A 57,671-nucleotide genomic window follows, 5' to 3' on the forward strand; every position below is an offset into this window, starting at 1 on the left:
GAAGGCGGCCGCACTGCGGTGGTTGCGAGGAGAGTTTACCACTAAGACAGAGGCTCGGAAGGAGCTGGATGTCCGCACCATCATTGATGACTCGAACATCTACGATGCACTCAAGCTGATGACTCGGTTCGTCACCATGGCTGGCTACGGGGGGGTGTTTGTCATGCTCGACGAAGCAGTCAACCTCTTCAAAATAGCCAATTCTCAATCCCGAACGACCAATTACGAGATGATCTTGCGGATTCTGAATGACACTCTACAATCCGGTGCCGGCGCCCAGAACTTAGGCGTATTAATTGGCATCACCCCAGAAGCGTTATTCGATCCTCGCCGCGGATTATGCTCATATGACGCCCTAGCTTCGCGCTTGGCACCGAATCGCTTTGCTGAGCAGTCCGGACTTGTTGACTTCAATCAACCCAGTATCCATTTGCAGAACCTCACTCCAGAAGAGCTGTTCCTCCTCCTTGGTAATATTCGGAATGTTTTCGCTGGTGGAGACTCGGATCAATATCTCATTGATGATGAAGGCCTGAAAGCGTTTATGAATCACTGCCAGAAAACTATCGGGGCGGCTTATTTCAAAACCCCCCGGGAAACCGTGCGAGGATTTGTGAACTTGCTTTCGATGCTTGAGCAATATCCTGCTAAACATTGGCGCGATTTTATTGAGCAGGTCCGCATTAAGGAGGATCGCCCCTCAGAGCATGACATTCACGATGCCAGTGAGAGCAACATGGGTGGTCTCGAGAACTTTAAGCTGTGACATGAGTGAGTCAAATAGCTTTAACCGGCTCAGCCATGGGGTCCAGCGGTGGATATACCGTCAGGGCTGGCAGTCGCTACGTGCGGTCCAGGAGAAAGCAACCCCCGTAATCCTTGATGCTAGCAAAGACATCCTCATCACGGCACCTACAGCCGGAGGGAAAACTGAGGCCGCTTTTTTACCCGTTATCAGTTGGCTGGAAGATAGAGGGCCTGAATGTGGATACGGAGTATTATGCCTAAGTCCCCTGAAAGCCCTGATCAATGATCAATTCCAGCGCTTGGAGATGCTTTGTGAGAGTTCTGGGACGGCAATTACACCCTGGCACGGAGATATAAGTTCCAGCCTGAAAAAGCGCTCATGGAAGTCGCCCCAGGGAGTGTTGCTAATTACACCGGAGTCTCTGGAAGCCATGTTTGTGACCCGAGCTCACGAACTCAAAGCACGGGTGCAGAATCTGCATTATGTGGTGATTGATGAGTTTCATGCGTTCATTGGTCGCGAAAGAGGCCAACAGCTACTGTCGCTACTGGCTCGTCTGGAGCAGCTTATTGGTCGGCCTCTCTGTCGGATAGCCTTGTCCGCCACTATTGGGGATCCGGATATGGCATTAGGCTTTCTCCGCCCGGATGGAAGTCGCTCAGGAATCCATTTGGATGTTGCGCATGAGTCGCTGCAGCTTCAGTTGATGCTGAAATCATACATCCCGCCACAAGATGACCTGCCTGTATCCATTGAAATGGCACAGGATCTCTTCCTGTGGCTTCGAGGTAGTAGCCATTTGGTGTTTGCCAATAGTCGGCGAACAGTAGAGGAAATCACCGACCGGCTGGGGAAACTTTGTGAAACCCGAGGGTTACCTTTGGAGTTTTTCGCCCATCATGGTTCATTGAGCAGAGATGTTCGGCACTTTGTTGAGCAACGCTTGAAGGGCGGAGAGAAACCTACAACAGCGGTGGCAACCTCCACGCTAGAGCTTGGTATCGATATCGGAGAGGTGACATCTGTTGCGCAAATCGGCGCGCCAGCGAATGTCAGCAGCCTCCGACAACGGTTGGGACGCTCTGGTCGCCGTGAGGGAACCCCTGCCATACTACGATTGCTGGTCACAGGTCATGGTGATCGTAATAACCCATCACCAATAGACCTCCTTGAGGCTGAGTTATTTCAGGCTATCGCAGTAATTGAGCTGATGCTGGAACGGTGGGTAGAGCCACCGGATCAGTATTCGTTACACCTTTCCACATTGGTGCAGCAGATTCTTTCGATGATTGCATTCAAAGGGGGGATTAACGCGGCCAGTGCATATAGAACTCTTTGCCAGCAAGGGCCTTGGCAGAATATTACCCCGGATTTTTTTGCCCGAGTACTAAGGGGCCTTGGTGCCAATCAAGTGGTTCGACAACTGCCCACTGGCGAACTCATAGTCGATGATGTCGGTGAGAGAATTGTTAGTAGCCATACCTTTTACACTGCGTTTGAAGTGCCGGAGGAGTATCGACTAGTAGCCAAAGGCAAAACCCTTGGTACATTGCCCTTGACAACCCCTTATATGGAAGGTCAGCTATTAATATTCAGTGGTCGCCGATGGGCGGTTCAGTCAATCGACCCTCAGGCCAAGGTGATGACGCTCGTCAGAGCTAAGAGTGGTCTAGCTCCCACGTTTGGCGGGGAGTCCGCGCCCGTTCACCAGCGTATTCGTCAGCGCATGCGCGAGTTATATTTGCGCGATGATCTTCCTCGCTTTTGTGATTCACAATCTGCTGAATTGGTAGCTCGAGCACGCCAGTACTTTCGTGATCGACATGTTGATACAAGACACTTTGTCCAGGACGATAGAAATTTATTTTGGTTTATCTGGGATGACGACCGCATGCTCGATACGCTGAAGATCTTGGCCACACTGATCGATCACCCTGCTGATCGGATGGGTCCGTGCATCATGGTGCAATACACAGGTGATCCAAGGCATTTGATCAGTAAGATCCATGATTACCTGACCGACTACACACAAGATGATCTGGCCACCGAGATTAAGCCACAGCCTCTCGGTAAGTTCGATGAATCCCTCTCGGAAGACGTGATAAGAGAGGCATTTGTTCGGGAAAAGCTTGATGTTGAAAGGGCAGCCGCCTACATCAGTGGCCTAATGGCAAACTTGGCTAGAGACTAAATTAGGATACGATCTGACGTTGCTAGCAGTACTTTTTTGTGTCTATAGAACAGATCGAGCTTGGCCATCTCCCCACATTCCTCTATTCACATAATTGATATATTTAGTAACACTCATACTTGAGACTTAAGATTTGATTATTCATTAGTAGCTGAAAATGGGGTTAGCAGCTTATTGTCCGATGGTGACGCGATATGACTGTTGACCACCGTGCTGTCCACCCGCAGACAATCCATATCGATCACACCCCGTTCCAACGCGGCCACCCCCAGCCATTCAAACACGGCCTTCAGGGTTTGTGGGCGTAGCCGACGGATGTTGCCGCTCAGCGCCGATTTACCCGGCCGGCAATCCCACCTCAGGAGGGTAAACGAGCGATAACTGGCGGAGTCGGCCAAATGGAACGCCAGCATCTCGTAGCTGACGCCGGTAATCTGCTTGAGCAGCATGCATCGGAAGATGCTTTCCACAGACAAACCTTTACGCCCAGTGGACTGTACTCCATCCGTCAACAAATCCTGCTCAAGCAGGGTCAGTACCTCCGGGTGAGCGTCCAGCAAAGACGATAGATTGCTGAGAAAATCGCTGAACTTGAGTTAAGCATACTCGTCAAATAGACTCGTTTGTGCTGTGCGGGTTTCTCACATCCCTAAGTCCGTATATGATTGTGAAATTTCAGGTTGCGCGTTAGCCATTCTCCAAGCCTAAATGTTACCAAAATGCGTGTGGGCTGACCTACCTGAAGCTCTAAAATCCAGCCTCGCAAAAACTAAACGAATGGTGTAGGCCTCTTTCCTGATAGTCGAAAGTGAGAAAATCTTATATAGTCCCGGCTTTTCGCTTGAGGGAAGCCTGTCAATCCTCAGCTATTCCCCCTGGATTATTCGCCATCACAAGGAGCAAACTAGTGGCCATCTACCTGAACTACAACAATCTCACCGTTAAAGGCAATGTCACAGCCGAAGGCTATAAAGACTGGATTCGTCTGGACAGCTTCAGCTTCGGCAATAGCCGTCACATCACCATGGAAGCCGGCCACATGTCCAACCGGGAAGCCACCCGTCCTTCCCTGACGACGGTATCCATTAGCAAACTGATGGACTCCGCGACTTCCGGCCTGTTCAAGGAATCCCTGACCGGTGATGCCGGTGTTAAAGTAGTTATCGATGTGGTTCGCACCTCAGCGGATAAGATCGAAAAATACGTTTCCTATGAACTGGAAGACGTGATGATCAGTGATTACAAAGTGAGCGCCGGGGCTGATTCCGCTCCTTCCGAAACCCTCTCCCTGAGCTATTCCAAACTCACCATGAGCTACACCGCCGCCGATCGGGCTAACAAAGGCGGCTCCCCTGAGCGTGTGGGTTACGACCTGGAAGCTGGCAAGAAGCTTTAAATCCGGTTTAAACGGACGATAAAACAGGGGCGGATAACGCGCCTGTTTTCCGAAATATGGCTAGACATGGAGATCTACTGCAAGATGAATGCACCCGCCAATTTTGATACCAGAATCCCTCAACCCACCGTGGTCAACCATGGCTTTCAACGGGTGATGGGCAACGCTGCCTCCGGCTATATCCTGGTGTCCGATATCACGGACGACATGCCTTTTATCAATGGACGCAAACTCTTTATCGAAGGCAAGGTAGCCAAACTTTTCGCCAGTTTGATATTGGGCAATGAACGCGCCTACGCCACGAAGGTCATGCACGGCCTTTCTCAACTGCGTTCCAGCGCGGGAGGCTTTGAATCCTACTCCAATGCGCGTAACGCCTTCGAACATGTGAGCCTGATCGAAGATATGCGGATCAGCTATATCATCTTACAGGAAGGAAACAGTCAGGGGCTGTCAGCGGGGATATACATCACCGATATCGAGATCGTGCAACATGCGAAAGGGCATCAACCAGGGTTGTATCAAGTCCAAGGTAAAGACAAGGGCTGGGCGGTTGATGAAGAAGTAATCAACACGATCCCCACTCGTCATGCGGCTATTAATGGGCTTGCGAATAGGCTGGAAAATGCTGCAATGAACATTATGCCAGACATAATCACCGAAGCGGCCTACAAGGAAGAAGCTTCTAAAGTGGAAGCCGAAGGTTACACCCTGGCTTACAACCCGCCACCACTGTACCGTCGGGGCACGGAATGGATCACGCCCGAGCAAAAAGCCAGCTCCGCCGATTTCACCGCCAACCTGCTGGCGAAGGCCCTGTACGACGCTCAGGTAAAAGGCCAGGAGGTGAAGTGGACCGTACACGGCGATGGAGCCATTCTGCTGCTGAACGCCTTGAAGAAGTTACCGCCATATCTCCCACTGACCAAGCACACTCTGTTCTTCGCCGCTCCGGCCCCGGTGATGACCAAGCTGTTCGACGAAGTGGAGCGACACAAGATGGCCCTGGCCAAAGACGTGATGAAATTCCAGAGCGACGACTGGCGCAGCATCACGGTCCGCACCAGGCAGCAGTGGCAGGTCAGCCAGCGTCTCCAGGCCTGGGGCGAGGAATACAGCGAAACTTCGGCCCGCTTGGCCTATCGGGCGAAGAAAGACGTCCAGAGCGTCGGCATCCGGGTCATTGGGGCGGCGGGCACCACCTTCGGCCTGTGTCACCTTGGTGATGCCATATCTAGCGGAGTGACACCGAGCGAGGCGATAAGCGCCTGGATCGGCGGAATCGCGGGGGCCGCCACCGTGGGCTGGGCCACCTGGACCAAAGCCGACCTCTACCGTAATATGGCGGGGGTTTACAGCACAGACAAAAGTATCAATCCCCACATGAGCCCGCATAAAAGCAGTGAGGATTTCAATATTCAGGCCCAACAACAGATGAGCCAGAACGGCAAAGCCAAAACCCTGTTCGGCATGGTACGGGATATGGGCAAAAATCTGCGGAGTCGCTGGTAATGCGCTGGTTGCAACGTTTTAAAGCCTCCAAGATGAACCCGATGAGACCGGACATTGAGAAGGCTCCCTGGATGAGCTTTGACTTGTCGGGCACGCAACTTCGGTTCCGTTGCCCACCTCATGAAGTGATTGGACCTATGAAACTTGGTCCACAGAGCGTGCCTATTTACCAGGATGACGTGTTCAAACCCTGGATGAACTCGGAAGGTAGAGGGATGTTTATCCGTTTGCTCTTCACAGGCTGGAATTTCTGGGACAAACCCTTCGGGGAAGGGGCTATTGGAGATGTCTCGCTTGATATTGTTCTGACCAAACGTCATCCCCACTACCGGAAAATCGATAGCCTGTTGAAGCAGGCGGATATGAAGGCGTGGCTGTTAAGTCGTTGTGACAGTTTTTGGGGGGGGGCAAACAGGGATAAGTGGGAAAGTCGAGAAATTAAGGTTATGCCGGTTATACCAGAGCAGCATTTTTGGCGTTACCCACAATCTCCCGACGATATACAGCAAGTGGAAGTCAATGGTACGCAGTGGTACAGCTATATTGCCGACAGACCCAACGGCCCCAAACAACGGCTGTGGCATGTGGCGATTTCGGATGACCATGAACTGGAGTTAGATTTCCGACCTGGCGCTACAAACCGGCTCTACTATGAACCCGACCATGACCTGGACGGTGCCGTGGAAAAGAGCATCAAGGAATTCATGTCCCACGTTCATCTCAAGTTATCTCCAGACGCGCAAAAGCGTTATGACGAGGTGAAGGCAGAGGAAGCGGTAGCCACCCCCCGTACTTCCGCATAGACCGGGGTCGGGCCCCCAGGGCACGACCCTTAGTAGCGCCCCCACAACCTGCTGACAGAAAACAATCCCACCGTGAAGAATATAAAAACCCCAATCAGAGACTGTGTCTGCCCTCTTTACGAATTGAGAGTGCTCGCTGAGACGCTGCTCCGTAACGACCAATTAACAGTTTATGGTTATCAGTGGCTGATGGAGTATTGTGACGAAGTTGAAAACCAGGAGCCCGACAAGACTAGCGATAGAAATTAGACCTTTGCGTGTCTGGTCTGGCAGATAGCGACAAATTGACTGTCGGCTCTAACAAAAGGAGCGATTTTCAATCATCTCAAGAAATTAATTCATATTTATCATGTAGATACGTGTTTATGGATGGGAACTAACTAGAGTCGTTTAACTTGCTTAAACACTCTCAGGTTATCTCTTGCTAAACTGAACCAGAGGTTGGTCCAGCTTCGTTTGCGTTACACCATACATATCTGCATTTGCCTGCCATATTTTAAATCTCTCAAGCAATTTTTGATTTACAGCCTTGAGTCTTTGATTGTCTTCGGTCAGTTTTTCGATACGCTCATTCGCTTCGTTAATGTCATTGATCCAGCCTGCTTTCTCGGTTGGAGCCTTTAGCGCAGCCTTGCGATCCTTCATTGCTATTTTAAGCTCTGTCAATTTCGCATAAGACTGGCGAGTTTTGCTGATCCCAAGCTTCTTTTCGCACGCCTCGACTAGAAGTGGCCATGTCAGCTTAGGCGCAGACCATTCATCAATTAGCTTTTTGATGCGCGCCACATCCTTTTGCGTTAAGTGTTTTCCCATCGCTATACCTCTATCTCATCCAACATGGCTGACAGCTCATCCAAAGCTGGCAACGCCTCTTGATCCTTGATCTCAATTACCTGCGGTTCGATAAGACCCACCATTGCGGCGGCATTGTTCGTAATATTCCAACCATTATCAACATTCCACACGATGTCGCCATTTTCAAGCTCAGGATCTTCAAGGAGTTTGATCAGCGCGTCGCACTTAAAAAGATCTTTGCTCACTTTTTTAACCCATTCCGTTGCACCAATTTCCCCTCGAGACTCCGCAGCAATCGCATCGCTATAGCGTTTCTGCAGGTAATCCCGCTCCTCTTTGAGATTCTTAAGTTTTTCGTCATCGCCCTTCACGCAGGCGAGTTTTCCGCATCGCAGACACGATCCCATTTTAGGGCAAGGCTCGCTCGCAAAATTGTGCACACAAACGCCTACATGCGATTGATGAATGACTCGATCCTGATCGCTTTCTGCAAGGTCAGTCACATCGCTCAGGCTCAAGGGTGCATTCGTCCTGACCTTCTCTAGGCGCTTGGCGTTAATCTGTTTAGTTTTGGGGTGAACTGCTGCAACCGCTTGGGTGCGCTCCTCGACCGTTTCATGGTTGTACACAGATCCCATACTCGTGCGCCCTGAGAATGCATCTATCAGCAGTTGTGACAAACCTGCTCGCTGCATCTCCGTATTCAGCTCATGGCGAAAGGCGTGCGAGTTCACCCGAACCCCCTTGTATCCGTGCCGCTCAAAAATACTCGGTTGTTTCGAACTGCCACCCAATTGCGCCGACATGCGCCCCTGTTTAGCTGCGATTTCCACGCCGAAGTTGGCCAACTTAGCTACGGCACTCTCTGCTACAAGAGCACCTGTGCGCACCGTGAATAGCGCATCACGGTACTTAACACGCTGCTTACCATCTTCGGGACGCGTTGTGTACGGGAAGTCCTTCGGCAGATATTTTTCACGCATCAGGATATTGAGTTTGCGCAGCGTAATGACAAATTTATCGTCAAATTCAATTCTCTGAAGACCGGGCTTACCCTCAAGATAAATTGGCTTTCCCTTACTAGTATCCCAGCCATCCTGTATCTCATCCAGTATAGCCCTTGCGGCAGGACCTAATGACTTGAGTTCAGCCATCGGGATTAAGAAAGACACCTTGAATTTGGAGCGTGGCGAGTTTTTCCCTACCACATGGATTTTGAGAGCAGAGCACACTTCCGAGTAGGTCAGCGGATCATCTAGGCTTTTATCCGGCACCCCCTCATGCGGCGGAAACTCATCTGGATGGTCTTCTAGCCAGGCTGCATATGTACGAGCTTCTTCCGTTATGGGTAGCATCCTTTCGATAAGGCGTTCCACAACCGGCTCCATGCCCGTCATAACTGGTTTAAGTACAGCCCCGAAACCTTTCTCTGCATACCATCGCAAAAACATGCGCTGACCGACTCCCTTATGCTCTTTGAAAACGATGGGGGCGCACTCAACATCTGCCAATTCACCGATGCGGCCGGGCTGACTCAGCAAGAGGCCGCACGCTGAAGTGATAACAATATCCAATGGATCGGTCAATTTGTTGTTGAACAGTTCACCCAAAGCTAAGATTGACTCTCGACTCGGTAACTTCTTCTCACGATCCAGCTTCTGCTGCTTTAGAGTACCTCTCCCTTGATATATCAGCGGAGAACTCCATCGAAAGGAAGTGGCAAGTAGTCTTTTACTTCCCATCAACTTTATGATTCTTTCAAGCGTTTTGCTTCTTAAGTACGCAGTTTGGGATAACGGCCATTGTAACTGCATAAGCCCGCATGCACGGTTGCAGACCGCAGCCGACACCTGCGTAACATCCCGTGCGCCCGTCAGCTCGACCAGAGCCATCTCAAGAGCCTTGAGAGCGCCAAGCCAACCACCAATGGATTTTTTCCTATGAAACACACAACGATTCACTACGACCGCCTTGGCGAAATCCATGAAGGGTGATTGCATAACTAACCTGGTTTCAGCAGTGGCTCTTCTAGGTGATCCCAGCGCCGTAAAGGTAGCGCTTTCTATTCCCGATTCATGCCATGAATCCATATCCCATCGAATGCTTGCATGGACTCGATCAGGAACGCCCTTTGGCAGAGTAGCCTGCGCCCACACGATAAAGGCATCCAATTGCTCGGCAGCCTCAAGATCAGCCTTGGACTTAAAATCAATGATGTTGCTCATGCTTCACCCTCGCCAACATTAGAAGATTCAAGCATGGCCCTGCAGTCGAGAATCACCTTGCGGCAGGCCAGAATGGCACGATTCCAGATTGCCCCCGTAGTTTTATCTGTGGCGATGGTTTGCGCACGGCGGCGCTCCATACGCTCAAGGACTACGCTATGATCAGCATCGAGGAGTGGTTGGAATTTGCTGCACGTATAGCAGCTAAAGGGCGCATCCAGGTGGCACAATGCATCCGTACCGCAGACCGCCAAATCCTCAATCTGGCGATCCTCTCGATCACCATTCTTAGCAGAGTCGCGTTCCTTTACGATCGTGCCTGTAAACGCACTTACAACCAGCGCGAGATGGTCACTCATCTTTTCGTCAATCAGTGCCATCAACTCCGCTGAGATCTGCCTGTATTTACGGACTGACCTTGTATTTTTATGCATGAGCGCGCGAGCCATTGCCAACTCATCCAGCCCAGCGTTCGAGAGATCTGTTCCGAGCGTATGCTTAAAGCGATGACCTCTCGTGACTTTCAAAGGCTGATGAGTTCGCGGAGAAATCGGAAATCCAGGCATACGCTCCATGCGCTCCAACCAATCTTTTATTGAGCGAGTCGGTGCATGAAACCGCGCCTGTGGTGCAACCTCAAGCGCTTTGAAATCAGGATAATCAACCAATACTGGAACTTGCCATCTACTAAAAGAACCACATCCAGGATCAATTTTTTGACGAAAGAGCGGCACATTTTTGATTGCTTTATCCCAATCAGCTCGATCAGGGTATTCTTGCTTGAGATGCGCTAGGATAATCGCCTGATAGGCCTGAATGGTATTGTAGAGGTCTTCATCCAAGTTGAAGGTCTCTGACTTTGCTCGGAAGCCTGCACCATCTTCCTCTCTCTGCTTCGCCCAGTAGATCCGAATTTTGTAGCCCTGTTCGCACTTTATAAAATCGTCAAAGACCATCATTCGAAGCTGACATCCGCGCTGCCCGTAGATCATCAACAACCGCATATAGAGGTAGTGCTCAGGATCTAAATTTTCATGGCAGAACTGTTCATGCAACCAGTAATGCAATGCATTTTGCTCCTCTTGGGTAAACGGTCCTTTCTCTGGATCTAGACTAAGAATTGGATCGTTTTTCGAACGTTTTTTTCGGGGCAAATCTTTGTACGCATCAACTAGAGTGACTGAAGGCCGCCGTTCAAGTGCTTCGCACGCCTGCCAAAACACCATAAAACCCACTAGGTTGGAAAATTCGGTTATGCTAAAGCGCTCGCGAAAATCGATCAGATGATCTTCATTTAGGGGATCAAGACATGCATGAGCGGCCCGCGACAGCACCGAAACGACTAACGCTACAGTGCCTTGTGCTACCTCAGCCATGCGATATGCTAAGGCAGCTTGTAACCAACGCTGCCAACTAGATGGCACGCACGCAATTGCAGTCTGCCAGTTAACCTTGTCTGTACTTGCTTTGTTAGGATTCCACATAGGCATAGTGGGAGTGAAATACTCACCACACCTTGCCGGTCTGGGCGTATCTAGCCAATCATCCAGAGTATCCTCAGTGGGGGCTGTGAGAGCTTCAATTTCGATACTCATTCTGCACATCCTTCACTAATTTTGGCCTCTACCCCAGCGCGTATTGCTTTGAATTTATCCGAGCGCTTTTCCATGGCGTTATCTGCTTCTTCCTTCCAGAATTTAGCCCCGTAGAGGCCAGGCATATTAGATTCAGCACTCCACCCAAAGGCAAAAGTGAGAACCTTTTGAACCTGCGTCGTGCAATACTCTGGCGTAAGGGCATCCAACTCATCCCTCATACTTTCTAGCAGTGTATAGACTGCATCATGACGCAGTATATGAAGATGAATGTGTTTCAGTTCTGGCACTGCAGCTCCCAAACGAGGCAGAACGCCATCCAGCGCTTTAATGCTCAATGCCTTGCCTTCATTTCGACGATGGGATACCAACAAGAAAGGATGCTTTTTGGCCGCAGATGACTTCTTCAAGATTCGATAATTATCCACATAATCCTTTAGCGCCCAGCTAAGCTCATCACTCATCACCAGCTGACGCTCGTGGGTCTTAAATTGAGGGGCGTCTGGACGCACATCGATCGCCTCATTCTCAAGATTAACAATGGCTAGCTGACCGCTATGCCAATGAATATCGCAAATTTTAATTAGTAGCATTTCAGAACGACGCAACCCCATGTCGAGCCCCAACAGCAACACGATATAATTACGCAACTTCAGCGCTTTATTTGCGAATGGATTCTCAGCACTCTCTGGATGCATGACTTCCAACAAACGCTCACGTTCCTGATGGGCAAGACCTTTCATATCGTCAACCTTGCCCTTTTTCCACGCAGGTTTAGCAGCTTTTATCTTGCGATTAAAGCGCAGATATACGTCATCAATCGCTCCTTCGCTCGTGGAACTATCGCCTAGTTTGTCATAGAGAAATTTGAGGTAGTCCCGCACAGACTCAAGCCGCTGTTGAGCATGTACTCTACCCACGCATTTAAACGCTGCAGGAATCAGTCGAGCACCTCTATATTTTTTATCTAAAGTTGTTTTTTGGAAAGCCGCGTCCGCGACAAAGCGAGAGATCTCTTCATCGGTCAGATAACTGGACTCAGGCCGTTGTTCCAAGCGGGTAATCAGATCTATCGACTCATACTCAAGAAAATCCTCAAATAACCCAATGTGATCAAGATACTTTTTTTGTGTATTCAATGCTCGAGCTGAGAGCTCGATGGTTGCATAAAGATTTGGATAATAGACAGGGAAGCACTCTTTCATTAACAACTTTGCTCTAAAACCATTTAACATTATCTCTACTGTTTGGTGACTCATAATCCGCTCCCAAAACTTAACTTTTTTAACTAAAGTAACGACCAAATCTACAATCAAATACAACTTAACTTTTTGAAATTTACATTTCGTGCACGAAAAGTCTTATAAGGGCGCGTAAATAGTGACTAAAAGGAAAAATACAATATGTCAAAAGGTGACAAAACAGGTAAAACAGGTTCTTACGTCTACACCATGAATCGCGTTGGCAAGGTTGTTCCTCCCAAACGCGAAATCTTGAAAGACATTTCACTCTCTTTTTTCCCCGGCGCCAAAATCGGTGTTCTGGGCCTTAACGGATCAGGTAAGTCCTCTTTGTTGCGGATTATGGCCGGTCTGGATACCGATATTCAGGGAGAGGCACGCCCTCAGCCGGGTATCAATGTTGGATACCTCCCACAGGAACCGCATCTGGACGAGAGCAAAGATGTCCGCGGCAATATTGAGGAAGCAGTTGCAGAAGTCAAAACAGCACTGACTCGTCTGGACGAGGTATACGCCGCCTACGCTGATCCCGACGCCGACTTTGACGCTCTGGCTGCGGAACAGGCCAAACTGGAAGCTCTGATACAGGCAACAGACGGACATAACCTGGATCGCACCCTGGAAGTGGCCGCCGATGCATTGCGCCTACCGCCCTGGGAAGCGGATGTCAGCACTCTGTCAGGAGGTGAGCGCCGTCGTGTCGCGCTGTGCAAGCTCCTACTGTCAAAGCCGGATATGCTATTACTGGACGAACCGACCAACCATCTGGATGCCGAGAGCGTGGCCTGGCTGGAGCGCTTCCTGCTTGAATACCCGGGCACTGTGGTCGCCATTACGCACGACCGCTACTTCCTTGACAATGCAGCTGGCTGGATTCTGGAGCTGGACCGTGGTCGCGGCATTCCTTACGAAGGCAACTACAGCCAATGGCTGGAAGCGAAAGAAAAACGTCTTGAGCAGGAAGAACGCACTGAAGCGGCACGCCAGAAAACCATCAAGTCAGAACTGGAATGGGTTCGCAGCAACCCCAAAGGCCGCCATGCCAAGAGCAAAGCTCGTCTGTCGCGCTTCGAGGAGTTAAGCTCCCAGGAATTCCAGAACCGCAATGAGACCAACGAAATCTATATCCCACCCGGCACCCGCCTGGGCGATGTCGTGTTTGAAATTGATGGCGTCAGTAAACGCTACGGCGACAAAGTTCTGTTTGAAAACCTGAGCTTTAACATCCCCCCCGGCAGCATTGTCGGTGTAATCGGCGGTAACGGTGCAGGTAAATCCACCCTGTTTAAAATGCTGGCTGGCACAGAGCAGCCTGATGAAGGCTCGATCCGCAAAGGGGACACTGTCAACCTGGCATTTGTTGGCCAGATGCGTGAGCTTGACGATAAAAAAACCGTGTGGGAGGAAGTCAGCGACGGGCAGGACATGATCGAGGTTGGTCAATATAAAACCCAATCCCGCGCCTACCTTTCACGCTTTAACTTCAGAGGCAGTGACCAGCAAAAGATGGTCAAGGACCTGTCAGGCGGCGAGCGCAACCGGTTATTTCTCGCCAAATTACTGAAACAGGGAGGCAATGTCCTGCTCCTGGACGAACCAACCAATGATTTGGACGTGGAAACTCTGCGAGCCCTGGAAGAAGCCCTGCTGAACTTCCCTGGCTGCGCTGTGGTGATCTCGCACGATCGCTGGTTCCTGGACAGAATAGCCACACATATACTTGCCTATGAAGGCGACAGTGAGGTTGTTTGGTTTGAAGGCAACTTCTCTGAATATGATGAGGACTACAAGAAACGCGTAGGGGCCAGTGCCGCTGTCCCCAAAAGGGTCAAATACAAGCGACTTGCCTGATCCGATAAAGGGGGCTTGAATAGAGCCCCCTCTTGTATCTGCCCACATCCCTAGTACCTGCACACATAGCGCAAGCGTGAACTTCCGCCGACTTCGGACTATAGTTAGAGGAACCCTGGTGAGGAATTGAATACATGTCCGAAGATGACCACAACAAGGAACGCCGTCGCTTCCACCGAATCCCTTTCGATACGTCCGTTATCATTCAGCAGGAATGGCAGAAATGGACTTCGGACCTGATCGACATATCATTTAAAGGCGCACTGATCGGCAAGCCCAAGAACTGGGATAGCGCCCAGACTCAAGCACCTTTCAGAATTCAGATTGAAATAGACTCAGAAACACACATCCGACTTACTGCAACCCTTCGCCACGAGGAAGAAGATCGCCTGGGATTTCACTGCGAAAATATGGACCTGGACAGCGCCTCGGTATTGAGACGCCTGGTAGAACTGAACCTCGGAGATCCGAAGCTTCTTGAGAGAGAGCTGGCCAGCCTTATGGAAGGCTGAGGATCAGGCCTCCTGTCGTCTCATGGGTTACCCGTTTAGAGCAGCTCCAAAGCCTGCTGAAGTTTGGTGACAGCGACAACTTCCACACCTTCAGGAATCTTTCTGGGCACATTCGCCTGCGGTACAATGGCTTTGGTAAACCCGTGTTTGGCAGCCTCGGTCACCCGCTCCTGCCCACTGCTGACAGGGCGAATTTCTCCAGATAGACCAACCTCACCAAACACAACCCAGTCGCGGGGAATCACTCTGTCCCGAAAGCTTGACGCTATAGCCATAATCACCGCAAGGTCCGCACTGGTTTCTGCGACTTTCACACCACCAACCACATTGATAAAAACATCCTGATCCCCAACGTGTAGCCCGCCATGGCGGTGTAACGCAGCCAACAATAATCCCAGCCGCTGAGGTTCCATTCCGACTGCCAGCCTCTTGGGTGCGGTTCCGTATCCCTGATCCACCAGTGCCTGCATTTCCACCAGCAACGGCCTTGTCCCCTCCCATATGACTGTGACGGTGCTGCCTGCTGCCGACTCTCCTTCTCTGTTAAGAAAAATAGCACTGGGATTCTTCACATCACGCAAACCGTTCTCGACCATGGCGAAGACGCCCAACTCATTAACGGCACCAAACCGGTTTTTGATTGCACGCAATGTCCGGTAACGGCTGTCCTCACTACCTTCCAGCATGATGGAAGCATCGATCATATGCTCCAGAACTTTAGGTCCAGCCAGAGAGCCATCTTTGGTAACGTGGCCAACGATTAGCAAAATCGTGCCGGATTGTTTAGCGTACCGCGTCAAGGCCGCTGCGGCCTCTCTCACTTGCGCAACACTTCCCGGAGCAGACTGTAGTTCGGGATTGAACATCACCTGGATACTGTCTATCACCATGACATTCGGAGTGAAGTCATTGGCCGTGTTGATGATCGTATTAACATCGGTTTCTGCCATGACCTGAAGTCCATGAGACTCCAGTTGCAAACGACGCGAGCGCATCGCGATCTGTTGCACTGACTCCTCGCCGGTTACATAGAGAACCTTGACATCCCTGGCCAATCGACAGGAGGTCTGCAGTAGCAGCGTACTTTTACCCGCTCCCGGGTGGCCTCCCAGCAAAACTACCGAGCCTGGAACCAATCCCCCGCCAAGTACCCGGTCAAGCTCCTGACTCCCCGTCTCCACTCTGGGCAGTTCTTCAAGCTCGACCTGATCCAGACTTTGTAACTGGGCACGCTGACCAGCAAAACCACCAGCCACATGCCGGGTCTGGCTGCTCTTGACCGAAGCTTCCCTAAACTCACTGATTGTGTTCCAGGCATTGCACTGAAGGCATTGCCCCATCCATTTACGATAGTCTGCCCCACATTCAGTACAGACAAATTGAGTCTTGGCTTTTGCCATTGATCGTCGCAACTTCCTGAATTAATTAGGCTTGATGGTATTGAGCACTCAATTCATGCACAGATTCAATGAAAGCACCCGCATGAGCCGGATCGACTTCAGGGGTTATCCCATGCCCCAAATTGAACACATGCCCATTGCCAGAACCAAATCGCTGCAATATATCTGCAACCTGACTCCGAATCGCCTCAGGGCTTGCGTACAAGACCGCAGGATCCATATTGCCCTGCAACGCAACTTTGTGACCGACCCTTTTCCTGGCCTCACCGATATCCGTCATCCAATCCAGACCAAGCGCGTCCGCTCCCACGTCAGCCATCGCCTCAAGCCACTGACCACCATTTTTGGTAAACAGAATAACGGGAACTTTACGCCCTTCATTTTCCCGAATCAGACCATCGACAATCTTCCGCATATACGCCAGGGAAAAATTCAGATACCCCTCGGGCGTCAGCGACCCACCCCAGGTATCAAATATCTGTACCGCCTGAGCTCCGGCGCGAATCTGGGCATTCAGATAATCAGTAACAGACAGGGCCAGCTTATCCAGCATCTGATGCAGGACATCCGGCTGTCCGTAGACCAGTTTCTTGATTTCCCTAAAGTCTTTACTCGAGCCGCCTTCAACCATATAGGTGGCTAAGGTCCATGGGCTGCCGGAAAATCCAATCAAAGGAACACGGCCGTTCAATGCGCCACGAATGGTCGAAACCGCTTTTACCACATAATCCAGGTCTGTCTCGGCTTTCGGAATAGGTAAATCATCAACATCCTTCTGAGTCCGAACCGTCTTTTTGAACCGGGGGCCTTCACCAGTCTCAAAATAGAGACCCAACCCCATGGCATCGGGAATCGTCAGAATGTCGGAGAACAGAATGGCCGCATCCAAAGGATAACGCTCCAGGGGCTGCAACGTGACCTCACAGGCAAGGTCCGGGTTTTTACACAAGTCCATAAAGCTGCCTGCCCGAGTGCGACTAGCGCGATATTCCGGCAAATAGCGCCCAGCCTGACGCATCATCCATACTGGCGTAACATCAACAGGTTGACGCAATAACGCTCGCAGAAATCGATCATTCTTCAGTTCAGACATGTTTTCTCCAACCTACAACCCTTACCCGATCAAATACATCAGGTCAAAATACTACTTAAAGGGATATCAAAATAAAAAAGGCATGGTACTCGATACCATGCCTTCTGTCAGAGAAATTCGAGGAAAAATTTCAGACTTCGAGGTAGTCCAAAATCCCTTCGGCCGCCTGACGTCCTTCCCAGATTGCCGTCACAACGAGATCGGAGCCACGAACCATATCGCCACCGGCAAATATCTTAGGATTGGTCGTTTGAAACTTGTATTCCTGCTCTTCAGGTGCCACAACCCTGCCCGAAGAGTCGATCTCAACACCTACATCCTGAAACCAAGGCGCAGGGCTCGGCCTGAACCCAAAAGCAATCAGGACTTCATCTGCCGGCAAGGCCTCTTCGCTACCGGGCACCACCTCCGGGCGACGGCGACCATTCTCATCCGGATCACCCAGTCGGGTCTGAACCACTTTAACCCCTTCAACCTTATCCTCACCGATAATGGCAACGGGCTGCCGATTGAACAGGAATTTCACCCCTTCTTCTTTGGCGTTTGCCACTTCCTTTCTGGATCCCGGCATATTCGCTTCGTCGCGGCGATAAGCACAGTGAACTGACTTAGCCCCCTGGCGAATTGCTGTACGGTTGCAGTCCATCGCAGTATCACCACCACCCAACACCACCACGCGACGGCCACTCATATCGATGAAGTCGTCCGCAGCCTTTTCATAACCCAGGCAGCGATTTACGTTGGAAATAAGATAAGGCAGCGCATCATGAACGCCGAGCAAATCTTCACCAGGGAAACCACCTTTCATATAGTTATAGGTGCCCATTCCCATGAAGACTGCGTCATACTCGTCCAACAATTGCTGCAAAGTGATGTCTTTCCCGACATCCGTATTCAGACGAAACTCGATACCCATACCTTCGAACACTTCACGACGGCGGGTCATCACGCTTTTTTCCAGTTTGAACTCTGGAATTCCGAACGTCAGCAAACCTCCGATTTCCGGATAACGATCAAAAACAATGGGTTTCACACCATTTCGGATCAGCACATCCGCACACCCCAAGCCAGCAGGTCCGGCACCAATGATCGCGACTTTCTTGTCGGTCATTGTGACTTTGGACATATCCGGGCGCCAGCCCAGAGCGAATGCCGTTTCAGTGATATATTTCTCAGCAGACCCAATGGTTACGGCACCGAAACCATCATTCAGAGTACAGGCCCCCTCACATAACCGGTCCTGCGGACACACGCGACCACAGACTTCCGGCAGCGTGTTGGTCTGGTGCGACATTTCCACGGCCTGCATGATGTTGCCTTCAGACACCAGCTTAAGCCAGTTGGGAATAAAGTTATGTACCGGACACTTCCATTCACAATAAGGATTACCACATTCCAGGCAGCGATGCGCCTGGTTTTTAGCCTCGTCTTCCTTGAAAGGTTTGTATATTTCCACAAACTTTTTCTTACGACGGCTAACAGGCACCTTTTCCGGATCTTGCCTTCCTACATCGAGGAACTGAAAGTTGTTGCTCAGTCTCTCAGCCATGCGTTTCAACCTCTAAAACTCATCAATAATGGGGAATTCTTTTCACAGCAATGCACATATCGGACTGGACAAACCAGCCGCCCGGTTATTCCGGGCGGGCACGAGTGCTGTCCAGCAGACTGGCGAGACTGGCCGCCTTAGGCTTCACCAGCCAGAACCGTCCGACATAATCGTCGAAATTATCCTGGATGTTTTCTGCCCAGCTACTGCCGGTTTCTTCTATATGCCCGGCAATGACGTCTCTTAAATGATTCCGGTAGGCTTCCATCTGCTCACTGGTAATACGATGGATTTCCACCAGCTCGTGGTTATAGCGATCCACAAAGCGGTTTTCCAGATCAAGTACGTAGGCAAAACCACCCGTCATACCTGCACCAAAGTTATGGCCAGTTTTGCCAAGTACCGTCACCATACCGCCGGTCATGTATTCGCAACAGTGATCTCCTGCACCCTCGACGACCGCATGAGCTCCAGAGTTCCTCACAGCGAATCGCTCACCCGCAACCCCGGCGGCAAACAGCTTACCACCGGTAGCTCCATACAAGCAGGTGTTACCAACGATCGCGGTCTCCTGGGAAGCAAACGTACTGACAGCAGGCGGACGAATAGTCAACTTTCCGCCAGTCATGCCTTTACCGACATAGTCGTTGGCATCCCCTTCAAGATGCATATGCAAACCGCCGGCATTCCAGACACCGAAACTCTGACCAGCAGTCCCCGTCAATTTCAACACCACAGGAGCATCCGCCATCCCCTGATTGCCATGACGCTTGGCGATCTCACCGGATAAACGAGCCCCGATAGAACGGTCACAGTTGGTGACCTCAAACTCAAACTCACCACCGGATTTGGCTTCAATCGTGCTCAAGGTGGCTTCCACCATCCGTTCAGCCAAGGTTCCCTTATCGTATGGCAGATTACGTTCAACCTGACAGGTATGCGGCTTGTCCGCAGGAATATTGTCACTACTCAGGATTGGCGCCAGATTCAGGTTCCGCTGCTTTGGCGTATTCCCAGGCAGAATTTCAAGCAAATCCGTCCTGCCGACCAATTCTTCCAAAGTACACACACCCAACTTCGCCATCCATTCCCGGGTTTCGGCTGCCACAAACTTAAAGTAGTTCATCGCCATCTCAACAGTGCCCTGGAAGTGCTTATCACGCAAAGCCTTATTCTGAGTGGCAACACCGGTAGCACAGTTGTTTAGGTGACAAATCCGCAGATATTTACATCCGATCGCAACCATCGGCCCGGTTCCAAAACCAAAGCTCTCAGCACCAAGAATTGCAGCTTTCACCACATCCAGGCCAGTTTTGAGACCGCCATCCGTCTGTAAACGGACCTTACCACGCAGATCATTCCCGCGAAGCGTCTGGTGGGCTTCTGACAGCCCCAGCTCCCAGGGCGACCCAGCATACTTGATCGAGGTCAGCGGACTGGCACCGGTTCCACCATCGTATCCCGAAATTGTAATCAGGTCCGCATAGGCTTTCGCCACACCTGCGGCAATAGTACCGACCCCCGGCTCGGACACCAATTTGACAGATACCAGCGCTTCCGGATTAACCTGCTTAAGGTCAAAAATCAGCTGAGCCAGATCCTCGATTGAATAGATGTCATGATGAGGAGGAGGCGATATCAACGTCACCCCCGGAACCGAGAATCTCAATCGTGCAATCAGCTCATTGACCTTACCGCCCGGTAACTGACCACCTTCTCCCGGTTTAGCCCCCTGCGCCACCTTGATCTGCAGCACCTCAGCACCAACCAAATAGTGTGGCGTCACACCAAAGCGACCGGAGGCGACCTGGCGAATCTTGGAGCGGCGCTCTGTACCATAACGCGCAGGATCCTCGCCGCCCTCACCTGAATTCGAGCGACCACCCAAGCGGTTCATTGCAGCCGCCAAAGCCTCGTGTGCTTCAGGCGACAATGCGCCAATTGACATGGCAGCAGAGTCAAACCGCTTATAGATATTCTCAACAGGTTCAACATCGTTGATATCAATAGGCTTCGCTTTGCTGGACAACGCCAGCAGGTCACGAATAGTGGTGACAGGACGCCCATTCACATAGGAAGCATATTCCTGATAGATGCCATAATCTCCGGATTTAACGGCGTCCTGCAAAGTGCGGATCACATCCGGATTATATGCATGATACTCACCGCCATGGATAAACTTCAGCAGCCCACCCTGGAGAATCGATTTCCGTTTATTCCAGGCCATTTTGGCCAAAGCTTCCTGCTCTGTTTGCAGGTCATAGAAGGTAGCACCTTCGATTCGGCTCGCGACACCTTTAAAACAGAGATTAACTACATCTTCAGAAAGCCCTACAGCCTCAAACAGTTGGGCTCCACGATATGACGCAATAGTAGAAATCCCCATTTTGGACAGGATTTTCAATAAGCCCTTGTTAATCCCTCGACGATAGTTGTTCTTCGCGTCAATCGGATCGATCAACAACTGCCCTGCATTAATCAGGTCATTCAATACCTGATAAGCCAGATAGGGATAGACAGCCGTAGCACCAAAACCGAACAACACAGCAAAGTGATGAGAGTCACGCGCCCATGCAGTTTCGACAATGATGTTGGAATCCGTTCTCAATCCACGCTCAACCAAGTGATGGTGAACAGCACCGGTGGCCATGAAGGCGTTGATCGGTATTTCACCCTCTTGAATATACTTGTCACTAAGAACCAACAACACCTTGCCGTTCCGCACAGCCTGCTCTGCCTGCTCCGTTACGGACTCAATTGCTTTTTGCAACCCAAGCTCAGGGCGGAAAGACAGCTTGATGATTTCAGTTTCAAACCCCGGCCGTTCATTGGACATCACTCGGAGAAATTTCGCTGGAGACAGAACCGGTGTGCTCAGGATGATTCTGTTTGCGTGCTCAGGACTTTCCTCAAACACATTTCTCTCCGCCCCCAGACAAGTTTCCAGCGACATGACGATGGTTTCCCGTAGCGGGTCGATGGGTGGATTGGTGACCTGAGCAAATTTCTGCCGGAAGTAATCCGCAACAGAACGCACCTTATTTGACAACACCGCCATCGGCGTGTCATCCCCCATAGATCCAACAGCTTCCTGACCAGCCTCTGCCATAGGGCGCAACACCTGATCACGCTCCTCGAAGGACACCATAAACATTTTCATGTAGCTGTTGAGCTCTTCCTTTTCCATCAGGGTGAAATCAGGTGTTTGCTGGTTCAGTTTGGTTTCAACTCTGAGCGCATTTTCACGCAACCACTTCTTGTATGGCTGCGCCGCTTTCAGACGGTTATCAATATCCTTGGTATGCAGGACTTCACCAGTCTGCGTATCCACTGCCAGAATCTGGCCAGGACCAACCCTGCCCTTGGCGATGACATCTTCAGCCTTGTAGCCATAGGTTCCAATTTCAGAAGCCAGTGTAATGAAACCATTCTTGGTGATCACCCAACGAGACGGGCGCAGTCCGTTACGGTCCAACAGACAAACGGCATAGCGTCCATCAGTCATTACCACACCAGCAGGACCATCCCAAGGCTCCATATGCATGGAGTTATATTCGTAAAAGGAACGCAGATCAGCATCCATGGTATCTACATTCTGCCAGGCAGGCGGGATCATCATTCTGACAGCTCGGAACAGGTCCACACCACCGGCCAACAGAACCTCCAGCATGTTGTCCATAGAGGAAGAATCCGAGCCGGTTCTGTTAACGATGGGCTGCAATTCCTGCAAGTCCGGCAGGAATTCACTCTTGAACTTGTTTGCCCGGGCCAATGCCCAGTTACGGTTACCTTCAATCGTGTTTATTTCGCCATTATGAGCGAGATAACGGAATGGCTGAGCCAGAGGCCACCGAGGCATCGTATTGGTAGAGAAGCGCTGGTGAAATACACAGATAGCGGTTTCCAGGCGCTCGTCCCCCAGATCCTTGTAGAAGCTGGGTAAGTCTACCGGCATCATCAGGCCCTTGTAGGAAATCACCTGATCTGAAAGAGAACAAATATAAAACTCACTATCGCCGGCCAATGCTTTTTCGGCCTGACGACGCGCCACATATAACTTGACGCTGACTTCATGCTGGCTCAGTGCGTCATCTGCATTGACAAATATCTGCTCAATACCTGGAAGGCAATCCAGAGCCATAGGCCCCAGACATGCAGTATCAGTGGGCACTATGCGCCACCCGACCGGTTTCAGTCCCTGGTCAGTTAGCGCCGCTTCCAACTGTTCGCGGGCAAACTGAGCCTTGGCCGGATCAGTATTAAGAAACACCATACCAACAGCATAATTACTGCCTAATTCGGTGCTAAGGGATTCTTTGGCGACTTCACGCAAAAAGGAATCAGGCTTTTGTATCAGCAGACCACAACCATCACCAGTTTTACCGTCTGCGGCAATTCCGCCACGGTGTGTCATGCATGTAAGCGATTCAATTGCCGTGCGCAGCAGCTCATGACTGCGCTCGCCTTCCATATGGGCTATCAAGCCAAAACCACAGTTATCTTTGAATTCGCCGGGTTGATACAGACCTGTTTTCATAAGTAATCTCTCATTCAAATCCTTACGAATCAAAAGCTTATATGTACATCAATCAATAAAAACAGCTTTTGATAGGCAAAAATGGGCCGCCCATTCTACACACGGACTGCCCATTGCTCAAATTTAAAGGGAAAAGTTAATTAGTAAAAGTACTTAAAACGACAAATATTGGGGAAATCACTTAGTCACCACCTCTTCCAGCATCCGCTAGACACGAGGCTTTTAGCGTAAGTAAAGCTCAAGAGTTCAGATAACTAGTCTGAAGCAACATGCAGGCCACCGAGGCTTCGAATCCAGGCTCCTGCCTCTTGAATATTTGCAGGCAGATTGCCCAATCCTTCTCTGGCGGTTGTTTTATCCAAATAGACTCCATGCAGTACGACATACCAGTCCTTACCCTGGTAGTCAGATTTCACATAGAAGTAGCCCTCTGTATTATCGAGACCTTTCAGGAATTCAGTCGCAGACTCGCTAGAAAAGGACCCTAACACCTGAATAGTCCAACTTCCCTGCGGCTGCTTCTCTACCCACTCGGCAGTCCGCTTGAATTCTGACACTGAAACCTGTGCCTTCACCCGCTCATCCGCGACGACTACTTGCCTCGAAGGTTCAGATCCAGCCTTTTCAGAAGGCTTATTGACTGACAATTCTTCATGAGGCTCTTTATTCGACACCTCTTTTTGCGTCTTTTTTTGCACCTTGGGCTGAACCTCAGTCAACGCCTGACCGGCTTCATGCACCATCTTAGTGCTATCATCGTCAGAACTCGCCTTATCCGCTACAGCGCTTTCAGCGACAGTCTCCTCGACTTTATCTGCTTTTTCAGAGGGCTCGCCTTTCTCAGCAGAGTCAGCACTTTCTACAGGATCACCATCGGCCTGCGATCCCCCTTTCAACGACACTTCAGTCTTTTCCATTGCAGAAATCAGATCTTCTTCTGATGCGGAGCGGGGTTCTGTCGCCCCTTGATCAGAGAGAGGCAATAAGTCATCGCTGACGAGGGTGTTATCAGCCCCTTCCTTTAAATCGCCATCAGATGAAACAGGCAAGGCTATCGTATACCGGGATTGCTCAACCACTTCGTCAACCACAGCCTCTTCATCCTGATCATACTGCAACGATATCAGAATGACGGCCAGCACCAATGCTAGGCCCACCAGACCTGCAAAAAGCAGATTCATTTGGGAAATACGCCCGTGACCGGAAGCCACTGAATCAACACCTGAGAGAAGAACCGAAGAAGCTGTTCTTACTATCCTTCCTGGGAGTCCTTTACCCAGCTTATGTATTTTTATCAGCGCTTCCTGATCTATACCTGGGGACCCAGTCCACCCAGCCTGCTGGAGATGTTTCAGCACAAAATCGGCTGTATCACTCTGACTGAAATTTCTTAGCTGAAGTTGATGGAATGGTTGAGACTGTGATTCTGGAAACAGTCGCCGAATCTGTTCCACCATCTGCTGCTGAGCCAGAAGCACCAGACCAAATGCTCCCGAAAGGCGAGGATTAAACCGTTTTGCTAACAACTCAATGCTTTCATCTGACAGCTCATGGGCGTCATCAATAACAAAGAGAGTTCTCAGGCCGTGGGAGTACTGATTGGAACAAGTCTCGAGTATGCGATTTGACAGCGTTTCGGTGGAATCCCCTTTGGCGACGACCACTCCTAACAGCTTGGCCATTTGCACAATAAGGCTGGCACGCCCCTCTAAGAGTTTAGGGCGTAACCAAACAATCTTCAGCGCCTCTTTCTCATATTCAGTCAGTTGCTCAAGTAAGCAGGTCTTACCACTTCCCTTGTCTCCGGTAACAACCAGAATATGATCAGAGAAATGCACCAGATGCCGCAGGTTATCCAACAACTCCTGGCGCTGAGCCCCACCAAAAAAGCACCGACTTCCTACACTTTCGGCATGAAACGGATCAAAGGACAATCCAAATTGTTGCCGCCATTGTTCAGCAGTGTAAGCTTGCTCCCTGGTATGCTCATTTGCTGACATGACGCAGCCTTAGTGCTGGGTAAATTCAGCCAAAGTCTGCCCCAGATTTGCCTGAGCAAACTGATCAGTGACCCAGGCATCTCCCAGACCACGCAAAAGTACCAGACGCAATCGTCCGTCAAGCACCTTCTTATCTATTGCCATATAGCGGGTAAAATCTTCGTCGCGCATATTCGACGGCGGTCTGACCGGAAGATTGGATCGACTGAATATATTAACAACGCGCTTGTAGTCGTCCTGATCCAGATTCCCTTCTCTGAGAGATAGATCAGCAGCCATCACGGTACCTGCCGCAACAGCCTCACCATGCAACCACTCTTTGTAATGGGTAAACGCCTCTATTGCATGGCCGAATGTATGACCTAGATTTAAAATAGCCCTCACACCTTTTTCAGTTTCATCCTCTGCCACGACTTCCGCTTTAATCTGACAAGAACGCTGAATAGCATAACGTAGTTTTTTATCATCCAGAGCCATCAGCTCATCCAGATTCTCTTCAAGCCAGCCGAGAAACGAAGCGTCTTTGATCAGCCCATACTTAATGACTTCTGCCAACCCTGCAGAGAACTCACTCTCCGGAAGAGAATGTAAAGTTGAGGTATCAATAAGAACCGCTTTTGGTTGATAAAAAGCGCCAATCATATTTTTACCCTGCGGGTGATTAATCCCGGTTTTACCGCCAACAGAAGAATCCACCTGGGACAAGAGAGTGGTTGGCACCTGGATAAAGTTTACCCCTCTCTGATAGGAAGCTGCTGCGTATCCGGTCATATCACCAATCACACCGCCACCTAAGGCTATCAGTGTTGTCGTTCTATTATGGCGCTGACCAATGAGATGGTCATAGATCGACGCCAGAGAATCCATATTCTTATACTCTTCCCCATCAGGAAGGATAGTGACATCAACATCATAACCTTCAAGTAACTGCTGAACCTTGTCGAGATATAAAGGTGCCACCGTTTCATTGGTCACGATCATAATCTGCTTGCCAGAAATATGTCTGGTAAGCAGTTCCTTTTGAGACAACACGTCACTACCTATATAAATCGGGTAGCTACGCTCCTCTAATTCGACATTGAGAATTTCCACAATTATTCAACCTCTGGAGACTTTGGCATCCAATTGGGAGATGCCTGAAGGGCTTTGATAATTTCTCTAACGACTGCCCTTGGTCGCTTTTGATCAGTACTAATAACATAGTCTGCAATTGAGCGATAGATAGGATCACGAGTAGACATTAGATTCTGCAGAACTTTCAGGGGATCATTGTTTTGCAGCAAGGGTCTTTTCCGATCCTTGCGGGTTCTTTGATATTGCTGCTCTACAGAAGTAAACAGATACACAACAAACCCCCGGGTACTCAAATGGTACTGATTCTCCTCACTCACTACCGCGCCGCCGCCTGTCGCCACAACAATTCCAGGGACATTCGATAATTCTTCGATCACCATTCGTTCGCGGGCACGGAATCCCTCCTCCCCTTCAACGTCAAAGATCCACGGAATATCTGCACCTGACCGATCTTCAATTTCGCGATCAGAATCCTTGAATTCAAAGTGAAGCTCACGGGCCAGAAGCTTGCCTATTGTGGTCTTCCCAGTCCCCATGGGGCCCACCAGTACAACATTATGTTTGTAATCTTGCATGCCTTGTCAACCATCGCTTAAGCGCTGCGGAGCATAGCATGAGAAAGCCTTGGGCTCTAGTACGTCCAAAACGCAAAAAGCCACCCTAAGGTGGCTTTTGCTCAGTTTGAAGAAGCTTAGTTATCTATCAAACCATTTGTGATCAGTTTTGGTGTAATGAATACCAGAAGCTCGGAGCGCTCATCAGTGCTCTCAGTTTTGGTAAACAATCTACCTAAATAAGGCAGGTCCCCAAGGAATGGCGTCTTGGTGACTGTCTTGGAGGTTTCTGCAGTAAAAATACCACCAAGAACAATCGTCTCACCATTTCCTACCAACACCTGTGTTGTAATTTCATTGGTTGCGATACTTGGGATACCCGCTGTTACTTCACCACGACTATCCTGATTTACAACCAGATCCATAATAATCTTGTCGTCAGGCGTAATTTGTGGAGTTACTTCCAGTGCTAACACAGCCTTTTTAAACGAAACACTGGTCGCACCACTTGAAGACGCCTCTTCATAAGGTATTTCTTCACCTGACTCGATACGTGCAGTCTGTCTGTCAGCGGTCACGATCTTAGGCTGAGCAATGACTTCACCTTTCCCATCCGACTCAAATGCGGACAGTTCCAATTGAAGTACATTCAGTCCACGCTGGAACCCAATGGCGATGGAAGAAGTATTACTTCTAGTCACACCTAAATCTACAGCCAGAGCATCTGGGAAAGTTGCAATCGTTGGCTGATCCACATCGGGATCGTTTAACTGATTAAAAGCAGTGATGTTTGAATCAGAACCACCACCTATAATCCAGTTTCCTGCCCCATTGCTCTTGACACGAGTGCCTCCCCATTTAATACCGAGCTCATCAATAGCGTCGGTACGTGCCCTTACGATCCTCGCCTCAATCAGCACCTGACTGACAGCCACATCCCATGTCGAAATCAACCTACGAACTTCAGCAATTTTCTCTACTGTCTCACGGATACTGATTGTGTTAGTCCGTTCATCTGAAGAAATAAAGCCTCTACTGGATATCAACTCTTCGTCAGACTGCAAGAGAGTAACGATGTCTTTTGCTTTGGCATAATTGATCTGAATAACTTCCAATCTGACAGGAGCAAGCTCTTTAACTTGTTTGGAAGCCTCAAGCTCCAGTTTCTCCCTTGCAGCGATTTCTTCTGCTGGAGCGATCAACAAAACGTTTCCGACTTTACGTTGATCCAGCCCTTTAGTTTTCAGCACAAGCTCCAACGCTTGATCCCAGGGAACATTCTGGAGTCTCAAGGTGATACGACCACCTACAGTGTCACTGGCAACCAGATTAAGCCCCGTAAAATCCGCTATCAACTGGAGTACTGAACGAACTTCAATATCCTGAAAATTCAATGAGAGCTTCTCGCCAGTATAAGGAAATTTATCTTTCTGACGCTGCTCAGCTTCATCGGCGGTCAAAGGCTCAACGGTTAGCGTAAACTTGTTGTCAGCTTGGTAAGCCAGGTAATCGTAGTTACCCTGAGGTTTAACCAATACGACTGCTTCACCTTCTTCGGTATATGACTCAATAAACTGAACTGGTGTAGCAAAGTCGACAACATCCAAGCTTCTCTGCAGCTCTTTTGGCAGACGGGTATTACCAAACCTCAGTTTGATATTGCCTGCTTCCTCTGCCATATCCACGTTCACTTTGTCACTGGAGAAGTCAATCATGACTCGACCATCACCAGATTCCCCTCTACGAAAATCAATGTCGGTAATCATCAGCTCTTTGCTGGAGGACGAGCTTACAGACCGGGTAACAGATGACGAAGAACCTGATGAGCTTGAAACAGCCCCTACAGTTGAACTACCCAACTCAACAACCACCTGATTTCCACGAACAGCCGTCGCGTAAGGAACCAGCTCCAAAAGATTCATAATGACCCGAGTACGACCACCAGCCTCAACAATGGTGACGCTCTGAGTGTTACCTTTAGAGATCTTATGGTATTTCTCACTCAAACTACTTCCCACACCTGCAAAATCTAATGCGATTCGGGCCGGTTGCTCGATGGAATAGCCATTAGGTTCTGGCGGCGTCCCGTCAAATTGTAATTTGACCTCAGTTCGGTCTCCGGGGAGTGCAGCAAAATCTATAGCCGTGAGATTAACTGCATGCGATAGTCCACATATCATAGATAGTATGAGAGCGAACCAAATCTTACTCATAAGCGCTTTCATTGTATTCTCCAAATAAATCTCACTTGGCTCTCGATTCACCTTCATCAATTCACTTCCCTTAAGCCCATGGTCCGAGGGCGTTCAAACCACCCTCCCTGACCATCTGATACGATTTCTATGAGCTCAATCTGCGACTCAGTCACACTCACCACCTTGCCATGGTTTTTACCCATATAATTGCCTTCTCTCACACGATGAATTCCGCCATCGCCATCACTAACCAATGCAAATAGCCTTGAATCATCCTGTTTAATAATTGTTCCAACCATCGCCATATTACCTATAGCAAAGCTTTCCAAAAGCTCCTGAGGACGATTGAAGTCAGGTTTAACATTGCTTTTAGGCTTCTGGTCCAGGGATGCCAGCTGCACCACCTGGGGAGGAGTAAAGGGAGAACGCCTGTTAGCTGCACTATAGGAAAAGGCTTCATAAGCTTTGAACTCCGGCAAAGGCTCAATTCTCTTCTTAGGGCGAGCCTTCACTTCTTTAACATAAGCCTCAAGATCCTCAAACCCTGATCCAGTAGAACAGCCAGACAATGGAATGAACAGTGCAGCCAGCACAAGAAATATACTTAGTCTTAACATTAGTTATCCCCGCCACCACTGTATCGATAGGTTTTAGCCTGGATTTCCATGGTCAAGCTTTCTACCCCCTGCTGAGCTTTAGTGATACTGAAGTCATGCAAAGTAACAATCCTTGGCAAACCTGCCACACCACTAACAAATGCGGCAATATCGTGATATGTACCTGACAACCTGATTCGAATCGGTAGCTCGATATAGAACTCTCGGGATAATTCCGGCTGCAGATCAATCGAAGACAACTCCAGCCCGCTCAAAGAGCCAACACTGGAAATATCCTCAAGCAACCCAGGTACCTCCGTGTCACTTGGCAGTTGGCGAAGCAAAGCGCCGAAGGTTTTTTCCATTTCAACCATCTGAGCTTTGTATTCTTCCAGATTGGAAACCTGGCCGGCTTTAATCTCGAACTGACTCTTGAGCTCCATTTCCTCTTGCTCAGTAGCCGCCAGAGTCGCGTCCAGATCCTTGATATCAAACCAATAAACCGCCCCTAACACCAACGCAATCAGAAGCAGGATACAAATAGCTTTTATGGGCGCTGGCCAAGAACCTGCATTGTTGAAATCCAAGTCATTGATATCAAAATTTTTCAGGCCTTCCAGGGAGTCTGACATACTCATCCTAAGCACCTCCCTTATTCTTTTCCGCCTCAGGAGTTTCCTGCTTGACATTCATCACGAAGGAACTCTTGGCCTCCTGGCCCGGTACAGCTTTGACAGAACTCAAGCTCGGATCTTTATACCATTCTGAGTTGTCCAGATTGCGCATAAGATTGGAGATTCGGCTGTTTGACTCACCGACCCCCTGAACATCCAGAACTTCACCTTTTTTGGATAATGAGGTTAAGTGAACCCCTTCAGGCATCACTCTCACCAACTCATCAAACTGACGAACAATAATCGGCCTTTTCCCTTGCAGATCCTGGATGACCCTCATCCGCTCCAACAGGGCACTTCGCCGTTTTTTCAGCTCTTCAATTTCTCTGATCTGTTTATTCAACTGAGCAATTTCATTTTTAATGAAATTATTTCGTTGCTCCTGGTATTCAATATTACTCACAACCGTCTGATGCCAAAGAAAGCCCAGACCAGCACTGATAATCAAAAAACCAGCCAATATAGTGACAAATTGTTTCTGGCGTTCAGCTCGTAGCTCTTCACGCCATGGACGAAGGTTAATCTTTGCCATTAGTCAAAACTCCTCATCGCCAAACCGCATGCGATCATCAGCGATGGCGCATCATTGCTTAATGCGGAAGCATTAACTTTGGATGAAACAGTCATATCCGCAAACGGGTTAGCCACCAGAGTTGTCGTTCCGACCCGTTCCTGGACCAGCTCAGCCAATCCGGAAATGGAGGCAGTACCTCCCGCCAGCACGATGTAGTCAACCTCATTATATTGAGTGGAGGAGAAGAAAAACTGTAAGGACCGAGCAACCTGCTGAACCACAGCCTCTTTAAAGGGCTCAAGAACCTCCTGCTCGTAATCGTCTGGCAATCCGCCCTGCTTCTTCGCCAGTCCGGCTTCTTCCTGGGACAGACCATAACGCCGCTGAATTTCTTCTGTCAGCTGTTTGCCTCCAAACAACTGCTCACGGGTATAAATGGTTTTGCCGTCGGAAAGCACGCTCAGAGTGGTCATTGTCGCCCCAATATCCAGAACAGCGACAGTCTGGGATTCCCCAACATTGTCTAACTGCCCTTCTATGAGGCCAACCGCCCTTTCCATCGCATAGGCTTCGACATCCACGACCTTGGTAGTCAAGCCACCAATATGAAGCGAGTCCTCACGAAGCTCTACATTTTCGCGCCGACATGCTGCCAGCAAAACGTCCTGCATTTCCAGGTTGATATCGTTCGGCCCGACGACTTCAAAGTCCAGCGCCACTTCATCCAATGGGTATGGAATATACTGATCAGCCTCAAGCTGAATCTGGGATTCCATGTCCTGCTCCCTTACGGATGCGTTCATCTGTATGACTTTTGTAATCACCGCAGAACCAGCAACCGCTACAGCAGCCTGCTTCGTATTGGGCCTGGCCTTACCTACCACTCGAGAGATCACCTCTCCCACAGCTTCGGCATCGTTGATATTCTTTTCCACAACAGCATTAGGCGGAAGTGGTTCCACCGCGTAACTGTCAACCCGAAAACGCCCGCCATGTTGGCTTAATTCAATCAGCTTTACAGAAGTCGAACTGATATCCAGCCCCAATAACGGTTGCTTTTTCTTTCCTAATAGTCCAAACACAAAGGTGCCTTCTCAGTAAATGCTGCTACATCGTTAACAGAACTTTGCTTAAACAAGCATAGACAACAATTAAAGATTACTAAAACCAAGCCAATAAAAAGCGTATAATTGTTGTTGCTCGTCAAACCTAAAGAGATTTCTTAAATAATAGACATAGATTCAAAAGATGTCAGGAAAAACATGCGAAATTTTGTGAGACTGTTACGGTTTTTTTGTTGGAGTTTTGTTGTAGGTATCGCCGGTGGCTTACTCATTGCTACGAGTTTTTACCTAGTTCTGTCCCCCCACCTTCCCGAAGTTGAACAACTACGGACAGTTCAGTTACAAACTCCACTTCGCATCTATACCCGGGACCAGCGGTTAATCGCCGAATTCGGCGAAAAACGTAGATCTCCCATTAACATCCAGGATGCCCCCCAGAATCTGTTAAATGCCTTCATGGCAGCGGAAGACAGCCGTTTCTACGAACATGGTGGAGTTGATATCAAAGGACTTTTACGTGCATCGGTACAACTCATCAGCACCGGCAGCATTCAGTCCGGTGGCAGCACCATCACCATGCAGGTTGCGAAAAACTTCTTCCTTAGCCAAGAACGAACCTTTTCCAGAAAATTCAATGAAATATTGCTCGCACTTAAGATTGAGCAAGAACTTGAGAAGGACGAAATCCTCGAACTCTACCTTAATAAGATCTACCTGGGGAATAGGGCATATGGGGTAGAAGCAGCAGCCAATGTGTACTATGGCAAAACCATAAAGGAACTCACATTAGCTGAAAGCGCAATGATTGCCGGCCTGCCCAAAGCCCCCTCACGCTATAACCCACTGGCCTCCCCCGACCGCGCCAAGATTAGGCGTAATTGGATACTGGATCGAATGCTTGAGCTGAATATGATCAACCAAAGCGAACACCAGTCGGCCAAAAATGCCATACTCACAGCAAGCTATCATGGCACCCGCCCGGAAGTAGAGGCGCCCTACATTGCCGAAATGGCAAGACAGGAAATTGTGGATTCTTATGGGCTGGACGCCTATACAGACGGCCTGCACGTCATCCTCACTATCGACAGCAAGCTGCAGAATGCAGCGGATGCTGCGCTGAAAAAAGGACTGCTCGCCTATAGCAGAAGGCACGGATATAAAGGCCCTATCGCCCGCCCAGGCAAAGAGGCGCTGGAAAACCTCGAAAACACCCTAAAGCAATTAGAGGACCTACCATCCGCAAAAGGCCTCTCCCCTGCGGTGGTCACTGAAATCAAGGAAAAATCCCTATCCGTCACCACACCGGATAAAAATATCATCGAAATTGAGTGGGAAGGACTACGCTGGAGCAACCCATTTCACAACGTTAACAGCCAAGGCAAACGCCCCACTAATGCCAGCGAGGTCGCCGAACTCGGAGACATTGTTTACATCAGCCTGGATGACGAAGGCTACAAACTGGCCCAAATGCCAGATGTTCAGGGCGCACTGGTTTCACTAACTCCAGAAGACGGAGCGATTTTGGCCCTCGTTGGCGGATTTGACTTTTACCTCAGCAAGTTTAACCGGGCAACCCAGGCCCGCAGACAACCCGGCTCCAACTTCAAACCATTCGTCTACCTTTCAGCGCTGGAGAACGGTGCGACTGCTTCCACTACCATCAATGATGCCCCCGTAGTGTTTGAAGACTCCCAGCTCGAAGCCTCCTGGCGTCCGCAAAACTCTTCAGGAAAGTTTTATGGCCCCACCCGATTAAGAAGAGCGCTCTACCTTTCCAGGAACCTGGTATCTATTCGACTGGTACAGAAAATCGGTATCAACAATATCAGGAACGGCGTTGAGCAGGTGGGCTTTGACAGCAAACGAATCCCGAAAGATCTCTCAATTGCACTTGGCTCTGCCGCATTTACACCAATGGAAGTAGCATCAGGATACGCAGCGCTCGCCAATGGTGGCCATCGGGTCAAACCTTATCTGATCGATAAGATTATCGATCATGATGCTCAGATCATCTACAGTGCAGATCCAGAAATTGCTTGCCGGGAGTGCCTGCAAACTGCATCAGTCTCTGCGGACATGTCAGAGCCGACTTTAGAAAATACCACTGACGAGACAAGCAATCCTCAGGATGCAACAGCACAACCAAAGGTTGCACCACTTATTGCCGACCCAAGATCCGTCTACATACTTAACAGCATTCTGCAAGATGTCATCAGACAGGGGACCGGCACAAAGGCTCGTGCACTCGGACGAAATGATCTGTCCGGAAAAACCGGCACCACTAACGACCAGGTTGACGCTTGGTTCTCAGGTTACAATGGCAACATTGCCACGACGGTCTGGGTGGGATTCGATCAACCAGACACTCTGGGTCGCCGGGAATATGGCAGCAGAGCCGCATTACCCATCTGGATAGACTATATGAAAGTTGCCCTGGAAGGGATGCCGGAAACGCCAATGAAACAACCACCAGGCATAGTGACAGTCAAAATTGACCCTGAAACCGGCGAGCGCGCCGCTCCCGGTCAGGAGAATGCCATTTTTGAAATTTTTACTGAAGAATCAGCACCAACACTAAAAATTGTGGAAGACTCTCCTGACGAGATCCCACCACAATCAGACGCCCCCCCTCCAGAAATCATTTTCTAGAACAAAAAAACCGCATCATTGATGCGGTTTTTTTATACTGCCTTCAATAACTCTGAAGACCTACACCACTTTAATGTCGTCGATAGAGTTCAGCGGATAATGCTCTGGGTAAGGCATCCGCGCAACACCTGTGTCGACTGCAGCTTTAGCCACTGCAGCACAAACATCCGTCAGCAAACGCTTATCCATAGGCTTGGGAATAATATAATTCTTACCGAATTCAAATTGCTCCCCACCGTAAGCATCAATGACATCCTGAGGCACAGGCTGTTTGGCCAACTCACGAATCGCTTCTACCGCCGCCACTTTCATCTCTTCATTGATTGCCTTCGCACGAACATCCAGCGCACCACGGAAGATGAATGGGAAACCAAGAACATTGTTTACCTGGTTTGGATAATCTGAACGCCCAGTCGCCATGATAAGGTCATCGCGAGTCGCCAGCGCCAGCTCCGGCTTAATCTCCGGGTCAGGATTGGAGCAGGCAAACACAACAGGATTAGGCGCCATGCTGGCCAGCATTTCTGCTGACAGCAGATCCGGACCGGACAAGCCAACAAAGACGTCCGCACCATTACAAGCGTCGGCAAGCGTACGCTTGTCAGTATCGATAGCAAACATTGCCTTGTACTGGTTCAGATCATCACGTCCGTTGTGAATCACCCCTTTACGGTCCAGCATATAAATATTTTCAGACTTGGCACCACAGCTGATCAGCAGCTTCATACATGCCACCGCGGCAGCACCGGCACCTAGACAGACTATCTTGGCTTCTTCAATGGATTTACCTTGCAACTCCAGGGCATTCAACATACCGGCTGCCGTTACAATCGCCGTTCCGTGTTGATCATCATGAAAGATGGGGATATCGCACTGCTCAATAAGAACACGCTCAATTTCAAAACATTCAGGTGCTTTGATATCCTCCAGATTAATGCCACCAAAGGTGTCTGCAATTCGCGCAACGGTATCGATAAAGGCCTGAGGGCTTTCCGCCTTAACCTCCACATCAAATACGTCAATCCCTGCAAAACGCTTAAATAGAACCCCTTTCCCTTCCATCACCGGCTTACTCGCCAGCGGGCCAAGATTCCCCAGGCCCAAAATTGCTGTACCGTCTGAAATGACCGCGACCAGATTGCCTTTATTAGTATATTTATAAGCCAGATTCTGATCTTTCGCGATTTCCCGGCACGGCTCTGCAACACCTGGACTATAGGCCAACGACAGGTCTCGTGAGGTTGCTGTGGGTTTTGTTATTTCCACGCTCAGTTTTCCTGGACGTGGATTAGCGTGATACTCAAGCGCAGCTGTTTTCAAATCTTCTGACATTGCTTTTTTCCTACTTTATATATTTGGAAGGGCTATCAGATCAGGCAATGACCCGAACCTGACAACCTTCTCCATAGGCCCAAAATCCGGGGGTCCACATTATTACGTGTTTACTTTATGTGCTCAAGTGAATTGCTCACACTCCCCGGCCCTCACAAATCAGCATTAGTCTCCCATCACACGACCCTTATGATGGTTGATATGCCGCAAATCAGAGCAAAAAAAAGCCCGCATTGCGGGCTTTTTCCAATAAATCTTTTCAGGCTTAGCCTGGACGACCCATACGACCGCCGAAACGCTTGTTGAAGCGATCGATACGACCACCGGTATCGAGAACCTTCTGCTTACCGGTATAAAACGGGTGACAGGCGGAACATACGTCTACGTGGAGATCTTCGCACAGAGTAGACTTGGTTTTAATCTGGTTACCGCAACTGCAAGTTGCTGTAATTTCTTTGTATTCTGGATGAATACCCTGTTTCATAACAAACCTCGCTGATTCTGCCGCTACCCAATCAACTATACTTGCCGGGCACCGCATAAAGGGGCAAACTTACGCAACCGATCATCTGCCGGTGAAATTAAGGACGCGTGATCATACCAGAAAGCCAGAATATCACAAGCCCTCTAACCAATTTAACCACCTAGCGCTGTTTCCCAGATAATGCCGAGCCCATTTGTTGTATCCATTGCCGTCCCTGTCCCTCTCAGAAAAACGTTTGACTATCTACCTGAAATGTCCTTGCCTGACCCTGAACACTATACCCCCGGCAAGCGATGCAAAGTCCCTGTGGGCCAGAGAACCCTGATCGGAGTAATTACGGGCATCCACCATTCACCGCAGGTTCCACAGGATAAATTGCGCCCGATAAAGCAGATCCTGGACCCACACCCGACTATTCCAAGCAATGTACTGCAACTGGCACAATGGATCAGCGATTATTATCATGCCCCTTTGGGAGAAGTCCTTATTAATGCCCTTCCTCCCCTGATGCGGCAGGATCGCAGCTGGGAAAAGTTGTCAAACAGCCTCAGCACCATCCTCTGGCAGGCCACCCCAGGAGCCGACAGCACCGGTCTTCGAGGAGCAAAACAGAAAGCACTGCTAGAGCTGTTAATCGGTATGCCTGAAGGACTCTCACAGCCAGACATCATAAATCAGGGTTATACCACCGCTCAGTTACGCGCACTGGAATCCAAACAATTTGCACACTCCACACAGGTCCGCTCCCGACCAGGGAAAGAAGCTCCCGTTACCTCCAGCAAACCAACACTGACCACCGAACAGCAACAGGCCCTCCAACAGCTGATCGGGGTATCCCCCGGATTTACCACAACACTACTGGAAGGTGTGACAGGCAGCGGCAAAACAGAAGTCTATCTGGATTGGATTGAACACCGGATAAACAACAATGCGTCAGAGCAAATTCTGGTATTAATTCCCGAAATAGCACTCACCCCCCAAACACTTCGACGCTTTAAAGTCCGCTTTGGTGAGCAGGTCGTCAGCTATCACAGCGCCATGAACGATAGCGAGCGCCTTCTTACCTGGATCCAAGTAAAAGAAGGAGAAGTCAGTGTCGTTGTGGCAACCCGATCTGGAATCTTACTCCCCTTCAAGTCTTTGGGCGGGGTCATTGTGGATGAAGAGCATGACTCTTCATTCAAACAGCAGGACGGCGCACGTTATCACGCCCGGGACCTGGCCCTTATTCGCGGTCAACATAGCCAATGTCCTGTTATTCTCGGAAGCGCCACCCCCTCTTTCGAGTCACTGAATAATGCCGATCAGGGACGCTACCACTATGTTCGCCTGGAATCACGAGTGTCATCCACTCCACTCCCCCGAATCCACCTTATCGACATCAAAAGCAGACCGCTGGAAGGCGGTATTTCCCCTCCAATATTGCAGGAAATAAGTTCTGCGATATCAGCAGAGGAGCAAGTGATGGTGTTTATTAACCGCCGAGGTTTTGCGCCAGTCATCATGTGTGTCGACTGTGGCTGGATTGCAGAGTGCCGCTCATGCGATGCCAGGCTTACCTATCACCGTCGCCAGCAATCCCTGAAATGCCATCATTGCGAAAAACAATACCGCCTACCCACAAGCTGCCCGAGTTGCGAATCCAAAAATCTCAAACCTATTGGCGCCGGAACGGAAAGAACTGAGGAATACCTGGAGCAGCAATTTCCAGATGTCCCGGTGATTCGCATTGACCGGGACTCAATACAAAACAAAGGCTCGCTTGACCAGAAGCTTTTACCAATACGGCAGGGCCACTCCTGCCTGATCGTCGGCACCCAAATGCTGGCCAAAGGGCACGACTTCCCCAATCTGTCCACTGTTGCAGTGCTTAATGCAGATGGCGGACTGTTTAGCAGCGATTTCAGGAGCACGGAAAAAACAGCCCAATTGCTGATACAGGTGGCCGGGCGGGCCGGACGCAGGGAAAAGCCGGGCAAAGTCTTTATTCAAACCCAGTTTCCGGAACATCCTCTGCTGCAGTATATCCAGCAACATGATTATCGCGGAATCTATGCAAGCGAAATGGCCATGAGAAAACAGGGCCACTTCCCCCCGGCCTACTCCATGGCATTGATCAGAGGCGAAGCCTCATCATTGGAGGACACGCTGAATTCACTATGGAAGCTCAGAGACCTTATGGAAACCTGCGAAAATCATTTGCCCTCGATTCACGGTCCTTTTCCATCTCTGATACAGAAAAAACAAAACCGCTTTCATGGCCTGATCTGGCTGTTCTCCGCTGACCGCTCTGTACTGAGAAAATTTCTCAGGCATTGGCTGGGCATGATGGAGAACCAGAAACTTAAGCTGCCAGGAAAATTCCGCTGGCAGCTCGACGTTGACCCCATTGACACACTGTAATCAGGACAATTTCTGGTATCGGTTGCGGACCCTGCCTAGGTGTAGGATAATCACGCGATTTCAGTGCCTGTATTCTTTTTAGACAGGTCACCCCTGAGATTTGAGGTTTCATTGCTGCCGCACAATTTTGCATACCCAATGATTGCGTCATATCAATCGTCGTATCTGCGATGTCTTCTGGACGACATACGCGGTTAATATTCAGGACCTATCTTCGACAGGCTGACAAGATAGAATTTAGCAGCACTACCCGAAACCAAAATTCATCAGTACCGAATTTTTAAAACGAACTTTCAGAGCAGTTATCGGACTTATATATAATGAAGCAAACTATCGCATCGCTGCTTCGCACCGCGTTAAAGAACCTGGCCAGCGAGGGCACTCTGGCTGAAGACCAGATCCCAGAATCCATTCTGGTGGAAAACACCCGGGACAAAAGCCACGGAGACTTGGCAACCAACGTAGCCCTGACCCTGACCAAACAGGCCAAAATGCCACCGCGAAAACTGGCAGAAGCTATCGTTGCCAACCTGCCATCATCCCATCACGTCAAGGATGTGGAAATTGCCGGTCCTGGATTTATTAACTTTTTCCTGAATGCCGCCAGTCAATTCGAAATCATCGGCAGCATTCTGGCCGCAGAAGACAGCTTTGGCCGCAGCAATTTTGGTCAGAAGAAGCGCATTCAAGTTGAGTTCGTGTCTGCCAATCCCACTGGCCCACTGCATGTAGGACATGGTCGCGGAGCCGCATATGGGGCCACCATCGCTGAATTGCTGAAAGCGGTCGGCTACAGTGTCCATAACGAATATTACGTCAACGACGCTGGCCGCCAGATGAACATTCTGGCAGCCAGTGTCTGGCTGCGCTACCTGGAGTTGCAGGGAGAAACCCTGAATTTCCCCAGTAATGGCTACAAAGGCGAGTATGTTCGCGATATCGCGGCCGGACTGAAAGAGCAGCATGGTGATATATTCAAACACTCTTCCGCAGAGGTTTTCAGCGACATACCAGCAGATGAGCCTCAGGGTGGAGACAAGGAAGAGCATATCGATGCACTGATTCAGAAGTGCCGCCAGCTGCTGGGAGCGGACAATTATTTGACCGTTTTTAACGCAGGCCTAGACAGCATTCTGACTGACATCAGAGATGACCTTGTAGAATTCGGCGTACGCTATGATGAGTGGTTCTCTGAAAAATCACTAAGCGCCGACATAGATAAAGCCCTTGCCCGATTACAGGAAGCCGGACATCTCTATGAAAAGGAAGGGGCGATCTGGTTCCGCTCTACCACGTTTGGAGATGATAAAGACAGAGTCGTGAAGCGGGAAAATGGTGAAGCCACTTATTTCGCTTCCGATATTGCGTATCACCTGAACAAATTTGAACGCGGCTTTGACCGTGTCATCAACATTTGGGGTGCAGATCACCACGGCTACATTGCCAGGGTAAAAGCGGCACTGGAGGCTTTAGGTCTAGACAAGGATAAGCTCGACATAAAACTTGTCCAGTTTGCTATTCTCTATCGGGGCAAAGAGCGAGTCCAAATGTCCACCCGTAGCGGCGAATTTGTGACTCTGCGTGAACTCCGGAATGAAGTAGGCAATGATGCAGCACGATTTGTGTATGTAACGCGTAAGACAGAACAGCATATGGACTTTGATCTGGAGCTTGCCAAATCCGAAAGCAAGGATAACCCCGTCTACTATGTTCAATACGCCCATGCCCGTATTTGCAGTGTTATGCGCAAGTTGAGCGAAATGGGGCTGGAATGGGATAAACAGAAAGGCCTGGAAGCTCTACCGATTCTTAATGAAGAGGGTGAGAAGGATCTGGTAACCCAACTCAATCAGTACCCGGAAATGGTTCACAATGCAGCAGTTAACCTCGAACCCCATGTGTTAACTCATTACCTGCGGGACCTGGCATCCAACTTTCACGGCTATTACAACTCCCACAAGGTATTGGAAGATGATGCGCAGGTCAGAAATGCCCGCCTGACATTGAGCATGGCAGTGCGGCAGATCCTGAGTAATGGACTCGGGCTGCTGGGAGTTTCAGCGCCAACACATATGTAACCCCCAGAAAGATGTAACAACAGAACTCAGCCAAAAAACTGGGTTCCAACCCGACAGCACTTTGCGGGCACCAATAAAAGCAGACGCTTTTTAGTCCCTCAAAGTGCTGAATTTGAATCCCTGTTCCCAGAGCAAATACTGCCAGATCTTTGAAATGGCCAAAAAAACAACTTCCTCCTCACAGAAAAAAGTTCCCGGTTGGGTTTGGGCATTCAATCTCGCCCTTGCCGCAATGTTCCTATATTTCCTTTATTACCTGAAGTCTGTCCCGGAAACGACGGAAATAGAATCCCCCGGGCAGACAACCACCAAACAGTCAACCTCTCCACAAAAACCAGCAGAGGAAAGCGACGCCCCCCAGAAAGAAGACCCCCGCTTCAAATTCTATGACATGCTGCCTGAAACAGAGGTGGTTGCGCCGAAAGTTGAGGAGTACACCCCCAAAAAACTTCCGGAGAATTATGCCTATATGCTCCAGACCGGATCCTTCCGAACCTTTGATGATGCTGAGCGACAGCGGGCGATGATTGGCTTCCAGGGGCTTAAGGCTCAGGTGGAAAAATACCAGGCCAGCGAGGACAACATCTGGTTCAGAGTTAAAGTGGGCCCCTTCACCTCAAGATCAAAAATGAACAGCGCGGTGGACAAGTTGGTTGCCATTAACATTCAACCCCTCGTTAAGAAGCTGAAAACCGACAAGGAGTAGATGCCAGCCCCCTTCCTTTTTCTCCTTGAATTTCCGGGAAGAGGCTCCATATAGTTTTTTCTGTCGCGAGGGTTCGGCCTTCAGCTTTAATTATCTCATTCACTTTACTTGGAGTAGGGAATGACCACCATTGTATCCGTTCGTAGAGACGGCCATGTCGCCATGGGGGGTGACGGCCAGGTATCCCTCGGCAATACTGTCATGAAGGGGAATGCACGCAAAGTCAGACGCCTGTATCACGACAAGGTTATCGCAGGATTTGCCGGCGGCACTGCCGATGCGTTCACTCTGTTTGAACGCTTCGAAGCCCAGTTGGAGAAACACCAGGGAAATCTGGTCAGGGCAGCCGTGGAGCTGGCAAAAGACTGGCGGACAGACAGAGCTCTTCGTAGACTTGAAGCCCTTTTGGCAGTGGCGGATGAAAATGCCTCCCTCATTATTACCGGTAATGGTGATGTTATTGAACCGGAACAGAGCCTCATTGCCATTGGCTCCGGTGGTCCATATGCCCAGGCTGCCGCAAGAGCCCTATTAGAGAATACCGATCTGAATGCCCGTGAAATTGTCGAGAAGAGCCTGGAAATTGCTGGTGATATTTGTGTGTACACAAATCAGCAACGCACTCTTGAAGAACTCGGCGGCACTCAGTAACAGCAATTGAACAGTTAAAAGGTTATCAATAATGTCAGGCATGACACCTCGCGAAATCGTCCAAGAACTTGATCGGCACATCATTGGTCAGAATTCCGCCAAACGTGCGGTTGCGATTGCTCTCAGAAATCGCTGGCGCAGAATGCAGATTGATGAAGGCCTCAGAGATGAAGTTACCCCTAAGAACATCCTGATGATAGGCCCCACCGGGGTCGGCAAAACAGAAATTGCCCGCCGTCTGGCCAAACTTGCAGACGCTCCTTTCATCAAGGTGGAAGCGACCAAGTTTACCGAGGTAGGCTATGTTGGTCGCGATGTCGAATCCATTATTCGAGATCTGGCGGATATGGCGATCAAGATGCTGCGGGAAAAAGAAGTAGCCAAGGTGGAAAATCGCGCCTTGGATGCTGCCGAGGACCGAATTCTTGATGTTCTGCTTCCACCGGCGCGTTCATTTGGTTCTGAGGACACTCCGACCGACCAGGAATCCACCGCACGCCAGGTATTTCGCAAAAAGCTTCGCGAAGGTGTTCTGGATGACAAAGAAATCGATATTGAGATTAAATCCACCCCGGTAGGTGTGGAGATCATGGCCCACCCTGGCATGGAAGAAATGACCAGTCAGTTACAAAACATGTTCTCTAACATTTCCGGTGACCGTAAACGCACCAAGCGAATGAAAGTCGCTGATGCGATGAAAAAGGTTAAGGATGAGGAAGCCTCCAAGCTCATCAATGAAGAAGAGCTTAAGCAAAGAGCGCTATCTCTGGTTGAACAGAACGGTATTGTCTTTATCGATGAGATTGACAAGGTAGCCAAGCGCTCAGAAACCGGCTCGGCAGATGTGTCCCGGGAAGGGGTTCAGCGTGATTTGCTGCCACTGATCGAGGGCTGCACCGTCAGCACCAAGTTCGGTATGATCAGAACCGATCATATCCTCTTTATTGCTTCGGGGGCGTTCCACCTGTCCAAACCGTCAGACCTGATTCCTGAACTACAGGGACGACTGCCAATTCGTGTAGAACTTGATGCATTGACCCCGGAAGATTTTGAACGAATTCTGACCGAACCGAACGCTTCACTGACAGAGCAATACATTGCACTGATGGCGACGGAGTCTGTCAATATTTCTTTTGCTCCAGGAGCCATCACCCGCATTGCCGAAATTGCCTGGAAGGTTAATGAAAAAACCGAGAATATCGGTGCCCGTCGACTTCATACGGTCATGGAAAAGCTTCTGGAAGAGGTTTCCTTTAGTGCCGGTGATCAGATTCGGGAACATTTTGAAATTACCCCCGATTATGTGGACAAGTACCTTGGAGACCTCTCCGAGGATGAAGACTTGAGTCGCTACATTCTCTAAGCAAATTGATGTGATGATTCTATGAGCAATATTCCCTCTCAGATTCAATTACATCAGAAATCATGCACCCTGGAGCTGACCTATGCTTCAGGGCTGCATGAAATACTTGATGCTGAGTTTCTCAGGGTAAACTCCCCCAGTGCAGAAGTCAGAGGACATGGTGGACAAGGAGGAACACTACCAACAGGGAAGCGTGACGTTGCTATTACGAACGTAGAAGTTGTCGGCAACTACGCGTTAAAAATCACTTTCAGTGACGGCCACGACAGCGGACTTTATGCCTGGGACTATCTTGAAGACCTTTGTAGAAACAAATCGCAATACTGGCAGTCATACCTCGCCAAGCTTTCCGCAACCAATGGAAGTCGCGACTAAGCGTTCGGATACCTGACAAAACCGTGCATCTGGTCTGAAAGCACCCTTAAATAAAAAACCCTTCGTCCAAATGGGGTTTGATAGGAGGGGGAATCGGACGAAGGGTCAAAACCGAACCTTCATTGCCAGTACCTATATAATTAGCGCCACCATTGCTCTCATCCCATCCCTCTCCTAACTGCAGGATGAGACGTTATATAATTTTTCTCGCGCTATGCAGAAAATCAGCCACGCCTTCCATTCCAGCACCGATCCGGTTCAAATACCCCCCGTTGTTACGACGCCTCTCATTGGCGACATATAACGGCAGCATTTCTCCGTATAGGCTGGTACTGATTGTCCTTTGTTCATCTTCCAGAATATCTTTGCGTATCGTAATGTTGAATGGTGCCAGTTGTTTTGAGAGCTCATCATAGCGGTTCAGCAAATCCTGCCGGGTCATCTGGTAGGCATGCTCACAAACAATCCGCCGAGACTGGAAGCTGAAGACATTCGAGAAAAACAGCTTGGCATCATCTCGTGTCGGCTCAAACAGGCTAATGACCGCGTTAGGATACTCTTTGTCATACATCGCCATTCCTGCTCGCATTCTTGAATACACCATCGTCCGATAGGTCTGCGCCACAATATTGGGCATCCCTCTGTTCAACAGCGCTCCGGGTTCCATCGTGCCAGCCTCCACTGCAGCCTGGACATCTATTGGTACCACAGGATTGATCGCCAGAATCAAATCTGCCCCATCCTCAAGGGCAACGGAAGCATGAATTCCCTTTCTCAGCGTACCATCGGCATAATACCGACCATCAATCTCCACGGGAGTGTATACCGCAGGTGCCGCAACACTGGCCTGAACGGCTCTGGAGATGGGAACATGGTCAAACCCGGGAGAGCCAAAACGCACTGTTTCACTACTTTCAACGTCTGCGGCGATCAGATAGAGCCGCCGGCTCAGCTTGCGGAAATCGTTCGTTCTACCAAGCAGACTGAAAGACCTTTCCAGATATTCATTCAAACCTTCATTATCAAATAAGCCTGAAGGTACCGCCTGAGCCAGAATCGTCATGGCTTCCACAAAACTCTGATCTCTGGGGTTTTCTATAAACTTTGCACAGGCCTCTACCAGCAACCCGGGCACAGACACTGCCCTCTTCAGATATTCCTTGACCGCAGGCCTGAAAAAAACTTCCGGGTGGAATGGGTGAACATCTGCTTCATTTTTCACAAATATCCGGCACATCTGCGCAGTGGTCATCTGATTCGCTAAATTGGCAGCCACAAATGACCCGGCACTCACCCCGACATATACATACAAATCGTTAAAATCGATTCCTTCCAAAGCTTCATCAAGCGCCCTGAGTGCACCAATTTCATATATACCTCCCAAAGCTCCGCCGCCGCCTAGCACCAGGCCGACTTTTGGTAAGGTCTTACTATCTTCGCGGTTTTCCGCCATATTAAGCATCCGTCTGAGCAACTGATAAGCGTCTGTCAGAAAACCAGGCGCACCATTGTTTTACTACCGGCACGCCTGTGACAAAACAGCTTAAAGTATAGTGTTTTACAGGAAACACTTGGCGAATTCTGCCATAAATAGGCCGAAACTCTCGACACTCGTCACAAAAACTAACAGAGCCGATTAGAATAATCATACTAAAGAAAGGAAACACAGCGAGGATATAGACGGCTTCGCCTGAAGCAGGAGATGAAATCAGGTGCAGGGAGAAAGAGCCAGTGTCAGTGCCGAACCGGACGGGTAAACTGATCAAAACCAGCTTCCTTCAAAGCCAGTTCCAATGTGCTTTTGACAACTTGAGGGCTATCCATACACAACAAACGCCTGAGCACATCCTCCGCCCACCTCATGGATATGGATCGCAGCACCAGCTTAACCTTTGGCAGATTAACAGCATTCATCGACAAAATATCGTACCCCATGGCTGCGAGCAAAATAGCGCCACCAGGGTCACCAGCCAGCTCGCCACAGATGCTGGCCTGTTTACCCACCGCATGCGCATCACAGACAATTTTATACAAGGCCTGCAGGACAGCCGGATGAAAGGAATGATAAAGACTGGCTACCCGCGGATTATTTCGGTCCACGGCCAGCATATATTGAGTAAGGTCGTTACTTCCAACACTGATAAAGTCCACTCTTTCAGCTATTTCCTTCACCTGAAAAATGGCACTGGGGACTTCGATCATGACGCCTACCGGTGGCATTTTGACATCCACACCTTCCTCACGAACCTCATGATATACCCGGTATATCAAATGAAGCGCTTCTTCCACCTCTGAAATATTGGAAATCATCGGCAGCATGATACGTAAGTTGTCCAGACCTTCGCTTGCTTTCAACATAGCCCGAACCTGCACCAGAAAAATTTCCGGATGGTCCAGGGTTACCCGAATACCGCGCCATCCCAGAAATGGATTTTCTTCCTTAATCGGAAAATACGTCAGCGCCTTATCTCCGCCGATATCAAGCGTCCGCATAGTAACCATCGAAGGCGAAAATGCATCCAACTGTTCGCGATAGCAGTCGCGTTGCTCCAGTTCACTGGGAAAGCGATCATTAATCATGAAAGGAACTTCCGTCCGGTAAAGTCCCACACCTTCCGCCCCATGATTGAGGGAACGCATGACATCTGTCATCAGGCCAGTATTAACCCACATGGAGACATGATGTCCGTCAGTCGTAACGCATGGCTTATCCTTAAGCTCATCAAAGCCCTTGGAAATCTGCTCTTCTTCCTCGACCAATACGGAATAAGAACTCAATAACTCAGGAGACAGATGGCTGAAAACTTCGCCTTTGTATCCATCAACAATAACCTGACGTCCTTCCAGTTTGCTGATGGGCATGTCCACAACCCCCATCACGCATGGCAGCCCCATTGCCCGCGCCAAAATGGCGACATGTGAATTACCAGACCCAAGCACTGATACCAGCGCTCTGAGATTTTCTTTGGGAACTTCTCCCAACATGGAAGGTGTTAACTCTTCACTGACCAAGATCGTGTCCTGAGGATATTCCCTTTCCTCACTGGAATCCGGTTTTTGCAGATAGGCCAGTACACGCTGCCCAAGATCTTTGATATCCACAGCCCGCTCACGCAGATAGGGATCATTAATCGCCTCGAAGTGGCGCACATATTCCTGAACAACTTCTTTGAGTGCCCCCTGAGCCCAGTGCCCTTTGTTGATAATATTCTTGACCTCGCCACTGAGCGCAGTGTCGTCAAGCATTCCCAGATATACATCAAACAGCGCCTGCTCTTCAGGTCTGAGCTGACTGGCCAGTCTCGCGCCCACTTGGCGGATATCCTGACGTACGGATTCAACAGCGGATTCAAAGAAGGCGATCTCGGCTTCAATATCGGCACACTCTTTATCGGGCACCGAATTCAGATCGGCCAGCGGATAGAACACCACACAGGAGCCAATTGCCACACCGGCAGAGCCTGCCACGCCTTTAAAGCAAATGTCCTTGGCCTTCTGGCCAGTAAAATCAAGACCCGAAATGATGTCCGAAGCTTCACCATGCGCAATGATGGCGGCCAACTGAGCGGAGATGGTGACTAGAAAGGCTTCTTCACCTTCATCAAATAAACGACTTGCACGCTGCTGTACAACCAGAACACCCAACACTTTTCTGTGGTGAATGATCGGAACGCCCAGGAAGGATTTGTATTTTTCTTCGCCGGTCTCGGGAAAGTAACGGTAACGGGGATGCGCTGGGGCATTATGTAAATTGAGGGGCTCTTCTCTAACCCCCACCAGACCGACGAGACCTTCGGAGTGCCCCAGTTTGACTTTACCAATGGCCGCCGGGTTGAGCCCCTTTGTCGCCATCAGAATATATCGGTTGGTTTCCGGATCCAGAAGATAAATGGAACACACTTCAGTGTTCATAGCTTCATGTACGCGCTCGACAATAAGCTCTAACGCAACTCCCAGATCGGGAGCGGCATTGACCTCTTGTACAATACTTCGCAGTACACTCAGCATGGCCTACCTGTATATCGAAACCAGTCGTCCGAAGACAACCACATTGGCGGAATTTTCAGCCCCACTCTCTTTTCCGTTTTCCGGCCGGCATAACTTCCCGACCGGCACCGCCTGAGCGAGCCTGACAGTATTTGTTATTGCCCGCATGACCCACAGGTCTCGCGAGATATCATTCTTAGTAAGCTGACAGTCAATTAAGAATAGCAGCGTTGAATACCGAATCTAGCTTCTTTTAAACAGAACCGGTGCAAATTCCTTCATGGCACGCCGGTAGACCTCCCTCTTAAAGGACACCACCTGCCCCAGGGGATACCAGTAACTTACCCAGCGCCAACCATCAAATTCAGGCTCTTCACAGTCATCCATCCGGATCGCACTGTCTTCTGCCAGCAGCTTGAGCATAAACCACTTTTGTTTCTGTCCGACACAAATCGGATGGGAATCGTGCCGGATCATTTTCTTGGGTAACCGATATCGAAGCCACCCCCGTGTTCCAGCGACAATTCTTACAGCCTCAGGCGAAAGACCAACCTCTTCCTTAAGCTCTCGATACAATGCGTCTTCCGGAGATTCATCCCGTTTAATGCCCCCTTGGGGAAACTGCCAGGAATCCTGCCCAATTCTCCGTGCCCAAAACACCTGATTGTGTTCATTACACAGAATAATGCCGACATTGGGTCGATAACCTTCAGAATCGATCACGCTACTTTTCCTTCTACTGTCAAAGCATTGTTCCATAAGTTGCTGACTTTATTCAAACCCTGTTGAATTTTGGTAGGCAATAGAGACGCTATTTTTCACGAAAAACAGGCCAGTCAGGCTACGATCATGTACAATTCTGCATTTTTCAGAGGAGTCTGGTTTTGGCCTTAGCGATCTTTGATCTCGATAACACTCTTATTGCCGGTGACAGCGATCATACTTGGGGAGACTTTCTGATCAGCCTGGGCGTCGTCGACGGGGACGAGCACAAAGCTACGAATGATCGCTTCTATGAAGATTACCTGCGTGGTGAACTGGATATTTTTTCCTACATCCGGTTTGCGACGAGCCCGCTCACCTGTCACCCGTTAACCCAGTTGAACCATTGGCGGGAACAGTTCATCCAGGAAGCCATCACACCAATGCGACTTCCCAAGGCCGAGGAACTCCTGCAAAAACATCGGGACCAGGGCGATTACCTGCTGATTATTACGGCCACCAACCGCTTTGTGACAGAACCCATCGCCAATCTGCTTGGCGTGGATGATCTGATTGCCACAGAACTGGAAATAAAAGATGGCGTGTATACGGGAGAAGTGCTGGGAACGCCAAGTTACCAGGAAGGCAAGGTCACACGCCTGAATCATTGGTTGCAACAACACCCCTTCAATTTATCTGACGCCTATTTCTACAGCGACAGCCATAATGACATTCCGTTGCTGGACAAAGTGGGCAATCCTGTCGTTGTCGATGGCGACGAACAGTTGCTTGCTTACGCGGCCAAAAACAACTGGCCCAGCATAACTCTAAGATGAGGTAAGTCGTCCATGCCGTTGCGAGCTTTCAAGAGCGCAGTTTCTCTTGCCCTGCCTCTTACCTTGTTCATGACCGCCTGCACAGACTCAACGCCCCCTGATACGCCTAGAGTTCCCAGCTCTTCCCAGTTGGATGCAGCGATAGCATACATCCCGACAAAAGAGCTCACGACTGAGGAGCAACAGGTGGCCGGCCAAGTGAGCGAGATGGCTGAGCAATTGCACCTACAGGCAGCTGCCCACGTCGAAACACTTGGCACCAGCATCAAACAGCTGAGACAAAAGCCGACTTGGGCCAACCTTCAAGAAGCCCGCCAGCACTGGCTTGAAGCTCACCGTTCAATGCAGGCGTTATGGTCGCTGTATGTGCTGGACCAACCCGCGGCCCTTCTGGAAAGGCAACCTGCAAACTCAGCTTTCACTTATGGTTCCCTCATTGACCAGACTCCGATGCTGGCAGGCTACCTGGACACAGTAGGGGGCTATCCAGCAAGCGGCTTGATCCACGCTCTCGATCTGCCCATAAGTCAACCACTCCTGGAAGATAAACACTTATTCGCAGACCCCATGTTTCTAACCTTCGGCATGCACCCCCTGGAGTTTATTCTGTGGTCTAAGCAGGGACTGGAAAAGGACCTGTCGTCCTCAGCGATGCTGTCGGCACAAGCTCCTGACAACAATCTAGCTCTTGATACCAATAACGGCGCCTTAAATACTGACACCGGTTTGGATGAACAGGTATCTGACTCCCTCCAAAGTAAAAGCACTCTAATGATCAAACCGACCCTTGATCGAAGACTTGCACTTGCCGATACAATTGCCTCAGCGCTGGCGAATCACCTAAATCAACTTCACTCCCAGTGGACGCATAGCAATGTCGTCAATGCATTTCTGGCATTTTCCAGCTCACCAAAAATGAGGGACGAGCAAAATCCGCAGCTGGAACTGGTAATGCGTAATATTGATCGGCAGATCCTCTTTGCCCTAACGCCATTGGAGGGAGAACCTGGATGGCATTACCAGGAGCATATGGCATTTTCCCAGGAAACCAATCACTTCTGGCAGGGGCGTATGGAAGGACTGAAAGCAGGCATCGTTCTATGGGACAATCCTGAGGAGGCTTTTGATAATCTCCTGGAAGAACTCTCAAGTTGCCTGACATCCCTCTCGGCCACCAGTACCTCTCAGCAGGAGGAGGTTCAGGTTTGCGAATCCCAGGCACTCGAATTGAGAGAAAAACTGATCGTACGATTTGCCGAACTCACTCCATAAAGTTAGGGTCTGTTCACTAAATAGACTAAACTGAATAGTCAGGCTGACTTGTCCAAACAACACCTTGGAGTTCCTGAGAGCACGGCGCTACAGGTCTTCTGAAAAAACCTGACCGGAAAAGGTTTATGGTGAGTGACTGCAGCCTTTTCCGACGATCAAGAGTGAAAAGAGCAAAGATGTCTACCGAACTCACCGAAGAACAGATCAAACACATCCTTCAGGGCATCAAAATACCGCCACAGCCTCAGATTTTGGTCGATATCCAGATCGAGCAAATTATGCCCGATCCAGATATCGCACAAATCGCAGCCCTCATCAGCCAGGATGTCGGCTTGTCCGGAACAATTCTAAAATTCGTCAATTCCCCATTGTTTGGACTCTCCAACAAGATCACCTCTATCGCCCAGGCTGTGTCACTTCTGGGGACAACCAGTGTGGTCAACATCATCAACGGGATATCCATTAAAGGGGAAATGACGGATGAGACGATTGTGGAGCTCACCCGTTTCTGGGACACGGCAAACGACATATCCAGCATAGCAGCCAATATCGCCAAAAAAGTCGGATATCATTCCCCCGACGAAGCTTACATGCTGGGCCTGTTTCATAACTGCGGGATCCCTCTGATGCTGGCCCGATTCAGGGACTATATGAATGTTATCGAAGAGGCATATGGCGAGCCTGAAAAGCGTATTACGGAAACCGAGAACCTGCACTACAACACCAACCACTCTGTTGTCGGCTACTACACAGCCAAGTCGTGGAATTTACCTCGTCATATCTGCGAAGCCATTGCTGAGCATCATTCCGCTGAAAGTGTTTTCGAAAATAAAGACGGTCGGAATCCGGATAAAAAGACGCTGTTGGCCATTCTGAAAACGGCGGAACATTTATGTGGGAGTTTTCATGTCTTCGGTAACCAGACAACGGACTTTGAGTGGCTAAGGCTGGAAAATGACGTATTGGAGTTCCTGGGACTGAGTCTGTATGACCTCAATGACATGCGCGATAGTTTCGCGGAGATGGGTATTAACGTTTATCTTCCTAAATGAGGCACAAAGAGCACCCTTAGCTCTTCATGCCTATTCTATTAGGTCTTTTCTTTGTGCCTTTATTTTGCGCCTTTCTTTCGTGCCTGGCTTGAATCAGTCTTCCGCGTCACACTGCGCTTTATAATCTTCAGCAGACATTAGCCCATCCAGCTCTGACTTATCTGAAACCTTCAGCTTGAAGAACCATCCATCGTTGTAAGGATCACTATTCACCAGCTCAGGAGCTTCCTGCAGGGCCTCATTGATTTCCACAACTTCACCGGCAATCGGAGCATAAAGGTCTGAAGCGGCTTTTACCGATTCCACAACGCCAGCCTCTTCACTGGCAGCAAGGTTCGCACCTACATCAGGAAGCTCAACAAAAACAACATCCCCCAGCAAATCCTGTGCGTGCTCAGTTACACCGATCGTCACAGTGCCGTTTTCTTCGATACGCACCCACTCATGTGTGGAAGTATATTTCAGTTCTCCTGGAATATTGCTCATTTTTCAACCCTTCTCATTGGATATGTCTTTATTGCGGGAACTATCTATGATCTGCAATCCATTATCAAGAGCTTCTGTAAGCTTCGTATTCCCACGCTATCAGGGACTCCTTTCTATCTTGGTCAGGAAAAAGTGTAGCAGAACTCCAGCAGGGGCTGTTTGCACTCAGCGAAACGCTTCCAGATGATTCACTATAGCTGGCAGCACTTGTTCAAAACCATCAAACTCATGACTCCCCTGAGGCATAATCCACATAGAATGGGAACCAAACTTTTCCAGGGCTTCCCGATAATTGAGCGTGTCATCACCAGTCTGCACCAGGGTCAGGTATTGCCCTCTTAGCCCCTCTGGTTGAATGTCCAAGGCAATAAGTTCCTCCATATGCATGGAGGAGACTTCAAACACCTCTCCTGTATACAGGTTCTGATTAGGCCCGAGATAATCATTCAACAACAAATAGGGTCTCACCGCAGGGTTAATCATCGCAACAGGTACGCCGTAAATGTGGCTCAAATAGGCGGCATAGTATCCGCCAAGCGAACTACCGATAATCCCCATCGGCCGGGGTGAGCCCTGAAAATAGGTGGTTTCGAGATACCTGATGGTAGCTTTGGGAGAAAACGGCAGCGCCGGAATTTCAACGCGCAGATCTGGCCGCCGTCTAGCTATCCAACGCTTAACAACTTGTGCCTTGATAGAGTCAGGAGAGCTTTTGAAACCGTGCAGATAAAGTAAAAAAGGTGTGGTCAATGGTAGGTCCGCCATAACAGCTCAGGCAATCGCAATGGGTTTCTGGCCAGACGCGGAATCAGTACCCCTTGCTGCTCATATCGACGACGAAGTCAATATGATCTGCGCGCTCCACGGCCGTTTCAATGGAACCGTCAGCAGCCAGCTTGATCCAGCGATACCCCGGAGCCAGATCGTCTACGGCAAAATCCTCGCTACAGGGCTTAAACTGTACACAGGTTGAAGGAGTTGCCAGCATTCTAACCCCGTTACGGACTTGATCGTATTCCTGGTGAATATGCCCCCACAATATCATCTTCACATGCGAATACTGATCGGTGATGGCAAACAGTTCATCTGCGTTTTTCAACCCAATGGTATCGAGCCAACGGCAGTCTATATTAACCGGATGATGGTGAAAGCAGATCGCCACATGCTTGTCCTGATCTTTCTCCAGCTCTTGCTTTAAAAGCTGAAGTTCAGTCTCAGCCAGCTCGCCATAAACTTTATTGCGCACAGAGGAATCAAGAAAAATCAGTTTCCAGTCATCAAGTAGCTTAACCTTTACAAACGCCTGTGAATTTCTTATCGCGCTGGTCATGACATCCGGATCATCATGATTACCGGAGAACCACACAACCGGACACTCAAATCTGGCCATCTTCTTTTCGAAGCAGTGGTATGCCTCCGCACTACCGTCCTGGGCGAGGTCCCCAGTGGCCAACACCAGGTCAGGCCGCTCTTTGCGAGCATCCACCAGCTCCAACACGGCATCCAGACTTTCCCGGGTATTCATACCCAGTAGCATACCGTCGACTTCCCTGCGAAGATGAGAGTCTGTCACCTGAACTATTTTTAACCAGCGCTGTTTCTTCGCCACCCGATGCGGTCCTGTATTCCTTCTTACACAATAGACTACCGGAGAAAAACTCTACCGATACGTTATAAACGATATAAGTAGATGCGACTATTTTCCAGTCAATCATTCACAAATCGCTTAAAAAGTAGCAGCTTAGAAAGAATTCGAGATATGGTAGACAGATCTTTGAACGCAAATCCCAGTTTCAAAGACCTTTCAAAGACACGCTGGAATGGCCATGATTCAGGCAATAACCCAGCCATTCGGACAAAAACTGATTGAGCTGAAGCTTCTCATCAGGAAGATGCATCTTGTGATTGGGGTAGTCGTTGACGGCTTCAACCCGTGGGTGATCAGCAGCACTGATCACTTCCACCATGCGGGCATCATGATAGACACGAACGGTCAGTTGAGGATTGTTCAGCCACTTCCCCGATGTCTGAATTTGTTCCAGCAATATGAGGTTGGTATAACGACTGGTCTCGAGCACCTGTAAACGTATATCACCCAGATACGCACCTTCGTTATACAGCTTATAGACGACCTCTGCCCCCTCATCCATGTCCGACAGCAATTTGTTGATCCGAACATAGTTGGATTCACAGATAGCGCCAAATTTTGCTATGTCAGGGACATAACGATGCTTCACCCAATCACCTCTTTCTAACAATTCAGACATCTCCTCCCACGACAAATTCCTTTAACCAGTAGCCGAACAGTGTCGGCTTTGGCAAATCCATCTACTCATTACGTTACGCGTTTAGCCACGGGTTTGCCATTCGCTCTGCAAATTCCGGTAATTCATTTGCAACCACTGTAGGCCGATAATTGAAGCCGCGTTATTGATCCGGCCACTTTCCACCAGTGAAAATGCATCAGTTCGAGACAGCACATGCACCTGAATATCTTCCCCTTCCTCTTCAAGACCATGCGTGCCACCTACGCCATCAGTGCTGACCTTGCCACAAAGTAAGTGGATGAACTCTGAGCTTCCACCTGGAGATGGGTAGTAGCGACAAATCTGTTTGAGAGCCGTCACCTCCAGTCCCGCTTCTTCCCTGGCCTCTCTGACTGCGACCTGTTCAGGAGACTCGCCAGGATCATCCATCCCCGCCACCAATTCGAGCAACCAGGGACTATGGGTATCTTCCAGAGCACCAATGCGAAACTGTTCGCATAACACCACTTCATCTCGTTCGGGATCATAGGGTAGCATAACAGTCGCCGAGCCACGCACGAATAATTCACGCTGTAATTCAGGACCAAGGCCTCCGGCAAACAGCGCGTGCTGCAGTCTTAACGTCCGGATTTTGAAAAAACCCTGATAGCTGTCAGAAGTATCGAGTATCTTGACATCATGCTTATCAAATACGGCATCCTCAATCGGCATGCATCATCCCCTGTTCGATTTCAGTTTTGCAAATGTGTATGAGCCACAATATATCTCAGGACTCCGTACAGTATCATGACAAGAGTATTGTGTCAGATCCCCGGGGCTGAGAATGCCCCGGGGATCAATTGTCAGAGATCGCTCAGATTTCCTGATAAAGGCGACTTCCCTGAGCTTTAAATTCATCTGACTTTTCCTGCATCGCGGATTCTACCTTGCCAGCGTTTTCCGCCGCATAATCCCTGACTTCCTGACTAATTTTCATCGAGCAGAACTTAGGACCACACATAGAGCAAAAATGTGCCACTTTGGCGGAATCCTTGGGTAAGGTTTCATCATGAAATTCACGGGCAGTATCAGGATCAAGCGCCAGATTAAACTGATCCTCCCAACGGAACTCAAAGCGCGCCTTGGATAGCGCGTTATCCCGCAACTGGGCTCCGGGGTGACCTTTCGCCAAATCTGCTGCGTGAGCTGCTATCTTATAAGTGATGATCCCGTCTTTGACATCCTGCTTATTCGGCAGCCCCAAATGCTCCTTCGGTGTCACGTAGCACAACATGGCACAGCCATACCAACCAATCATGGCCGCCCCGATTCCCGAGGTAATATGGTCATAGCCCGGTGCGATATCTGTCGTCAATGGCCCCAGTGTGTAGAAGGGCGCTTCGTCACACTCGCGTAACTGCTTATCCATGTTTTCTTTGATGAGATGCATGGGCACGTGCCCTGGACCTTCGATCATCACCTGTACATCATGCTTCCAGGCAATTTTGGTCAACTCTCCCAATGTTTCGAGCTCGCCGAACTGGGCCGCATCATTGGCGTCAGCGACACTGCCCGGCCTCAACCCATCTCCCATGGAAATAGCCACATCGTAGGCCTTCAGAATTTCACATAATTCTTCAAAATGCGTGTACAGGAAATTTTCCTGATGATGCGCGAGACACCATTTCGCCATGATAGAACCACCTCGGGAAACAATGCCGGTGGTTCTATCAGCGGTTAACGGAACATAACGCAATAAAACGCCGGCGTGCAGAGTGAAATAATCCACGCCCTGCTCCGCCTGTTCGATCAATGTATCACGCACGATTTCCCAGGTAAGATCCTCGGCGACACCACCCACTTTTTCCAGTGCCTGGTATATTGGAACCGTGCCGATAGGGACAGGGGAATTCCGAATGATCCACTCACGGGTCTCATGGATATGCTTGCCGGTCGATAGGTCCATGACGGTGTCTGATCCCCAGCGGGTGGCCCAGGTCAGCTTCTCCACCTCTTCCTCAATCGTCGAGGTCAGTGCTGAGTTACCAATATTACCGTTAATTTTGACCAGGAAATTTCGGCCGATAATCATCGGCTCTGATTCAGGGTGGTTAATGTTGGAGGGAATAATCGCCCTACCGCGCGCCACTTCCTCACGCACAAACTCTGGCGTTATCTCGTCAGGGACCGACGCGCCAAAAGACTGGCCGGCATGCTGCTGCAATTGCGCAGCACCTTGCTTAAGCTGCGCGCGCTTCATGTTCTCCCGGATCGCAATATACTCCATTTCCGGGGTAATAATCCCTTGCCTGGCATAATGCAACTGGGTCACATTTGCCCCGGCTTTGGCCTTTCTGGGATGATGCAGGAATCCAAAGCGCAATGTATCCAATGAAGGGTCCTGCATCCTCCTGCGGGAAAACTCAGACGTGAAGCCGGCCAACAGTTCTGTGTCTTTCCGCTCTTCTATCCAGCCTTCCCGTAACCGTGCAAGACCTTTGCGCAAATCAATCCGGGCTTCCGGATCAGTGTAGGGACCGGATGTGTCATAGACTCTGATTGGAGGGTTTTCCTCAATCCCATCTTTCGTCGGAGTCGGGCTCAGGGAGATTTCTCTCATCGGCACCCGGATATCCGGGCGGCTGCCTTCTACATAGATTTTCCGACTGTTGGGAAGCGGCTCTACCGCTGCACTGTCGACCTTGGCATTCTCACGTAAGTATTGCAGTTCACTCATGAATAACCGTCCTCGCCCAGCAGCATCGTTGCGGGCACTGGTAAATGGGTATTATTTTTGGTGTTACGACCCCATCGGGGCCTGACTACTGCGGGATGAGCTGATGGCCGGTCGACAGACTGCGGACACTGTACGGAAGAGTAAATCTTTGCTCCCTACGCCGGTATTATCCGGATCAGGTCAACGGGTCCCA

44 protein-coding genes, 1 pseudogene and 1 riboswitch (2 of these 46 cut by a window edge) are annotated in these 57,671 nt (G+C 49.7%); of the genes and pseudogenes, 17 read left to right on the top strand and 28 right to left on the bottom strand.

Features of this window, described 5'->3' with window-relative positions:
* Window positions 1–766: the 3' portion of an ATP-binding protein gene (locus F566_RS0127650; protein ID WP_020410294.1), read on the top strand. Its footprint begins 554 nt before the window's first position; 766 of the gene's 1,320 nt are visible here — the last part of the coding sequence; its start codon lies beyond the left edge, outside the window; it ends in the stop codon at window positions 764–766.
* Window position 767: 1 nt separating this feature from the next.
* Window positions 768–2,939 (top strand): DEAD/DEAH box helicase, encoded by a 2,172-nt coding sequence (locus tag F566_RS0127655; protein ID WP_020410295.1) that lies wholly within the window; start codon window positions 768–770, stop codon window positions 2,937–2,939.
* A gap of 137 nt (window positions 2,940–3,076) precedes the next feature.
* Here F566_RS0127655 and F566_RS35030 read toward each other — a convergent pair.
* Window positions 3,077–3,511: pseudogene (locus F566_RS35030) on the bottom strand (transposase); the annotation flags it as partial.
* 335 nt (window positions 3,512–3,846) lie between these two features.
* Between F566_RS35030 and F566_RS0127665 the strand changes: the two are divergent.
* The 3 genes from F566_RS0127665 to F566_RS0127675 all read left to right on the top strand — a co-directional run bounded on the left by F566_RS0127665 (window position 3,847) and on the right by F566_RS0127675 (window position 6,650).
* On the top strand, window positions 3,847–4,335 hold the full coding sequence (locus F566_RS0127665) for an Hcp family type VI secretion system effector (RefSeq protein WP_020410297.1): 489 nt from the start codon (window positions 3,847–3,849) through the stop codon (window positions 4,333–4,335).
* Window positions 4,336–4,419: 84 nt separating this feature from the next.
* On the top strand, window positions 4,420–5,847 hold the full coding sequence (locus F566_RS0127670) for a hypothetical protein (protein ID WP_020410298.1): 1,428 nt from the start codon (window positions 4,420–4,422) through the stop codon (window positions 5,845–5,847).
* Window positions 5,847–6,650 (top strand): hypothetical protein, encoded by an 804-nt coding sequence (locus F566_RS0127675; protein ID WP_020410299.1) that lies wholly within the window; start codon window positions 5,847–5,849, stop codon window positions 6,648–6,650. The genes F566_RS0127670 and F566_RS0127675 overlap by 1 nt, the downstream gene beginning before the upstream one ends.
* A 414-nt stretch (window positions 6,651–7,064) precedes the next feature.
* Here F566_RS0127675 and F566_RS0127680 read toward each other — a convergent pair whose 3' ends face one another.
* From F566_RS0127680 to F566_RS0127695, 4 genes are read right to left on the bottom strand one after another with little or no spacing between them, the layout of a single operon-like run.
* A complete protein-coding gene (locus F566_RS0127680) occupies window positions 7,065–7,463 on the bottom strand; it encodes a hypothetical protein (RefSeq protein ID WP_020410300.1) in 399 nt (132 codons plus the stop codon).
* Between the two features lie 2 nt (window positions 7,464–7,465).
* Complete coding sequence (locus F566_RS0127685; RefSeq protein ID WP_020410301.1) at window positions 7,466–9,670, bottom strand: hypothetical protein; 2,205 nt, start codon at window positions 9,668–9,670, stop codon at window positions 7,466–7,468.
* Entirely contained in the window at window positions 9,667–11,265 is a 1,599-nt protein-coding gene (locus F566_RS0127690; protein WP_020410302.1) for a site-specific integrase, read from the bottom strand. The genes F566_RS0127685 and F566_RS0127690 overlap by 4 nt, the downstream gene beginning before the upstream one ends.
* Complete coding sequence (locus F566_RS0127695) at window positions 11,262–12,524, bottom strand: site-specific integrase (RefSeq protein WP_020410303.1); 1,263 nt, start codon at window positions 12,522–12,524, stop codon at window positions 11,262–11,264. Before F566_RS0127695 ends, F566_RS0127690 begins: the two co-directional genes overlap by 4 nt.
* A 144-nt stretch (window positions 12,525–12,668) precedes the next feature.
* Here F566_RS0127695 and ettA point away from each other — a divergent pair, with 144 nt between their 5' ends.
* Both ettA and F566_RS0127705 read left to right on the top strand, forming a co-directional pair.
* The gene (ettA, locus tag F566_RS0127700; RefSeq protein ID WP_020410304.1) at window positions 12,669–14,357 is read left to right on the top strand and encodes an energy-dependent translational throttle protein EttA; all 1,689 of its coding nucleotides are present in this window, start codon (window positions 12,669–12,671) and stop codon (window positions 14,355–14,357) included.
* Window positions 14,358–14,491: 134 nt separating this feature from the next.
* A complete protein-coding gene (locus F566_RS0127705) occupies window positions 14,492–14,869 on the top strand; it encodes a PilZ domain-containing protein (RefSeq protein ID WP_020410305.1) in 378 nt (125 codons plus the stop codon).
* A gap of 35 nt (window positions 14,870–14,904) precedes the next feature.
* Here F566_RS0127705 and radA read toward each other — a convergent pair whose 3' ends face one another.
* The 12 genes from radA to F566_RS0127765 form a co-directional block, all read right to left on the bottom strand.
* Window positions 14,905–16,269: a DNA repair protein RadA gene (gene radA, locus F566_RS0127710; RefSeq protein WP_020410306.1), complete on the bottom strand. Its 1,365-nt coding sequence runs from the start codon at window positions 16,267–16,269 to the stop codon at window positions 14,905–14,907.
* Between the two features lie 25 nt (window positions 16,270–16,294).
* Window positions 16,295–17,362 carry a uroporphyrinogen decarboxylase gene (hemE, locus tag F566_RS0127715; protein ID WP_020410307.1) on the bottom strand — a complete coding sequence of 356 codons (1,068 nt, stop codon included), beginning with the start codon at window positions 17,360–17,362 and terminating at the stop codon, window positions 16,295–16,297.
* Window positions 17,363–17,492: 130 nt separating this feature from the next.
* Entirely contained in the window at window positions 17,493–18,911 is a 1,419-nt protein-coding gene (locus F566_RS0127720; RefSeq protein WP_020410308.1) for an FAD-dependent oxidoreductase, read from the bottom strand.
* Window positions 18,912–18,996: 85 nt separating this feature from the next.
* The gene (gene gltB / locus F566_RS0127725; RefSeq protein ID WP_020410309.1) at window positions 18,997–23,448 is read right to left on the bottom strand and encodes a glutamate synthase large subunit; all 4,452 of its coding nucleotides are present in this window, start codon (window positions 23,446–23,448) and stop codon (window positions 18,997–18,999) included.
* A 254-nt stretch (window positions 23,449–23,702) separates the two neighbouring features.
* Window positions 23,703–25,448: an AAA family ATPase gene (locus F566_RS0127730; protein WP_020410310.1), complete on the bottom strand. Its 1,746-nt coding sequence runs from the start codon at window positions 25,446–25,448 to the stop codon at window positions 23,703–23,705.
* Between the two features lie 9 nt (window positions 25,449–25,457).
* Window positions 25,458–26,540 (bottom strand): 3-dehydroquinate synthase, encoded by a 1,083-nt coding sequence (aroB, locus tag F566_RS0127735; RefSeq protein WP_020410311.1) that lies wholly within the window; start codon window positions 26,538–26,540, stop codon window positions 25,458–25,460.
* 2 nt (window positions 26,541–26,542) lie between these two features.
* The gene (gene aroK, locus F566_RS0127740) at window positions 26,543–27,097 is read right to left on the bottom strand and encodes a shikimate kinase AroK (RefSeq protein WP_020410312.1); all 555 of its coding nucleotides are present in this window, start codon (window positions 27,095–27,097) and stop codon (window positions 26,543–26,545) included.
* 116 nt (window positions 27,098–27,213) lie between these two features.
* Window positions 27,214–29,289 (bottom strand): type IV pilus secretin PilQ, encoded by a 2,076-nt coding sequence (locus tag F566_RS0127745; RefSeq protein WP_245555317.1) that lies wholly within the window; start codon window positions 29,287–29,289, stop codon window positions 27,214–27,216.
* A gap of 56 nt (window positions 29,290–29,345) precedes the next feature.
* Window positions 29,346–29,888, bottom strand: coding sequence for a pilus assembly protein PilP (locus F566_RS0127750; RefSeq protein WP_020410314.1), 543 nt, complete (start codon window positions 29,886–29,888; stop codon window positions 29,346–29,348).
* Entirely contained in the window at window positions 29,888–30,505 is a 618-nt protein-coding gene (locus tag F566_RS0127755; protein ID WP_020410315.1) for a type IV pilus inner membrane component PilO, read from the bottom strand. Before F566_RS0127755 ends, F566_RS0127750 begins: the two co-directional genes overlap by 1 nt.
* A gap of 1 nt (window position 30,506) precedes the next feature.
* Window positions 30,507–31,073: a PilN domain-containing protein gene (locus F566_RS0127760; RefSeq protein ID WP_020410316.1), complete on the bottom strand. Its 567-nt coding sequence runs from the start codon at window positions 31,071–31,073 to the stop codon at window positions 30,507–30,509.
* Window positions 31,073–32,137 (bottom strand): pilus assembly protein PilM, encoded by a 1,065-nt coding sequence (locus tag F566_RS0127765; RefSeq protein ID WP_020410317.1) that lies wholly within the window; start codon window positions 32,135–32,137, stop codon window positions 31,073–31,075. The genes F566_RS0127760 and F566_RS0127765 overlap by 1 nt, the downstream gene beginning before the upstream one ends.
* A 180-nt stretch (window positions 32,138–32,317) precedes the next feature.
* Between F566_RS0127765 and F566_RS0127770 the strand changes: the two genes are divergently transcribed.
* On the top strand, window positions 32,318–34,768 hold the full coding sequence (locus tag F566_RS0127770; RefSeq protein ID WP_020410318.1) for a penicillin-binding protein 1A: 2,451 nt from the start codon (window positions 32,318–32,320) through the stop codon (window positions 34,766–34,768).
* A 60-nt stretch (window positions 34,769–34,828) separates the two neighbouring features.
* On the opposite strand, the gene F566_RS0127775 is transcribed toward F566_RS0127770, so the two are convergent.
* Window positions 34,829–36,100 (bottom strand): malic enzyme-like NAD(P)-binding protein, encoded by a 1,272-nt coding sequence (locus tag F566_RS0127775; RefSeq protein ID WP_020410319.1) that lies wholly within the window; start codon window positions 36,098–36,100, stop codon window positions 34,829–34,831.
* 265 nt (window positions 36,101–36,365) lie between these two features.
* Window positions 36,366–36,584, bottom strand: a complete 219-nt coding sequence (gene rpmE, locus F566_RS36505) for a 50S ribosomal protein L31 (RefSeq protein ID WP_020410320.1) — start codon at window positions 36,582–36,584, stop codon at window positions 36,366–36,368.
* A 180-nt stretch (window positions 36,585–36,764) separates the two neighbouring features.
* Between rpmE and F566_RS0127780 the strand changes: the two genes are divergently transcribed.
* The 6 genes from F566_RS0127780 to F566_RS0127805 all read left to right on the top strand — a co-directional run bounded on the left by F566_RS0127780 (window position 36,765) and on the right by F566_RS0127805 (window position 44,160).
* On the top strand, window positions 36,765–38,987 hold the full coding sequence (locus F566_RS0127780) for a primosomal protein N' (RefSeq protein ID WP_020410321.1): 2,223 nt from the start codon (window positions 36,765–36,767) through the stop codon (window positions 38,985–38,987).
* 320 nt (window positions 38,988–39,307) lie between these two features.
* Window positions 39,308–41,065, top strand: a complete 1,758-nt coding sequence (gene argS, locus F566_RS0127785; protein ID WP_020410322.1) for an arginine--tRNA ligase — start codon at window positions 39,308–39,310, stop codon at window positions 41,063–41,065.
* Between the two features lie 154 nt (window positions 41,066–41,219).
* On the top strand, window positions 41,220–41,771 hold the full coding sequence (locus F566_RS0127790; RefSeq protein ID WP_051085447.1) for an SPOR domain-containing protein: 552 nt from the start codon (window positions 41,220–41,222) through the stop codon (window positions 41,769–41,771).
* A gap of 120 nt (window positions 41,772–41,891) precedes the next feature.
* Window positions 41,892–42,422 (top strand): ATP-dependent protease subunit HslV, encoded by a 531-nt coding sequence (gene hslV, locus F566_RS0127795; protein ID WP_020410324.1) that lies wholly within the window; start codon window positions 41,892–41,894, stop codon window positions 42,420–42,422.
* A 31-nt stretch (window positions 42,423–42,453) separates the two neighbouring features.
* A complete protein-coding gene (hslU, locus tag F566_RS0127800; RefSeq protein ID WP_020410325.1) occupies window positions 42,454–43,785 on the top strand; it encodes an ATP-dependent protease ATPase subunit HslU in 1,332 nt (443 codons plus the stop codon).
* A gap of 21 nt (window positions 43,786–43,806) precedes the next feature.
* Window positions 43,807–44,160 (top strand): gamma-butyrobetaine hydroxylase family protein, encoded by a 354-nt coding sequence (locus F566_RS0127805; RefSeq protein WP_020410326.1) that lies wholly within the window; start codon window positions 43,807–43,809, stop codon window positions 44,158–44,160.
* Between the two features lie 193 nt (window positions 44,161–44,353).
* On the opposite strand, the gene F566_RS0127810 is transcribed toward F566_RS0127805, so the two are convergent.
* The 3 genes from F566_RS0127810 to rppH all read right to left on the bottom strand — a co-directional run bounded on the left by F566_RS0127810 (window position 44,354) and on the right by rppH (window position 48,870).
* Window positions 44,354–45,613 carry a patatin-like phospholipase family protein gene (locus tag F566_RS0127810; RefSeq protein ID WP_020410327.1) on the bottom strand — a complete coding sequence of 420 codons (1,260 nt, stop codon included), beginning with the start codon at window positions 45,611–45,613 and terminating at the stop codon, window positions 44,354–44,356.
* A 281-nt stretch (window positions 45,614–45,894) separates the two neighbouring features.
* Window positions 45,895–48,168, bottom strand: coding sequence for a phosphoenolpyruvate--protein phosphotransferase (gene ptsP, locus F566_RS0127815; protein WP_020410328.1), 2,274 nt, complete (start codon window positions 48,166–48,168; stop codon window positions 45,895–45,897).
* Window positions 48,169–48,390: 222 nt separating this feature from the next.
* Window positions 48,391–48,870: an RNA pyrophosphohydrolase gene (gene rppH / locus F566_RS0127820; protein ID WP_020410329.1), complete on the bottom strand. Its 480-nt coding sequence runs from the start codon at window positions 48,868–48,870 to the stop codon at window positions 48,391–48,393.
* A 161-nt stretch (window positions 48,871–49,031) separates the two neighbouring features.
* On the opposite strand from rppH, the gene F566_RS0127825 reads away from it, so the two are divergent.
* The 3 genes from F566_RS0127825 to F566_RS0127835 all read left to right on the top strand — a co-directional run bounded on the left by F566_RS0127825 (window position 49,032) and on the right by F566_RS0127835 (window position 52,009).
* On the top strand, window positions 49,032–49,685 hold the full coding sequence (locus F566_RS0127825) for a histidinol-phosphatase (RefSeq protein ID WP_020410330.1): 654 nt from the start codon (window positions 49,032–49,034) through the stop codon (window positions 49,683–49,685).
* 12 nt (window positions 49,686–49,697) lie between these two features.
* On the top strand, window positions 49,698–50,957 hold the full coding sequence (locus F566_RS0127830; protein WP_020410331.1) for an imelysin family protein: 1,260 nt from the start codon (window positions 49,698–49,700) through the stop codon (window positions 50,955–50,957).
* 176 nt (window positions 50,958–51,133) lie between these two features.
* A complete protein-coding gene (locus F566_RS0127835; protein ID WP_020410332.1) occupies window positions 51,134–52,009 on the top strand; it encodes an HDOD domain-containing protein in 876 nt (291 codons plus the stop codon).
* 93 nt (window positions 52,010–52,102) lie between these two features.
* Here the strand turns inward: F566_RS0127835 and gcvH are convergent, their stop codons facing one another.
* From gcvH to thiC, 6 genes are all read right to left on the bottom strand, one after another.
* Window positions 52,103–52,495 (bottom strand): glycine cleavage system protein GcvH, encoded by a 393-nt coding sequence (gene gcvH / locus F566_RS0127840; RefSeq protein WP_020410333.1) that lies wholly within the window; start codon window positions 52,493–52,495, stop codon window positions 52,103–52,105.
* Window positions 52,496–52,660: 165 nt separating this feature from the next.
* Complete coding sequence (locus F566_RS0127845; RefSeq protein ID WP_020410334.1) at window positions 52,661–53,260, bottom strand: YqiA/YcfP family alpha/beta fold hydrolase; 600 nt, start codon at window positions 53,258–53,260, stop codon at window positions 52,661–52,663.
* A gap of 43 nt (window positions 53,261–53,303) precedes the next feature.
* Window positions 53,304–54,104: a 3',5'-cyclic-AMP phosphodiesterase gene (cpdA, locus tag F566_RS0127850; protein WP_020410335.1), complete on the bottom strand. Its 801-nt coding sequence runs from the start codon at window positions 54,102–54,104 to the stop codon at window positions 53,304–53,306.
* Window positions 54,105–54,288: 184 nt separating this feature from the next.
* Window positions 54,289–54,762 carry a DUF1249 domain-containing protein gene (locus F566_RS0127855; RefSeq protein WP_020410336.1) on the bottom strand — a complete coding sequence of 158 codons (474 nt, stop codon included), beginning with the start codon at window positions 54,760–54,762 and terminating at the stop codon, window positions 54,289–54,291.
* An 81-nt stretch (window positions 54,763–54,843) separates the two neighbouring features.
* Window positions 54,844–55,473, bottom strand: a complete 630-nt coding sequence (gene nudF, locus F566_RS0127860) for an ADP-ribose diphosphatase (protein ID WP_020410337.1) — start codon at window positions 55,471–55,473, stop codon at window positions 54,844–54,846.
* A gap of 142 nt (window positions 55,474–55,615) precedes the next feature.
* Window positions 55,616–57,478 carry a phosphomethylpyrimidine synthase ThiC gene (gene thiC / locus F566_RS0127865; protein ID WP_020410338.1) on the bottom strand — a complete coding sequence of 621 codons (1,863 nt, stop codon included), beginning with the start codon at window positions 57,476–57,478 and terminating at the stop codon, window positions 55,616–55,618.
* Window positions 57,479–57,613: 135 nt separating this feature from the next.
* Window positions 57,614–57,671, bottom strand: a riboswitch (TPP riboswitch) (it continues 50 nt past the right edge of the window).

It is taken from the genome of Hahella ganghwensis DSM 17046 (assembly GCF_000376785.1).
Classification (GTDB): domain Bacteria; phylum Pseudomonadota; class Gammaproteobacteria; order Pseudomonadales; family Oleiphilaceae; genus Hahella; species Hahella ganghwensis.

Bases quoted from the DNA above. Each gene is read 5' to 3' on its own strand.
- F566_RS0127655 (WP_020410295.1), top strand. From the start codon at position 768: ATGAGTGAGTCAAATAGCTTTAACCGGCTCAGCCATGGGGTCCAGCGG.
- F566_RS0127670 (WP_020410298.1), top strand. From the start codon at position 4,420: ATGAATGCACCCGCCAATTTTGATACCAGAATCCCTCAACCCACCGTG.
- F566_RS0127675 (WP_020410299.1), top strand. From the start codon at position 5,847: ATGCGCTGGTTGCAACGTTTTAAAGCCTCCAAGATGAACCCGATGAGA.
- F566_RS0127680 (WP_020410300.1), bottom strand. From the start codon at position 7,463: ATGGGAAAACACTTAACGCAAAAGGATGTGGCGCGCATCAAAAAGCTA.
- F566_RS0127685 (WP_020410301.1), bottom strand. From the start codon at position 9,670: ATGAGCAACATCATTGATTTTAAGTCCAAGGCTGATCTTGAGGCTGCC.
- F566_RS0127690 (WP_020410302.1), bottom strand. From the start codon at position 11,265: ATGAGTATCGAAATTGAAGCTCTCACAGCCCCCACTGAGGATACTCTG.
- F566_RS0127695 (WP_020410303.1), bottom strand. From the start codon at position 12,524: ATGAGTCACCAAACAGTAGAGATAATGTTAAATGGTTTTAGAGCAAAG.
- ettA (WP_020410304.1), top strand. From the start codon at position 12,669: ATGTCAAAAGGTGACAAAACAGGTAAAACAGGTTCTTACGTCTACACC.
- F566_RS0127705 (WP_020410305.1), top strand. From the start codon at position 14,492: ATGTCCGAAGATGACCACAACAAGGAACGCCGTCGCTTCCACCGAATC.
- radA (WP_020410306.1), bottom strand. From the start codon at position 16,269: ATGGCAAAAGCCAAGACTCAATTTGTCTGTACTGAATGTGGGGCAGAC.
- hemE (WP_020410307.1), bottom strand. From the start codon at position 17,362: ATGTCTGAACTGAAGAATGATCGATTTCTGCGAGCGTTATTGCGTCAA.
- F566_RS0127720 (WP_020410308.1), bottom strand. From the start codon at position 18,911: ATGGCTGAGAGACTGAGCAACAACTTTCAGTTCCTCGATGTAGGAAGG.
- gltB (WP_020410309.1), bottom strand. From the start codon at position 23,448: ATGAAAACAGGTCTGTATCAACCCGGCGAATTCAAAGATAACTGTGGT.
- F566_RS0127730 (WP_020410310.1), bottom strand. From the start codon at position 25,448: ATGTCAGCAAATGAGCATACCAGGGAGCAAGCTTACACTGCTGAACAA.
- aroK (WP_020410312.1), bottom strand. From the start codon at position 27,097: ATGCAAGATTACAAACATAATGTTGTACTGGTGGGCCCCATGGGGACT.
- F566_RS0127745 (WP_245555317.1), bottom strand. From the start codon at position 29,289: ATGAGTAAGATTTGGTTCGCTCTCATACTATCTATGATATGTGGACTA.
- F566_RS0127750 (WP_020410314.1), bottom strand. From the start codon at position 29,888: ATGTTAAGACTAAGTATATTTCTTGTGCTGGCTGCACTGTTCATTCCA.
- F566_RS0127755 (WP_020410315.1), bottom strand. From the start codon at position 30,505: ATGAGTATGTCAGACTCCCTGGAAGGCCTGAAAAATTTTGATATCAAT.
- F566_RS0127760 (WP_020410316.1), bottom strand. From the start codon at position 31,073: ATGGCAAAGATTAACCTTCGTCCATGGCGTGAAGAGCTACGAGCTGAA.
- F566_RS0127770 (WP_020410318.1), top strand. From the start codon at position 32,318: ATGCGAAATTTTGTGAGACTGTTACGGTTTTTTTGTTGGAGTTTTGTT.
- F566_RS0127775 (WP_020410319.1), bottom strand. From the start codon at position 36,100: ATGTCAGAAGATTTGAAAACAGCTGCGCTTGAGTATCACGCTAATCCA.
- rpmE (WP_020410320.1), bottom strand. From the start codon at position 36,584: ATGAAACAGGGTATTCATCCAGAATACAAAGAAATTACAGCAACTTGC.
- F566_RS0127780 (WP_020410321.1), top strand. From the start codon at position 36,765: ATGCCGAGCCCATTTGTTGTATCCATTGCCGTCCCTGTCCCTCTCAGA.
- argS (WP_020410322.1), top strand. From the start codon at position 39,308: ATGAAGCAAACTATCGCATCGCTGCTTCGCACCGCGTTAAAGAACCTG.
- F566_RS0127790 (WP_051085447.1), top strand. From the start codon at position 41,220: ATGGCCAAAAAAACAACTTCCTCCTCACAGAAAAAAGTTCCCGGTTGG.
- hslV (WP_020410324.1), top strand. From the start codon at position 41,892: ATGACCACCATTGTATCCGTTCGTAGAGACGGCCATGTCGCCATGGGG.
- hslU (WP_020410325.1), top strand. From the start codon at position 42,454: ATGTCAGGCATGACACCTCGCGAAATCGTCCAAGAACTTGATCGGCAC.
- F566_RS0127805 (WP_020410326.1), top strand. From the start codon at position 43,807: ATGAGCAATATTCCCTCTCAGATTCAATTACATCAGAAATCATGCACC.
- F566_RS0127810 (WP_020410327.1), bottom strand. From the start codon at position 45,613: ATGGCGGAAAACCGCGAAGATAGTAAGACCTTACCAAAAGTCGGCCTG.
- ptsP (WP_020410328.1), bottom strand. From the start codon at position 48,168: ATGCTGAGTGTACTGCGAAGTATTGTACAAGAGGTCAATGCCGCTCCC.
- F566_RS0127830 (WP_020410331.1), top strand. From the start codon at position 49,698: ATGCCGTTGCGAGCTTTCAAGAGCGCAGTTTCTCTTGCCCTGCCTCTT.
- F566_RS0127835 (WP_020410332.1), top strand. From the start codon at position 51,134: ATGTCTACCGAACTCACCGAAGAACAGATCAAACACATCCTTCAGGGC.
- gcvH (WP_020410333.1), bottom strand. From the start codon at position 52,495: ATGAGCAATATTCCAGGAGAACTGAAATATACTTCCACACATGAGTGG.
- F566_RS0127845 (WP_020410334.1), bottom strand. From the start codon at position 53,260: ATGGCGGACCTACCATTGACCACACCTTTTTTACTTTATCTGCACGGT.
- F566_RS0127855 (WP_020410336.1), bottom strand. From the start codon at position 54,762: ATGTCTGAATTGTTAGAAAGAGGTGATTGGGTGAAGCATCGTTATGTC.
- nudF (WP_020410337.1), bottom strand. From the start codon at position 55,473: ATGCCGATTGAGGATGCCGTATTTGATAAGCATGATGTCAAGATACTC.
- thiC (WP_020410338.1), bottom strand. From the start codon at position 57,478: ATGAGTGAACTGCAATACTTACGTGAGAATGCCAAGGTCGACAGTGCA.